The 57671-nt window shown below is 33.2% G+C and carries 67 protein-coding genes (2 of these 67 cut by a window edge); 59 read left to right on the top strand and 8 right to left on the bottom strand.

All coding sequences use genetic code 11. From position 1 onward, the window contains the following. Positions 1–370, bottom strand: the 5' portion of a protein-coding gene (locus BUA98_RS18230; protein ID WP_072974831.1) for a DUF1287 domain-containing protein. 257 nt of this gene lie to the left of the window's left edge; the window shows 370 of its 627 coding nt (coding positions 1–370); it begins with the start codon at positions 368–370; its stop codon lies off the left edge, out of view. A gap of 118 nt (positions 371–488) precedes the next feature. Here BUA98_RS18230 and BUA98_RS18225 point away from each other — a divergent pair, with 118 nt between their 5' ends. The 4 genes from BUA98_RS18225 to BUA98_RS18210 are packed head-to-tail and all read left to right on the top strand — an operon-like array spanning position 489 to position 3112. Beyond that, on the top strand, positions 489–950 hold the full coding sequence (locus BUA98_RS18225) for a GNAT family N-acetyltransferase (protein WP_072974829.1): 462 nt from the start codon (positions 489–491) through the stop codon (positions 948–950). A gap of 10 nt (positions 951–960) precedes the next feature. Further along, the gene (gene radC / locus BUA98_RS18220) at positions 961–1650 is read left to right on the top strand and encodes a RadC family protein (RefSeq protein WP_072974827.1); all 690 of its coding nucleotides are present in this window, start codon (positions 961–963) and stop codon (positions 1648–1650) included. Between the two features lie 3 nt (positions 1651–1653). After that, complete coding sequence (locus BUA98_RS18215) at positions 1654–2340, top strand: YjjG family noncanonical pyrimidine nucleotidase (protein ID WP_072974825.1); 687 nt, start codon at positions 1654–1656, stop codon at positions 2338–2340. A 1-nt stretch (position 2341) separates the two neighbouring features. Then, positions 2342–3112: a hypothetical protein gene (locus tag BUA98_RS18210; RefSeq protein ID WP_072974823.1), complete on the top strand. Its 771-nt coding sequence runs from the start codon at positions 2342–2344 to the stop codon at positions 3110–3112. Positions 3113–3126: 14 nt separating this feature from the next. On the opposite strand, the gene BUA98_RS18205 is transcribed toward BUA98_RS18210, so the two are convergent. Then, positions 3127–4404 carry a replication-associated recombination protein A gene (locus BUA98_RS18205; protein WP_072974821.1) on the bottom strand — a complete coding sequence of 426 codons (1278 nt, stop codon included), beginning with the start codon at positions 4402–4404 and terminating at the stop codon, positions 3127–3129. Between the two features lie 154 nt (positions 4405–4558). Here BUA98_RS18205 and BUA98_RS18200 point away from each other — a divergent pair, with 154 nt between their 5' ends. After that, the gene (locus BUA98_RS18200; RefSeq protein ID WP_072974819.1) at positions 4559–5323 is read left to right on the top strand and encodes a rhomboid family intramembrane serine protease; all 765 of its coding nucleotides are present in this window, start codon (positions 4559–4561) and stop codon (positions 5321–5323) included. A 69-nt stretch (positions 5324–5392) separates the two neighbouring features. Further along, a complete protein-coding gene (locus BUA98_RS18195; RefSeq protein WP_072974817.1) occupies positions 5393–5902 on the top strand; it encodes a hypothetical protein in 510 nt (169 codons plus the stop codon). A gap of 5 nt (positions 5903–5907) precedes the next feature. On the opposite strand, the gene BUA98_RS18190 is transcribed toward BUA98_RS18195, so the two are convergent. The 5 genes from BUA98_RS18190 to BUA98_RS18170 form a co-directional block, all read right to left on the bottom strand. Beyond that, positions 5908–6711 (bottom strand): DUF2490 domain-containing protein, encoded by an 804-nt coding sequence (locus BUA98_RS18190; protein WP_072974816.1) that lies wholly within the window; start codon positions 6709–6711, stop codon positions 5908–5910. 50 nt (positions 6712–6761) lie between these two features. Next, positions 6762–7496 carry a 23S rRNA (guanosine(2251)-2'-O)-methyltransferase RlmB gene (gene rlmB / locus BUA98_RS18185; RefSeq protein WP_072974815.1) on the bottom strand — a complete coding sequence of 245 codons (735 nt, stop codon included), beginning with the start codon at positions 7494–7496 and terminating at the stop codon, positions 6762–6764. An 84-nt stretch (positions 7497–7580) separates the two neighbouring features. Beyond that, positions 7581–9155, bottom strand: coding sequence for a SusD/RagB family nutrient-binding outer membrane lipoprotein (locus BUA98_RS18180; RefSeq protein WP_072974814.1), 1575 nt, complete (start codon positions 9153–9155; stop codon positions 7581–7583). Between the two features lie 13 nt (positions 9156–9168). Further along, complete coding sequence (locus tag BUA98_RS18175) at positions 9169–12294, bottom strand: SusC/RagA family TonB-linked outer membrane protein (protein ID WP_072974813.1); 3126 nt, start codon at positions 12292–12294, stop codon at positions 9169–9171. Between the two features lie 84 nt (positions 12295–12378). Continuing rightward, a complete protein-coding gene (locus BUA98_RS18170) occupies positions 12379–14079 on the bottom strand; it encodes a BamA/TamA family outer membrane protein (RefSeq protein WP_072974811.1) in 1701 nt (566 codons plus the stop codon). A gap of 183 nt (positions 14080–14262) precedes the next feature. On the opposite strand from BUA98_RS18170, the gene rpsL reads away from it, so the two are divergent. From rpsL to ctlX, 37 genes are all read left to right on the top strand, one after another. After that, positions 14263–14646 (top strand): 30S ribosomal protein S12, encoded by a 384-nt coding sequence (gene rpsL / locus BUA98_RS18165; protein ID WP_007136570.1) that lies wholly within the window; start codon positions 14263–14265, stop codon positions 14644–14646. Between the two features lie 23 nt (positions 14647–14669). Beyond that, positions 14670–15146 carry a 30S ribosomal protein S7 gene (gene rpsG / locus BUA98_RS18160; protein ID WP_007803600.1) on the top strand — a complete coding sequence of 159 codons (477 nt, stop codon included), beginning with the start codon at positions 14670–14672 and terminating at the stop codon, positions 15144–15146. Between the two features lie 10 nt (positions 15147–15156). Then, entirely contained in the window at positions 15157–17313 is a 2157-nt protein-coding gene (gene fusA, locus BUA98_RS18155) for an elongation factor G (protein ID WP_031456041.1), read from the top strand. An 11-nt stretch (positions 17314–17324) separates the two neighbouring features. Then, positions 17325–17630: a 30S ribosomal protein S10 gene (rpsJ, locus tag BUA98_RS18150; protein ID WP_007803605.1), complete on the top strand. Its 306-nt coding sequence runs from the start codon at positions 17325–17327 to the stop codon at positions 17628–17630. Positions 17631–18032: 402 nt separating this feature from the next. Next, positions 18033–18650 (top strand): 50S ribosomal protein L3, encoded by a 618-nt coding sequence (rplC, locus tag BUA98_RS18145; protein WP_007803612.1) that lies wholly within the window; start codon positions 18033–18035, stop codon positions 18648–18650. Beyond that, a complete protein-coding gene (gene rplD / locus BUA98_RS18140) occupies positions 18650–19279 on the top strand; it encodes a 50S ribosomal protein L4 (RefSeq protein WP_072974810.1) in 630 nt (209 codons plus the stop codon). Before rplC ends, rplD begins: the two co-directional genes overlap by 1 nt. A 7-nt stretch (positions 19280–19286) precedes the next feature. Further along, positions 19287–19577: a 50S ribosomal protein L23 gene (rplW, locus tag BUA98_RS18135; RefSeq protein ID WP_017495018.1), complete on the top strand. Its 291-nt coding sequence runs from the start codon at positions 19287–19289 to the stop codon at positions 19575–19577. A 9-nt stretch (positions 19578–19586) separates the two neighbouring features. Continuing rightward, positions 19587–20411: a 50S ribosomal protein L2 gene (rplB, locus tag BUA98_RS18130; RefSeq protein ID WP_007803623.1), complete on the top strand. Its 825-nt coding sequence runs from the start codon at positions 19587–19589 to the stop codon at positions 20409–20411. A 6-nt stretch (positions 20412–20417) separates the two neighbouring features. After that, positions 20418–20696, top strand: a complete 279-nt coding sequence (gene rpsS / locus BUA98_RS18125; RefSeq protein ID WP_012022488.1) for a 30S ribosomal protein S19 — start codon at positions 20418–20420, stop codon at positions 20694–20696. Between the two features lie 6 nt (positions 20697–20702). After that, complete coding sequence (gene rplV, locus BUA98_RS18120) at positions 20703–21116, top strand: 50S ribosomal protein L22 (protein WP_007803631.1); 414 nt, start codon at positions 20703–20705, stop codon at positions 21114–21116. Between the two features lie 5 nt (positions 21117–21121). Continuing rightward, complete coding sequence (rpsC, locus tag BUA98_RS18115) at positions 21122–21883, top strand: 30S ribosomal protein S3 (RefSeq protein WP_007803635.1); 762 nt, start codon at positions 21122–21124, stop codon at positions 21881–21883. Positions 21884–21902: 19 nt separating this feature from the next. Continuing rightward, on the top strand, positions 21903–22328 hold the full coding sequence (gene rplP, locus BUA98_RS18110) for a 50S ribosomal protein L16 (RefSeq protein ID WP_007803637.1): 426 nt from the start codon (positions 21903–21905) through the stop codon (positions 22326–22328). Between the two features lie 13 nt (positions 22329–22341). Continuing rightward, positions 22342–22533, top strand: a complete 192-nt coding sequence (gene rpmC / locus BUA98_RS18105; protein WP_007803639.1) for a 50S ribosomal protein L29 — start codon at positions 22342–22344, stop codon at positions 22531–22533. Positions 22534–22550: 17 nt separating this feature from the next. Then, the gene (gene rpsQ, locus BUA98_RS18100) at positions 22551–22811 is read left to right on the top strand and encodes a 30S ribosomal protein S17 (RefSeq protein ID WP_007803646.1); all 261 of its coding nucleotides are present in this window, start codon (positions 22551–22553) and stop codon (positions 22809–22811) included. Between the two features lie 2 nt (positions 22812–22813). Further along, entirely contained in the window at positions 22814–23182 is a 369-nt protein-coding gene (rplN, locus tag BUA98_RS18095; protein WP_007803649.1) for a 50S ribosomal protein L14, read from the top strand. Positions 23183–23193: 11 nt separating this feature from the next. Then, entirely contained in the window at positions 23194–23508 is a 315-nt protein-coding gene (rplX, locus tag BUA98_RS18090) for a 50S ribosomal protein L24 (RefSeq protein WP_007803650.1), read from the top strand. Positions 23509–23510: 2 nt separating this feature from the next. Continuing rightward, the gene (gene rplE / locus BUA98_RS18085) at positions 23511–24062 is read left to right on the top strand and encodes a 50S ribosomal protein L5 (protein ID WP_072974808.1); all 552 of its coding nucleotides are present in this window, start codon (positions 23511–23513) and stop codon (positions 24060–24062) included. Between the two features lie 3 nt (positions 24063–24065). Continuing rightward, the gene (gene rpsN / locus BUA98_RS18080; protein WP_007803655.1) at positions 24066–24335 is read left to right on the top strand and encodes a 30S ribosomal protein S14; all 270 of its coding nucleotides are present in this window, start codon (positions 24066–24068) and stop codon (positions 24333–24335) included. Between the two features lie 105 nt (positions 24336–24440). Further along, on the top strand, positions 24441–24839 hold the full coding sequence (gene rpsH, locus BUA98_RS18075; RefSeq protein ID WP_029272051.1) for a 30S ribosomal protein S8: 399 nt from the start codon (positions 24441–24443) through the stop codon (positions 24837–24839). Positions 24840–24857: 18 nt separating this feature from the next. Continuing rightward, positions 24858–25400 (top strand): 50S ribosomal protein L6, encoded by a 543-nt coding sequence (gene rplF, locus BUA98_RS18070; protein WP_072974807.1) that lies wholly within the window; start codon positions 24858–24860, stop codon positions 25398–25400. Positions 25401–25411: 11 nt separating this feature from the next. After that, positions 25412–25762, top strand: coding sequence for a 50S ribosomal protein L18 (gene rplR, locus BUA98_RS18065; protein ID WP_072974805.1), 351 nt, complete (start codon positions 25412–25414; stop codon positions 25760–25762). Positions 25763–25765: 3 nt separating this feature from the next. Continuing rightward, a complete protein-coding gene (gene rpsE / locus BUA98_RS18060) occupies positions 25766–26290 on the top strand; it encodes a 30S ribosomal protein S5 (protein WP_085950926.1) in 525 nt (174 codons plus the stop codon). A gap of 12 nt (positions 26291–26302) precedes the next feature. Beyond that, positions 26303–26485: a 50S ribosomal protein L30 gene (rpmD, locus tag BUA98_RS18055; RefSeq protein ID WP_017495010.1), complete on the top strand. Its 183-nt coding sequence runs from the start codon at positions 26303–26305 to the stop codon at positions 26483–26485. A gap of 11 nt (positions 26486–26496) precedes the next feature. After that, complete coding sequence (rplO, locus tag BUA98_RS18050; protein ID WP_026982954.1) at positions 26497–26949, top strand: 50S ribosomal protein L15; 453 nt, start codon at positions 26497–26499, stop codon at positions 26947–26949. A 13-nt stretch (positions 26950–26962) separates the two neighbouring features. After that, positions 26963–28309, top strand: coding sequence for a preprotein translocase subunit SecY (gene secY, locus BUA98_RS18045; RefSeq protein WP_056195286.1), 1347 nt, complete (start codon positions 26963–26965; stop codon positions 28307–28309). 7 nt (positions 28310–28316) lie between these two features. Continuing rightward, on the top strand, positions 28317–28532 hold the full coding sequence (infA, locus tag BUA98_RS18040) for a translation initiation factor IF-1 (RefSeq protein WP_007136545.1): 216 nt from the start codon (positions 28317–28319) through the stop codon (positions 28530–28532). 12 nt (positions 28533–28544) lie between these two features. Continuing rightward, positions 28545–28661: a type B 50S ribosomal protein L36 gene (gene ykgO / locus BUA98_RS18035; RefSeq protein WP_072945378.1), complete on the top strand. Its 117-nt coding sequence runs from the start codon at positions 28545–28547 to the stop codon at positions 28659–28661. A gap of 2 nt (positions 28662–28663) precedes the next feature. Further along, positions 28664–29038 (top strand): 30S ribosomal protein S13, encoded by a 375-nt coding sequence (rpsM, locus tag BUA98_RS18030; RefSeq protein ID WP_056245953.1) that lies wholly within the window; start codon positions 28664–28666, stop codon positions 29036–29038. A gap of 8 nt (positions 29039–29046) precedes the next feature. Continuing rightward, a complete protein-coding gene (gene rpsK, locus BUA98_RS18025; RefSeq protein WP_007803677.1) occupies positions 29047–29430 on the top strand; it encodes a 30S ribosomal protein S11 in 384 nt (127 codons plus the stop codon). A gap of 95 nt (positions 29431–29525) precedes the next feature. Beyond that, positions 29526–30131 (top strand): 30S ribosomal protein S4, encoded by a 606-nt coding sequence (rpsD, locus tag BUA98_RS18020; protein ID WP_026982953.1) that lies wholly within the window; start codon positions 29526–29528, stop codon positions 30129–30131. Positions 30132–30152: 21 nt separating this feature from the next. Then, the gene (locus BUA98_RS18015; RefSeq protein ID WP_026109818.1) at positions 30153–31145 is read left to right on the top strand and encodes a DNA-directed RNA polymerase subunit alpha; all 993 of its coding nucleotides are present in this window, start codon (positions 30153–30155) and stop codon (positions 31143–31145) included. Positions 31146–31181: 36 nt separating this feature from the next. Continuing rightward, a complete protein-coding gene (rplQ, locus tag BUA98_RS18010; RefSeq protein WP_007803683.1) occupies positions 31182–31670 on the top strand; it encodes a 50S ribosomal protein L17 in 489 nt (162 codons plus the stop codon). A 251-nt stretch (positions 31671–31921) separates the two neighbouring features. Then, positions 31922–33040, top strand: a complete 1119-nt coding sequence (carA, locus tag BUA98_RS18005; RefSeq protein WP_072974803.1) for a glutamine-hydrolyzing carbamoyl-phosphate synthase small subunit — start codon at positions 31922–31924, stop codon at positions 33038–33040. 102 nt (positions 33041–33142) lie between these two features. Next, positions 33143–34435, top strand: a complete 1293-nt coding sequence (gene eno / locus BUA98_RS18000; protein WP_072974802.1) for a phosphopyruvate hydratase — start codon at positions 33143–33145, stop codon at positions 34433–34435. Between the two features lie 155 nt (positions 34436–34590). Then, complete coding sequence (locus BUA98_RS17995) at positions 34591–35868, top strand: citrate synthase (RefSeq protein WP_072974800.1); 1278 nt, start codon at positions 34591–34593, stop codon at positions 35866–35868. A gap of 65 nt (positions 35869–35933) precedes the next feature. After that, positions 35934–36848, top strand: coding sequence for a dimethylarginine dimethylaminohydrolase family protein (locus BUA98_RS17990; protein ID WP_072974798.1), 915 nt, complete (start codon positions 35934–35936; stop codon positions 36846–36848). Between the two features lie 66 nt (positions 36849–36914). Beyond that, on the top strand, positions 36915–37850 hold the full coding sequence (gene ctlX / locus BUA98_RS17985) for a citrulline utilization hydrolase CtlX (RefSeq protein ID WP_072974797.1): 936 nt from the start codon (positions 36915–36917) through the stop codon (positions 37848–37850). Positions 37851–37926: 76 nt separating this feature from the next. Here ctlX and BUA98_RS17980 read toward each other — a convergent pair whose 3' ends face one another. After that, positions 37927–38556 (bottom strand): MarC family NAAT transporter, encoded by a 630-nt coding sequence (locus BUA98_RS17980; protein ID WP_072974795.1) that lies wholly within the window; start codon positions 38554–38556, stop codon positions 37927–37929. A 150-nt stretch (positions 38557–38706) separates the two neighbouring features. On the opposite strand from BUA98_RS17980, the gene BUA98_RS17975 reads away from it, so the two are divergent. The 16 genes from BUA98_RS17975 to BUA98_RS17900 all read left to right on the top strand — a co-directional run. Beyond that, entirely contained in the window at positions 38707–39072 is a 366-nt protein-coding gene (locus tag BUA98_RS17975) for a CoA-binding protein (protein ID WP_072974794.1), read from the top strand. 174 nt (positions 39073–39246) lie between these two features. Beyond that, positions 39247–39867, top strand: coding sequence for a recombination mediator RecR (gene recR / locus BUA98_RS17970; protein ID WP_072974792.1), 621 nt, complete (start codon positions 39247–39249; stop codon positions 39865–39867). A gap of 71 nt (positions 39868–39938) precedes the next feature. Beyond that, a complete protein-coding gene (locus BUA98_RS17965) occupies positions 39939–40727 on the top strand; it encodes a polysaccharide biosynthesis/export family protein (RefSeq protein ID WP_072974791.1) in 789 nt (262 codons plus the stop codon). Positions 40728–40741: 14 nt separating this feature from the next. Then, on the top strand, positions 40742–43183 hold the full coding sequence (locus tag BUA98_RS17960; RefSeq protein WP_072974789.1) for a polysaccharide biosynthesis tyrosine autokinase: 2442 nt from the start codon (positions 40742–40744) through the stop codon (positions 43181–43183). 9 nt (positions 43184–43192) lie between these two features. Continuing rightward, positions 43193–44176 (top strand): SDR family oxidoreductase, encoded by a 984-nt coding sequence (locus BUA98_RS17955; protein WP_072974787.1) that lies wholly within the window; start codon positions 43193–43195, stop codon positions 44174–44176. 28 nt (positions 44177–44204) lie between these two features. Continuing rightward, a complete protein-coding gene (locus BUA98_RS17950; RefSeq protein ID WP_072974786.1) occupies positions 44205–45596 on the top strand; it encodes a UDP-glucose 6-dehydrogenase in 1392 nt (463 codons plus the stop codon). 84 nt (positions 45597–45680) lie between these two features. Continuing rightward, a complete protein-coding gene (locus tag BUA98_RS17945) occupies positions 45681–46145 on the top strand; it encodes a UpxY family transcription antiterminator (RefSeq protein WP_072974784.1) in 465 nt (154 codons plus the stop codon). Positions 46146–46440: 295 nt separating this feature from the next. After that, positions 46441–47724: a nucleotide sugar dehydrogenase gene (locus tag BUA98_RS17940; RefSeq protein ID WP_072974782.1), complete on the top strand. Its 1284-nt coding sequence runs from the start codon at positions 46441–46443 to the stop codon at positions 47722–47724. A gap of 32 nt (positions 47725–47756) precedes the next feature. Continuing rightward, positions 47757–48764, top strand: a complete 1008-nt coding sequence (locus BUA98_RS17935; RefSeq protein ID WP_072974780.1) for a mannose-1-phosphate guanylyltransferase — start codon at positions 47757–47759, stop codon at positions 48762–48764. 12 nt (positions 48765–48776) lie between these two features. Continuing rightward, complete coding sequence (gene rfbB, locus BUA98_RS17930) at positions 48777–49823, top strand: dTDP-glucose 4,6-dehydratase (protein WP_072974779.1); 1047 nt, start codon at positions 48777–48779, stop codon at positions 49821–49823. Positions 49824–49862: 39 nt separating this feature from the next. Next, the gene (locus BUA98_RS17925; protein WP_072974777.1) at positions 49863–52301 is read left to right on the top strand and encodes an SLBB domain-containing protein; all 2439 of its coding nucleotides are present in this window, start codon (positions 49863–49865) and stop codon (positions 52299–52301) included. A gap of 6 nt (positions 52302–52307) precedes the next feature. Continuing rightward, a complete protein-coding gene (locus BUA98_RS17920) occupies positions 52308–53387 on the top strand; it encodes a Wzz/FepE/Etk N-terminal domain-containing protein (RefSeq protein WP_072974775.1) in 1080 nt (359 codons plus the stop codon). A gap of 172 nt (positions 53388–53559) precedes the next feature. Beyond that, on the top strand, positions 53560–54843 hold the full coding sequence (locus BUA98_RS17915; RefSeq protein ID WP_072974773.1) for a flippase: 1284 nt from the start codon (positions 53560–53562) through the stop codon (positions 54841–54843). Between the two features lie 127 nt (positions 54844–54970). Continuing rightward, positions 54971–55798 (top strand): glycosyltransferase, encoded by an 828-nt coding sequence (locus BUA98_RS17910; RefSeq protein WP_072974771.1) that lies wholly within the window; start codon positions 54971–54973, stop codon positions 55796–55798. Between the two features lie 6 nt (positions 55799–55804). Further along, positions 55805–57076, top strand: coding sequence for an O-antigen polymerase (locus BUA98_RS17905; protein WP_072974770.1), 1272 nt, complete (start codon positions 55805–55807; stop codon positions 57074–57076). Continuing rightward, positions 57076–57671, top strand: the 5' portion of a protein-coding gene (locus BUA98_RS17900; RefSeq protein WP_072974768.1) for a glycosyltransferase family 2 protein. It continues 199 nt past the right edge of the window; only the first 596 of its 795 coding nucleotides appear in the window; it begins with the start codon at positions 57076–57078; its stop codon lies off the right edge, out of view. The genes BUA98_RS17905 and BUA98_RS17900 overlap by 1 nt, the downstream gene beginning before the upstream one ends.

Genomic DNA, 57671 nt, shown 5'->3' with positions numbered 1-57671 from the left:
TTCTGTGATCAATATTAGTGTCTGTTTTTGTCATTCCCCATTTTTTGAAGTTCGGATACAGAGAAAAATTCTCGATCATGTCTTCATGTACTTCTTTCTGTAAATCAATACCTAATTTTCGATAGGAACGAATGATTACATCGGTACAGACACCTTTGTTTTTTGGAACATCACCGTTAGGATATTTAATTGAAAAATAAGCAGGGTCATAATCTATGGAAGGATCAATAATTGAAATCGCCGCATCTGATAATTGTTGGCCAAAAGTTTGTGCTATTTCCAAATTGTTCTCGGCTAGAAGGATATTTTTCTCTTTATGGTTACAAGAGAAAAGTAAAATGCATATTATTAAAAGATGTATTGATTTCATTCTTCTTAAGATTAGTTTATGAATAGCTTATTTGTTTTAAATTTAATCATTTTAGCACTGCCTTTTATGAATGATTTTTCTTATTTTTTAATATATTAGCATTTTAAGATTATAGTAAATGAATTTAATTACAAAAGTTGTTAAGACGACAAGCGAGAACCCTGATTTTATGGATTTAATAAAGATTTTTGATACGTTTTTGTGGGAGCGTTATCCGGAATTGAAAAACGATTATTGGGAAAATAATTTAATCGAATTCAATCCGAATGTTTTTGTTATTTATTTGAATGATAAGGCGGTTGCTTGTGGTTGTTTTAAAAGATATAATTCAACTACAGTTGAATTGAAGCGTATGTTCGTTTCGCCAGAAGCCAGAGGCTTGGGTTTGGCTCAGAAAATAATAAAAGAATTAGAAGAGGAAGCAAGAACTCAGGGTTTTGAAACGATAGTTTTAGAAACATTATACAAACAAATCGAAGCAATTAATCTTTATCAAAAAGTAGGTTTTGAAATTGTAGAAAACTATGAACCTTATGTAGGTTTGGTAAATAGTGTTTGCATGAGTAAATCTATCATTTAATTTTAAAAAGATGGAGACTACTCATTTTCCTATTACAAATTGGTCTGAAGACGATCGTCCTAGAGAAAAATTAATGCTTAAAGGCAAAAGCGTCTTAAGTGATGCCGAATTGATTGCGATTTTGATTGGTTCGGGAAGTCGAAACGAATCTGCGGTGGATTTAAGTAAAAGAATTTTAGCGAGTGCTGATAATCTAAATGTCTTAGGAAAAATGTCCATTTCGCAGTTAATGAATTTTAAAGGAATAGGGGAGGCTAAGGCTATTACCATTATCGCGGCATTAGAACTTGGCCGAAGACGTAGAGCCGAGGACGCAGTTGAATTGGTAAAAATTACATCAAGTAAAAGGGTTTTTGAAATTATGCAGCCTATTATTGGTGAATTACCACATGAAGAGTTTTGGGTGCTTTTTCTGAATAATTCAAATAAAGTAATTTCTAAGTCGCAATTAAGTAAAGGAGGTATTTCCGGAACTATAGTGGATGTGCGCATAGTTTTTAAACTAGCTCTTGAAAATGGAGCTACTGGTTTGATTTTGTGCCATAATCATCCTTCTGGAAATTTGCAACCAAGTGATGCTGACAGACAAATTACTAAAAAAGTTAAACAGGCAGGTGATAGTTTAGATGTTAAAGTTTTGGATCATTTGATTATTACTGAAACAAAATATTATAGTTTTGTAGATGAAGGAATTTTTTAGATTATGAATACCACAATTACAGACGTTTTTTTCGATTTAGATCATACACTTTGGGATTTTGATAAAAATTCAGAAATGGCTTTTGATCGCATTTTCAAGAGTAAATTTCCAGAAATTAAAATTGAAGATTTCATTGAGAAATATGCTCCAATTAATCAAGCCTGCTGGAAGCTATATCAAAATGATCAAATTACTCATGTTGAACTTCGTTATAACAGGTTAAAGTTTTCCTTTGATGCTTTAAATGTTGAGATTTCAGATGAAGATATTAATACGATTGCCCATGATTATATCGAATTCTTAACAGATAATAATCACCTTTTTGATGGTGCAATTGAAGTTTTAGACTATTTAAAACCAAGATACAAATTGCATATTATTACCAATGGTTTTGCGAATGTTCAGGAAAAAAAGATAAATAATGCTCTGCTTTCAGGGTATTTTAATACGATAACAAATTCAGAATTAGCAGGTGTGAAGAAACCAAATAGTATTATCTTTGATTATGCTGTTAATTCGGCCAGAGCTTCAAAGGAAAATAGTATTATGATTGGAGATTGTCTTGATGCGGATGTTAATGGTGCATTGAATGCAGGCTTGGATGCTATTTTTTTTAATGAAAAAAAGATAGAAGCTCCAAAAAATATAAAACAGGTAAACCATTTATTAGAACTTAAAAAATATTTATAAGATGAGAATTAAATTTTTGTTGGTTGCAATTTTTTGCGCGGTTAGTGGATTCGCGCAATCTGTGAATGATTATAAAGCTGTTATTGTGCCATTGAAATATGATTTCATGAAAACAGAAAATCAATATAGAATGTCAACAATGAGTAAAGTGAATTTGACTAAAGCTGGTTTCCAAGCATTTTATGTAAATGAAGAACTTCCAGCAGATTTAGGAGATCGTTGTCAGCTACTGTATATGGATGTAAGAAAAGAAAGTGGTTTTTTAATTACAAAGCTCTTTGTAGAATTTAAAGATTGTTATGGGAAAATAGTTTACACTTCAGAAGTTGGGAAAAGCAAAGAAAAAGATTATGAAACTGCGTATAGAGAAAGTCTAAATATGGCGTTCATCTCTGTAAATGGACTTCATTATAAATATAGTGGAAAAGCAATAACTTCTACTAACCGCACAGCTGCTGCAGTTACTGCTCCGGCTGTCATGGTTGCTGCAGCACCAGCTCCGGCAACGAACAACTTAGTGGTGGTCGCCCCATCTCCGGATCTTAAAGATCCTAATTTGTTGTATGCACAGCCAACTGAGTCAGGTTATCAATTAATTGATAAAACACCAAAAGTGGTTATGAAATTACTTAAAACCTCTCAAACAAATGTATTTATTGCAATTAAAGACAATGTTCAGGGTTCTTTAATTTTGAAAGAAGATGGACAATGGTATTTTGAATCGTATCAAAATGACAAATTAGTTTCAGAAAAAATTGTAGTTAAATTCTAAATTAAAAATAGATTTTAATAACCGTATTTATCTTTCCAACGGTTCTTTAAAAATTCGCGGTTACTATTCTCTCTAGAATTGTTTCCCGGATTGTAAAGAACCGTTTTTTTTATGGCATCCGGCAAAAATTCCTGTTCAGCAAAATTATTGGCATAATCGTGAGAATATTTATACTCATCTCCATAGCCTAATTCTTTCATAAGTTTCGTTGGAGCATTTCTTAAATGTATTGGAACAGGTAAATCTCCTGTTTGTTTAACTAATTGCTGTGCATTACCAATTGCCATATAAGAAGCATTGCTTTTAGGAGATGTGGCCAGATAAATGGCGCATTGGCTCAATATAATTCGGCTTTCTGGGTAGCCAATAGTGGTGACTGCCTGAAAAGTATTATTGGCCATTATAAAAGCGGTTGGGTTAGCATTCCCAATATCTTCGCTTGATAGTATAAGCATTCTGCGGGCAATAAATTTAACATCTTCTCCACCTTCTATCATTCGGGCAAGCCAATAAACAGCTCCGTTAGGATCACTTCCTCGTATCGATTTTATAAAAGCTGAAACGATATCATAATGGTGTTCGCCACTTTTGTCATACAAAACCGTATTCTGCTGAACCAATTCAAAAACGCGATCATTTGTAATAATGATTTCATCTCCAGCCGAAGCATTTATAACTAATTCAAATATATTTAAAAGCTTTCGGCCATCTCCTCCCGAGAGCCTTAATAAAGCTTCAGTTTCTTTTAGAATAATGTTTTTGGAAGCTAATTCGGTGTCAGTTTTCATCGCTCGATGTAATAAGGCTTCGAGATCAGCTTTTGTAAAAGCATTTAATATGTAAACCTGGCAGCGTGATAATAAGGCGGGAATCACTTCAAAACTGGGATTTTCGGTGGTAGCACCAACTAAGGTAATCCAGCCTTTTTCGACAGCTGCCAAAAGTGAATCTTGTTGTGATTTGCTAAAACGATGAATCTCATCAATAAACAAAATGGGGTTTTTGGCTGTAAACAATCCACCACTCTGCTTGGCTTTATCAATCACATCACGGATATCTTTTACGCCTGAGTTTATGGCGCTTAAAATATAAAATGGGCGTTTTGATTCTTGGGCAATGATTTGTGCCAAGGTTGTTTTTCCCGTTCCCGGAGGTCCCCAGAATATTAGAGACGGAATAATTCCTTTCGAAATTTGTTGTGTCAAAGATCCGTTTGGACCAACCAAATGACTTTGACTAATATAATCTTCTAATTTCTGTGGGCGAATACGCTCGGCTAATGGTGCTTCCATTTTGTAAAATTACTATTTTCAATTTTAATTAGAAATTTTTAAAAGTTAATTACTCAAGAGTTAAGATTGAAAAGATTATGTTTAGCTGACAAATTATCAGTAAATTGTATTTGGATAGTTTTTTGATGTTCTTGCATTTATTAATTCCTAAAACATGAACGACAACCAATTTAAATTTTCAAATGCTGTTATTGGTCTTCCCGTATTATTTGTCCTTTTTTTATGGATAGTATATTGGTTCCAAATTAGATTTGACTTTGACTTTTATCAAAACGGAATTTATCCTCGGGATTTTTCTGGTTTACAAGGCGTTTTGTTTAGTCCTTTTATTCATGAAAATTTAGGGCATCTGTATAATAATTCTATACCGCTTTTGGTGTTACTAGCTGCATTGCAATATTTTTATTCCAGGCAGGCAATTTCGGTTATTGTGTATGGAATTATTTTTTCAGGGGTGATTACCTGGGTAATCGGTCGCGAAAATTATCATATTGGAGCGAGTGGTTTGATTTATGTTTTAGTCAGCTTTATTTTCTTTAAAGGAATTCAGACGGGTTATTACAGGCTAGTAGCTCTTTCTTTGTCTGTAATATTACTTTATGGAGGAATGATTTGGTATGTTTTTCCTGATGTAGATGCCACAATTTCATGGGAAGGTCATTTAGCAGGTTTCCTTACAGGATTTGTATTGACATTGTTTTATAAAACTCCCGAGTACAAAAGAGCTATTGTTTATGATTGGCAAAAGCCAGATTTTAGCCCGGAAGATGATCCTTTTATGAAACATTTTGATGAAAACGGGAATTTTGTTCCGGTTGAGAAGCATGTTGAAGAAGATGAATTTATTTTAAGTTATTTTAGTTCTGATAAATTAATTAATTACTCTGTAACCAGATCAGAATCAGAGGATAAAAAATAGAAGCAAATATTTTGTTTGGTTTTAAAACACTATTTTTGTTATAGATATTCTAATTCATCTCAATCTGCTATGAAAAATATAAGCTTTTTGATTCTTGTAGTTTTATTAGTTGTTAGTTCAAAGATATTTGCTCAATGTGATATAAAGAACAGATTGCTGGCTGATGGCACAATGGTGTATTATTTTGACCCTGCTGTTTTTTATACAACCAAATCAAAATCGCTAAAAATTAATATAGTAACAGATAAAGAACATTATTTCATTGCCTTACAGCCTACGCCATTTCCTCCTAAAAAAGTGGGAAAGAAAATAAATGATGATTTAATTGTTCATCTGGCTGATCAGAAGTCATACAAATTATCACATTATGATACTCAATATATGCGTAATGATTCAATAATGCAAGTGCTATATTTGATGGATGATAGGGATCTTGAAGCTTTCTCGAGGTTTGAAGCTGTAGTTGCTGAAATTAATATGAAAGGGACAGAATTTATTCGTGATTATAATTTTAAATTACATAAAAATGCAATAATAGAGCAGTTAATTTGCTTTTTGAAGAAGGAAGAAGATAGATAAAGTCTTTAGTCTTCGATAGCTTCAGTTTGTTTTTTAGGAGTCAATTTTTTACTTATATTTTCGAAAAAATTATTAAAAGTAATAATTAGAGAAGCAGCATTGATAATTTTATTACCTCCGTTTCTAGGAAGATATTCATTGGCGTAAGTCAATTCTACCTGAAAATCATCGGTGATTAAATATCCACCTCCCACATTTAGTCTATTTCGGTCAAAAAAACTTTCTCCAGTTACTTTCGCGCCAGATTTAAAGAATAGTTCGTCAAATGCAACTGCATAAATTACCCCTTTTCTTAAAGCTTTACTATTGATAGGTTGTTGGTATTTTATTTGCTGTCGATACCTTAGAACATCTTCATAATCATTATTACCATTTTTCATATGTCTGAGTTCCATTCTCATTCGGGTACTTAAAGTGTATCCTGTTTTATGAAAATAGTATATTCCTTGTAAAGCGAATCTCCATTCTGGGGATTCATATTGTCCAATTTCGGGTACATCTTTATTGTTAAAATAAGCCGCAGACGTTGAGAGTTTCCAACGAGGTGTTAGGTAATAATGTGCCCATACTGCTACAGATTGTTGAATATTTGATTGAAAAATATTTGATGAAGATTCTGTACTGCTATAACTGCTTCCAAGATTTAATTCTCCGGACCATTTTTTATTTATAGTTCTATTGAATTTTAATTCATTCCATGACTGTCCGTAAGTTTTACTTTGCGCATTGATCATTCCGCAAACAAAAAATGCCGTAATTATACAGCATATTTTTATAAGTAATATTTTTTGAGCAGATTTGGAAGACATCAATTAATAATTTGAATATTTATTTTGCCACCTTATATTTCTCAGTATTTTTAACTTCTTTGACGCACAGTTTCATATAAGAATGCTCCACAAGCCACGGAAACATTTAGTGATCCTATTGTTCCAAACATGGGTAGCTTTGCTTTTTCATCTACAATTTTAAGAACAGATGGGTTAATTCCTCTGTCTTCAGACCCCATGATAATTGCAACAGGTTCATTTAGAGCGATGTCGTAAATGTTTTGGTCTGTTTTTTCAGTAGCAGCAACAGTTTTTATTCCTGATCCTTGTAAATAAAAGATAGCATCTTTAATATGCTCAACTTTGCAGATAGGAACATTAAATACGGCTCCCGCCGAAGTTTTTACTGTGTCACCATTTACAGGTGCAGAACCTGCTTTTTGGACAATAATACCATTTACTCCAGTACATTCTGCAGTTCTGATAATTGCTCCAAAGTTTCTGGCATCAGAAATTTGATCTAATATTAAAAATAATGGTTTAGATCCAGAGGCAATAGTTGATTCAACCAAATGTTCTAAATCGATAAAACCAATAGGGGAGATTGTTGCAACTGCTCCCTGATGATTATTTGGTGTTAGACGATTCAATTTTTCAACAGGCACGTATGAAAAGTTTATGTTGGCACGTTTCATTACCTTCATTAAGTCTTTCATTAATTCACCAGAAATCTCCTTTTGTATAAATACTTTGTCTACTTCTTTTCCTGCCTGTATTGCTTCAATAATGGCTCTAATCCCAAATATTTGATGTTCTTTTTCCATACGGCAAATATAGGTATAATGTTTATATAAAAAAACCACCCTGAATGAACAGAGTGGTTTTTGGTATTATAGGGTTTGTTGGAATTATTTAGCCCAAATAAGTTTTGTGTCTAATTCATCTCCACCAATAGCAGCAGCAGCAGCAGCTACATTCTCACCATTTAGTTGTTGTAAACTAACTGGGTAAGTAAATCTTGCTGGCATTGCAGTTAAGTTATTTAACGCTAAGAAAGTGTAAGTTGTAACTCCCGCTTGTGGTACGTTAAATGCATATGATTGACCTGGTTGTAAAAGTGTATCAGGGTATCCTGTTCTTCTGTACTCAGCAAACGCTTCATAAGGTTGCATGAAAAGAGCAATGTACTTTTGAGTAATTACATTTTCTTCATTTGGCGCAGGTAAAGCAGTAACGTAAGCGTCGATTTTAGCAGTAGCTACTCCCCAACGCTCCATAGAAGCTCTAACACCAGCTTGGTATTCAGGAGCAGACCATCCTTTGCTTTCAGATACTAAAAATGCAACTTCAGCATATTCCATTAGGATTTCTGTGTAATCTTGCTTTAATACATTTGAGCTCCAGAATGAAGTATTTGGTCTTTGTCCAGCAGCTTGTGCACTTGTGATACCGTAAGGCATACCAACATATTGAGTTAAATCATCTGTTTCAGCATATGTATTATCTCTAACGGCTGTTTTACTAGCTGTTTTAGGAGCAGCATATTTTTGTAACCTTGGGTCAACTCCAAAATTTCCTAACTGTCCTTTTAATAAGTCAACAAGTGTGTTTGAAATAGCGAAATCTGTTCTGTTTCCAATGTAGAAATCATTGTAGAATGGACTTGGAAGTACATTGTCTTTTTGGTATTTCAATCCAACATTATCAGCATTAGATGTCATAACTCCTCCTGCAATAGCTTCAGTAATGTGAGCTTCTGCTCCAGGAACAACACCTTTAACTCTTGTTGCAATACGTAATCTCAAAGAGTTAGCAAATTTGATAAGTTTAGCTGGACTTCCAAAAAGTTTATCTCCTCTTGTGAAAACAACTGATTCAGAAGTTACAACCATTGCAGCAGCTTCTTTAAGTTCTTTCATAAGATCAGCATAGATCTTAGTTTGAGAAGCAAATTTTGGTTTTATGTATTTTTCAATTTGTAATGCCTGAAAGTCTGGATCGTTATTACCATAAGACCAGTAAGGAACATCTCCGTAAGCATCAACTAATTGTAAAAAAGTGTAAGCCAACATTACTCTCGCAGCTGCAATCTGATTATTCGGATTTCCGTAAATTTCATTTGCGGTTCTGGTCGTAGGATCAGTGTTTAAATCGATAATAGTTTTGTAATCTATTGCAGTTACATAGTAATCAGTCCACAAACTTTTGTTAGTCGCCTCTCTAAATTGAAAACGATCTTCTTCTGTGTAATTTCTCTGTGCAGAATACTGTACCCATGGTAATGCCATTCTTCCTGAAGAAAAACTTCCTCTTGCATTGGTCATTAGGTTGTAATTAGCACCATTGAAAATTCCGAAAGTAGTCGTTTGTCCAATTTCAGGTGCATTTGGGTTTTTGTTGATTTCTTCTAATTGATCATCACAACTTACAGTGGTAGTAAGTAGTGCTGCAATTGATAGTATTGATATGAATAATTTTTTCATCTTGATTTTTTTTTTAGAATTTTAATTCTAGATTCATTCCGTATGTTCTAGTTGATGGTAATGAACCACCTTCAAGACCTTGAGTGTTACCACTTCCGTAAGATGCCATTTCAGGATCCATTCCTTTCCAGTCTAAGCCCCAAGCGAATAAGTTTCTTGCAAAAAGTGAGAATCTAATTTCAGCTAATGGTCCGATGATTTTTTTAGGTAATGTGTATCCAAAAGTTACTTCTCTTAATTTCACATAACTAGCGTCAAAAACGTTCATTGCATCAAGACCATAGTGCTGTTGAGCCCAAGTCTGACCAGGTAATACAGATGTGTTTGTTGTTCCGTCTTCATAAACTGCATCAACAACTACACCATTTTCTCTAAGACCAGGTGTTGCAGTGTGCTCTAACATACCAGAGTAAGAACCCCACATATGAGATGTAGAGAAATAGCTACCACCTTCTTGCATATCAATTAAGAAACCAAAATTTAAGTTTTTATATTTAAAGTTGTTTCTAAGACCCATGTTGTATTTAGGAGTAACAGTTCCTAAAGATTTTTGAGCTGAAGGAATATATGCTCCATCTGCATCAACTACTTTGTTACCGTTAGCATCATATGTAAAGTCAGTTCCGTAGATTTGACCGTAAGGCTGACCTACAACAGCTAATAATCTAGCTTGGAATGGTGCGTTTGCAAGTGTTAATTCATTAGTACCATCAGTTAACTCAAGAAGTTTATTGTTGTTTTGAGCGTAGTTCCAAGTGATATCCCATCTGAAATCTTGTGTTCTCACTGGGTTAATTGTTACAGTAGCCTCGATACCTTTGTTTTGTAATTTACCTGCATTGAAAGTTTTACCTGGGAAACCTGAAGATGGATCTCCTTCAATTGCAGTAATTAAGTCTGTAGTTGTTACGTCATAGTAAGTAAGGTCAATACCTAATCTTCTGTCAAGTAAACTTAATTCTAAACCAATTTCTGATGTAGTTTTTAATTCAGGTTTTAAATCTGGATTACCAGCTGTAGCTGGCTGGCTGTATCTTGGATCGTTTTGAAAAGATGTTCCAACAACAGCGTAGTTAGCTTGTGCGTAAGTTGCAGCAGCGTTACCAGCTTGTGCCCATCCTCCTCTAATTTTACCATAGTTTAACCAAGAAATATTAGTTAATTCTGAGAAAATGAAACTTCCAGTAACAGATGCATAGTTAACTGGTTCTTTTACTGTACTAAACCAATCTTGTCTGTCTGTAACCTCTAAAAATAAGAAGTCATCATATCCTACAGAAACAAAACCGTATAAACTGTTTGTTCTGTTTTTTTCGTCAAAATTTGTTGATTGTGCTGGACTTGCACTGTTTGACAAGTTGTAAATGTTTGGAAGAACCAATCCACCTACTGTATTACCTGAAACTCTAGTGAAATTGTAATTTCTTCTGTTTGCACCTACGAATGAATTGATGCTGAATTTATCAAATTTTTTGTCATAGTGTAAACGACCTTCGTAGTTGAAATCAGTTAAAGTTCTAGAACTTTGAGTATAGCTTGAAGTTGCTTGCGAACCAATTGCTACTCTTTCTGTAATATTCAAGTTGTAAACATCTGCATAAACGTTACCTACAGCATATAATTCTGGTGTGAAATTGTAAGTAAGTTTTCCGTTACCATAAATTCTGTTTCTTGTATCATTTGAAGTGTTTTCATTGATGATCCAGTACGGGTTATCTGAATAGTTAGGTGTTGCGTCATCCCATGCAATTCTATTCCATGATCTTTGAGCACCGTTTGCAAGTTTGTAGTCTTTCAATTCATCATAATCCAATTGTCTTTGACCCCATTGGTAGAATTTTTGTCCTAATCCGTTATCTCCGTATCCAACTTCAGGTCTGTTAAAACCTCTAGTTTGTACGTAAGTAGCCATACCTTCTGCTTTAAGCTTGTCGCTTAATTTTGCATTAGCATTGATAGAGAAAGTGTTTTTTGTCAAACTAGAGTTTGGCACAATACCTTCTGTTTTTTGGTTAGCGAAAGAGAATCTAACTCCTGCATCTTGTGTAGATTTTGCAAAAGAGATAGAGTTGTTTCTTGTGATACCAGTGTTAAAGAATGATCTAACATCATTTTGTGGGTTTACCCATGATTTTTCTTTTAAATAATCATTAGAAAATTCAGGATCAAATGCATTCCATGGTAAGTATTTCAAATTTGTGTCATACTTTGGACCCCAGCTTTCGTCTGTAGCATAGTCAGCAACGTTGTAAGTCTGACCGTTGATAACTTGTTGTTGGAAAGTAGATGAACTACCTCCTCCATACTCATGTTGTAAGTTTGGCATGATGTATACGTTTTCAAACGTAAGACCAGTATTGAAAGATATTTCAGATTTTCCGCCAGATTTTTTTGCTGATTTTGTTGTATACAAAATAGCTCCGTTACCAGCTCTACTTCCGTAAAGTGCTGCTGCAGGACCTCCTTTTAATACAGTCACAGACTCGATATCGTCAGGATTAATATCTGCTGATGCATCTCCATAATCTCTACCTCCAGCACCTCTTTGAGTGTTACTTGTGTTGTAGTTACCGTTGTCTAATGGAATACCATCAATTACGATTAAAGGTCTGTTTTCTCCTGTTACAGATCCAACACCTCTAAGTACAACTCTTGTAGAACCTCCCATTGTAGATGGAGAAATTACTTGCAAACCTGCAACGTTACCAGATAATGCTGAAACCGCATTATTAGTACCTCCTTCGTTAATGATGCTACCTTTTAAATCTTGAGCAGCATAACTGATAGATTTTTTCTCTCTTTTAATCCCTAAAGCAGCTGTAATAACAACGCTTTCAAGCTCTACTGAATCGTCAGTCAATTTTACGTTGATAGTTGATGAGCTTGCCGCTATCTCTTGGCTTTTCATACCAATGTAGCTAAATACCAAAACTTGGCTTGTTGATGCTTTGATAGAAAATTTACCATCAAAATCGGTTTGCGTTCCAGATTTTGTTCCTTTTACTAATACACTTACACCTGGAAGAGGCATACCTGCATTATCAGAAACAGTTCCTGAAACAGCTCTTTCTTGCGCAAAAGTTAGTTGCGCCACTAGTACTAATAATAGCACTAAGAATCCATTGAACTTTAGTTTCATTTTTAAATATTTTGAATTAGTCTCGCAAAACTCTTAATAATTTGTTAACTTTCCTAATGATTTTTTTTTTTTTTTAATTAAACCTTAAAATTTAACATTATAACATAAGTTTACGATAGTGTTATATAATTGTAATTCGCTTGTATTGGAGCCGCCGTTTGTCAGAGTTATCTTTAGTAAGCCACTTGTTGTTTGAATTGTGGTGCCAATTCCTAATCCTATTAAATTCTTTATTTTTTTTGGTTCTGTAGCGGTTGTTAAGTCTTGATATAGCCCGTAATCTGCAATTGTGTTTGCATAAATGTTTTTTGAGAATTTGTATCTGTACTCTGTAAGAATTAATGAATTAAAGTTGGATTGCAGGCTGTTTTCTAAAAAGCCTCTTATGGAGTTCATTCCTCCGAATCGAAATAGTTCGTTTGAAATGTAGTTTTTGCTTTTTAAATAAAAATTTTGTGAATTTATGTTAATGAAATTTTTTTCATTAAGCTTGAAATTATATGATGCATTCAGATTGATATAAAATTGTTGGCTTGGTTCGGCAGTATTTGGGTCGTTATTTGTATCTCTTTTTCCAAATCCAATCGCGAAATTTAAATTGGCTTTTTGCGGCATTAAGTTATTTGTGTAATTTATTTTTTTGAATTCATAGCTTGAAGTGATATAGGAGTTTTTGAAATCACTTATTGTTTTGCTGTTTGTGTTTTGGATGTCGCTAGATTCAGTTGATTGATATCCTAAATAAAGTTTTGAGTGGTAGGAAATATAGTAGCCTAAATCGATTGCTGTTTTTGTGTTTTGAAAAGTGCTGTCTTGTTTGAAAATATTTAATTGAGCTTTTAGTCCCAGTGAAGATTTAAATATGTACGGAATTTCTAGTTTGGTATTAAATGTTGTTTGTTGGTTTCCGTCGTTTTTCCAATATAGTGAAAATTGTTCTCCTGCATGAAGCGTGTTAAGTAATGAGATGTCTAAATATCCATTTATATTTACTTTGTCATCGTTGTCGTTAGAAAATCCAATATATCCGTCAAAAGTGTTCGCTTTTCTTTTTTCAAGATAAATGAAGATCTTAGTTGAGTCATTTGTAAATAGTATCTCTGGATATTTTGTTTGGTTTGTGAATTCATAACTGTTTATTTCGTTATAAACTTCTTTGATAATTTCTTGATTAAAAGTTTTGTGTAAGTACTTTTTATTAAGTTGTTTTAGGTGTCCTTTCGGGAAATTTGTCTTGTCTTTATTGTTTGTGTAATTTAGGATAATGGAATTTACCTGCCTTTTTTTTTCGGATTTAAAATTAAGACTTGCTAAAATTATCAAATTCTTTCTATGTATATTTTCAAGTTTTATTTTACTTAATGCAAATCCTTGTTTTTCTGCTTCGATTATTTTTTGATTTAGGTAGGTCTCGACTTCTTCGTATGGTAAAATCAGAGTGTCCTTTTTGTTTTTGTTGGAGTGAAAAAAAGGATTATTTATACCTATATATATATGTATGTGTTTTGTTCTTGATTTTAACGTAAGTATTGATGTATAGATGCTGTCGTTTATCTTCTTTGTTTCCAGTATTTTATTGTCTAAATAGCCTCTTTTGGAAAGTTTTTCTGAGGTAATGTTTATTTCATCATATAAGGACTTTATATTAGTGTGTTTAGTGGAGTAATTTAAGGAGTCAATCGTTTTGTTTTCAGCGTCGTTTATTCCTTTAATTGTTAGATGAAAATTTTGAGCATAACAACTTAGAGGTATGCTTAAAAATAATATGTATAATAACTGTTTCAAGGGGGATAATTTGATTTGTTAAAAGTATTGAAAATATATGTCGTTTGTTTCTAAAAAGATAAGCTTAAATAATGTTATTGAAAATTAATGGATTAACGTTTGTATAGTGAAAAATATTTTATACATTTGCAACCCCGTAAAAAGCGGGAATTTAATATACATAATAAATTTTTAGTATTAATTATGCCAACAATTCAACAATTAGTAAGAACAGGAAGAACTCAGATAACTAAGAAGAGTAAATCGGTTGCTTTAGATTCTTGTCCTCAAAGAAGAGGGGTTTGTACGCGTGTTTACACTACTACACCAAAAAAACCAAACTCTGCAATGCGTAAAGTTGCGCGTGTACGTTTGACAAATGGTAATGAAGTGAATGCTTACATCCCTGGAGAAGGACACAATTTACAAGAGCACTCGATAGTATTAGTTAGAGGCGGAAGGGTAAAAGATTTACCAGGTGTTAGATATCATATCGTTCGTGGAGCGCTTGACACGTCAGGGGTTGCAGGAAGAACGCAAAGAAGATCTAAGTACGGTGCTAAACGCCCAAAAGAAGCAAAAAAGTAATTTAAAACTTTTAAGAAAAAGACATGAGAAAAAGAGCGGCAAAGAAAAGACCACTTTTACCAGATCCGAGGTTTAACGACCAATTGGTAACGCGTTTTGTGAACAACTTAATGTGGGACGGTAAGAAATCTACAGCTTTCAAAGTATTTTATGATGCAATTGACATTATCGAATCTAAGAAGCAAGATTCAGAAAAATCTTCATTAGAAATTTGGAAAGATGCTTTAACTAACGTTATGCCTCACGTAGAAGTGCGTAGTCGTAGAGTAGGTGGAGCTACATTTCAAATTCCAATGCAAATTAGACCAGACAGAAAAATTTCTATGGCAATGAAGTGGTTGATACTTTATTCTAGAAGAAGAAATGAAAAATCTATGGCACAACGTTTAGCGTCAGAATGTTTAGCTGCTGCTAAAGAAGAAGGTGCTGCGGTTAAGAAAAGAATGGATACTCACAAGATGGCAGAAGCTAATAAAGCTTTTTCTCACTTTAGATTTTAATTCGTAAGAAATGGCTAGAGATTTAAAATATACAAGAAATATCGGAATTGCTGCTCACATTGATGCTGGTAAAACAACAACAACTGAGCGTATCCTTTTTTATACTGGAAAGTCGCATAAAATTGGTGAAGTGCACGATGGTGCTGCAACAATGGACTGGATGGCTCAAGAGCAAGAAAGAGGTATTACAATTACTTCGGCTGCAACAACTTGTGAGTGGAATTTTCCAACTGAGCAAGGTAAGCTTTTGCCTGAATCATTGCCATATCACTTTAATATTATTGATACTCCTGGACACGTTGACTTTACTGTAGAGGTAAACCGTTCTTTACGTGTACTTGATGGTTTAGTTTTCTTGTTTAGTGCTGTTGATGGTGTTGAGCCTCAATCAGAAACTAACTGGAGACTTGCTGATCAATATAGAGTTCCACGTATGGGATTTGTTAATAAAATGGACCGTCAAGGATCTAACTTTTTGGCAGTTTGTCAACAAGTTCGTGATATGTTGAAATCAAATGCTGTTGCGATCACTTTGCCAATTGGTGAAGAGAATGATTTCAAAGGTGTTGTAGATTTAGTAAAAAACCAAGCTATCATTTGGCATGATGCAACTCAAGGGGCGACTTTTGATATTGTTGAAATTCCTGCTGATATGGTTGCAGAGGTTAAAGAGTACAGATCTATTCTTATTGAAGCAGTTGCTGATTATGATGAAAATCTTTTAGAGAAATTCATGGAAGATGAAAACTCTATTACAGAAGAAGAGATCAACAACGCTTTAAGAGCTGCTACCATGGATATGGCTATCATTCCGATGATCGCTGGTTCTTCTTTCAAAAACAAAGGAGTTCAATTCATGTTAGATGCGGTTTGTAAATATTTGCCTTCTCCAATGGATAAGGAAGGTATTGAAGGAATTCATCCTGATGATGCTGAGTTATTAGAAGAAGATCAAACTAAAATCTTACGTCGTCCGGACGTAAAAGAGCCGTTCGCTGCTTTGGCATTTAAAATTGCTACTGACCCATTCGTTGGTCGTTTAGCTTTCTTCCGTGCTTACTCTGGACGTTTGGATGCTGGTTCTTATGTTTTGAACACTCGTTCAGGAAGTAAAGAAAGAATTTCTCGTATCTACCAAATGCACGCTAACAAGCAAAATCCAATCGAATACATTGAGGCTGGAGATATTGGGGCTGCTGTTGGATTTAAAGATATTAAAACTGGAGATACATTGTGTGATGAAAAACACCCAATCATTCTTGAGTCTATGAAATTCCCGGCGCCGGTAATTGGTATTGCTATTGAGCCTAAAACTAAAGCTGACGTTGATAAAATGGGTATGGCTTTGGCTAAATTAGCTGAAGAAGATCCAACATTTACTGTTAGAACAGATGAGGCTTCAGGGCAAACTATTATTTCTGGTATGGGTGAGCTTCACTTGGATATCTTAGTTGATCGTATGAAACGTGAATTTAAAGTTGAAGTAAACCAAGGTGAGCCTCAAGTTGAGTATAAAGAAGCGTTTACAAGAACTGCAACACACAGAGAGACTTACAAAAAACAATCAGGAGGTCGTGGTAAATTCGGTGATATCGTATTTACACTTGAGCCAGCTGACGAAGTTGATGGTAAAGTTCCTGTTGGATTACAGTTTATTAATGCAGTAAAAGGTGGTAACGTTCCTAAAGAATATATCCCTTCTGTAGAAAAAGGTTTCCGTGAAGCTATGAAAACTGGTCCATTGGCAGGTTATCAAGTGGATAGTTTGAAAGTAACTTTGACGGATGGATCTTTCCACCCTGTCGATTCTGATGCTCTTTCTTTTGAATTAGCTGCAAGAATGGGTTATAGAGAGGTAGCTAAGGCTGCTGGTGCGATTATTTTGGAGCCAATCATGAAAATGGAAGTTATTACTCCTGAGGAAAACATGGGAGATATCGTAGGTGATATCAACCGTCGTAGAGGTCAGGTTAATGACATGGGTGACAGAAACGGTGCTAAAACTATTAAAGCTGATGTGCCTTTATCAGAGATGTTTGGATATGTAACAACGTTAAGAACATTATCTTCTGGTAGAGCGACTTCAACAATGGAGTTTTCTCACTATGCAGAAACACCTTCTAATATTTCAGAAGCTGTAATTAAAAAAGCAAAAGGTAACGCTTAATTCTTAAGAAAATGAGTCAAAAAATCAGAATAAAACTAAAATCTTACGATCACATGTTGGTAGATAAATCTGCTGAAAAGATCGTAAAAACAGTAAAAACTACTGGAGCAGTTGTAACAGGTCCAATTCCGTTGCCAACTCACAAAAAACTTTTCACTGTGTTACGTTCTCCGCACGTTAACAAAAAAGCGAGAGAGCAATTTGAAGTAATGTCATACAAGAGATTGATTGATATTTATTCATCTTCATCTAAAACTATTGATGCATTAATGAAACTTGAATTGCCAAGTGGAGTTGAAGTAGAGATAAAAGTATAATTTTTTGTTATATTTTATAAAAAAGGCGAGACAGAAATGTCTCGCTTTTTTGTTTCTGGGTGGATTTGGATTTTTGTTTTTTGTGATGTTTACTTTTTGAGGTTTTGTTGCGTGCTTTTGGTGAAATGTCTTTTGTTTAGGGTGTTGCCGATGTTTTTTCTTTTGTTGGTTACCTAAATGTTAAGAAAAATATCGCTAGAGATTAGGCTATGAAGATTTATTTTTTGGTATAAATTTTTATCTGTAGATGCTTGTTTAGGTCGTTTGATTGTGATAATGAGCGATTTAATTTTTGCAACTGTTTGGTATATTCAATTTTAATGTCTACTTTTGCACTCCCTGTTTGGAAATTTCTGTTATTTTCAAATTGAAGGGAATTTTAGTAATTAATAATTAATATTTATGTCTGGGTTAATTGGTAAAAAAATCGGCATGACTAGTATTTTCGACGAAAACGGGAAAAACATTCCTTGTACAGTAATCGAGGCTGGGCCGTGTGTTGTTACCCAAGTCAGAACCAAAGGTGTTGACGGGTACGAAGCGTTGCAACTAGGTTTCGATGACAAAAACGAGAAACATTCTACTAAAGCGGCTTTAGGTCACTTTAAAAAAGCTGGAACTGTTGCTAAGAAAAAAGTCGTTGAATTCCAAGATTTCGCAACTGAACAAAAATTAGGGGATCTTATCGATGTTTCTATTTTTGCTGAAGGAGAATTTGTAGATGTACAAGGTGTATCTAAAGGTAAAGGTTTTCAAGGTGTTGTAAAACGTCACGGATTTGGTGGTGTTGGTCAAGCAACTCATGGTCAACATAACCGTCTAAGAGCGCCAGGTTCTGTGGGAGCTTCTTCTTATCCATCTAGAGTATTCAAAGGAATGCGTATGGCTGGAAGAATGGGAGGAGATAATGTAAAAGTACAAAACCTTAGAGTTTTAAAAGTAGTTGCTGAAAAGAACCTACTTGTTATTAAAGGATGTGTTCCTGGACATAAAAACTCTTATGTAATCATTCAGAAGTAATGGAAGTAAATGTATTAGATTTCAACGGAAAAGATACTGGAAGAAAAGTTCAACTTTCTGATTCAGTATTCGCAATTGAACCAAACAATCACGCTGTATACCTTGATGTTAAGCAATATCTTGCTAATCAAAGACAAGGTACTCATAAAGCTAAAGAAAGAGCTGAAGTGACAGGAAGTACGCGTAAGATTAAAAAACAAAAAGGAACTGGTACGGCTCGTGCGGGAAGTATTAAGAATCCATTGTTTAAAGGTGGTGGAACAGTTTTCGGACCAAGACCAAGAAGTTATTCATTTAAATTGAATAAATCTTTGAAAAGATTGGCAAGAAAATCAGCTTTCTCAATCAAAGCAAAAGAGACGAATATCATCGTTCTTGAAGACTTTAATTTTGAAGCGCCAAACACTAAAAATTTCATTAACGTTTTGAAAGCTTTAGGGTTAGAAAATAAAAAATCTCTATTTGTGTTGGGAGAGTCGAATAAAAATGTATATTTGTCCTCACGCAATTTAAAGGCTTCTAATGTCGTAACTAGCTCAGAATTAAGCACTTACGCTATTTTAAACACTAACAATTTAGTGCTTTTGGAAGGTTCTTTGGAGTTAATTGAAGAAAATTTAAGCAAATAATAGGAATATGAGTATCATAATTAGACCTATAGTAACAGAAAAAGTAACCAAAGAAAGTGAAGTTTTAAACCGCTTCGGATTCGTTGTTGACAAAAAAGCAAACAAAGTTCAAATTAAGAAAGCTGTTGAAGCTGCTTATGGAGTAACTATCGTTTCAGTTAACACGATGAACGTAAGACCGGATAGAACTACAAAATACACTAAAAGTGGTTTGATCAGTGGAAAGACAAATGCAATTAAGAAAGCGATTGTTCAAGTACAAGAAGGAGAAACAATTGATTTTTACAACAATATCTAAGATAGAAAAATGTCAGTAAGAAAATTAAAACCTATTACCCCAGGTCAGCGATTTAGAGTTGTGAATGGTTATGACGCCATTACAACTGATAAGCCGGAACGCTCTTTGATAGCGCCGATAAAAAACTCTGGAGGTAGAAATAGTCAAGGAAAGATGACCATGCGTTATACGGGTGGTGGTCACAAGCAGAGATATCGTATTATTGATTTCAAAAGAACTAAAGACGGAATTCCGGCTACAGTGAAATCAATCGAATATGATCCAAATCGTACTGCATTTATCGCTTTATTAGCTTATGCTGATGGAGAGAAAACTTATGTAATTGCTCAAAACGGATTGAAAGTTGGTCAGAAATTAGTTTCAGGTCCAGAATCTCAACCAGAAATTGGTAATACATTGCCTTTAAGCAGAATTCCTTTAGGAACTGTAATCTCTTGTATTGAGTTACGTCCAGGTCAAGGTGCGGTAATCGCTCGTTCGGCTGGTACATTTGCTCAATTAATGGCAAGAGATGGAAAATATGCTACAATCAAAATGCCATCTGGTGAAACAAGATTGATCTTGTTAACTTGTTCGGCTACAATTGGAGCTGTTTCTAATTCAGACCACCAATTAGTTGTATCTGGTAAAGCAGGTAGAACAAGATGGTTAGGAAGAAGACCTAGAACAAGACCTGTTGCAATGAACCCTGTTGATCACCCAATGGGTGGTGGAGAAGGACGTTCTTCTGGTGGACATCCACGTTCAAGAAATGGAATACCAGCAAAAGGTTATAGAACTCGTTCTAAGAAAAACCCGAGTAACAAGTATATCGTAGAACGTAGAAAGAAATAATAAGATATGGCACGTTCATTAAAAAAAGGACCTTTCGTTCATTATAAGTTAGACAAGAAAGTTCAGGAAAACGTAGAGAGTGGTAAAAATAGTGTAGTAAAGACTTGGTCTAGAGCTTCTATGATTACTCCAGATTTCGTTGGACAAACTATCGCAGTTCATAACGGTCGTCAATTTGTACCAGTTTACGTAACAGAAAACATGGTAGGTCACAAATTAGGAGAATTTTCACCAACTAGATCTTTTAGAGGTCATGCTGGAGCAAAAAATAAAGGTAAAAAATAAGAAGCAATGGGAGTTCGTAAAAGAGAAACAGCAGATGCGAGAAAAGAGGCTAATAAGTCTATTGCTTTCGCAAAATTGAATAACTGCCCTACTTCACCTAGAAAAATGCGCTTAGTAGCGGACTTGGTAAGAGGTCAGAAGGTAGAAAGAGCACTTAACATCTTAAGATTCAGTTCTAAAGAAGCTTCAAGAAAATTAGAGAAACTATTATTATCTGCAATCAACAACTGGGAGCAAAAAAATAGTGAAGGTAATTTAGAAGAGGCTGGATTATTTGTTAAAGAGATCAGAGTAGATGGTGGAATGATGTTGAAAAGACTTCGTCCAGCTCCACAAGGTCGTGCACACAGAATAAGAAAACGTTCTAATCACGTAACAATCGTGCTTGGAGCTATCAATAACACACAAAGCAATTCTTAAGCAGCATGGGACAAAAGACAAATCCAATTGGAAATAGACTTGGTATCATCAGAGGGTGGGACTCAAACTGGTATGGTGGAAATGATTACGGTGACAAACTTGCCGAAGATCACAAAATCAGAAAGTATATCCACGCTCGTTTATCAAAAGCTAGTGTATCAAAAGTAATCATCGAGAGAACTTTGAAACTTGTAACCGTTACTATCACTACTGCTAGACCTGGTATCATTATCGGAAAAGGTGGACAAGAGGTAGACAAGTTAAAAGAGGAACTTAAGAAAGTTACTGACAAAGAGGTTCAAATCAACATCTTTGAAATCAAAAGACCTGAATTAGATGCTTATCTTGTGGCGACAAGCATCGCTCGTCAAATCGAAAGCCGTATCTCTTACAGACGTGCAATCAAAATGGCTATTGCTGCTTCTATGCGTATGAACGCTGAAGGTATTAAAGTTTTGATTTCTGGTCGTTTGAATGGTGCTGAGATGGCGCGTTCAGAAGGTTTCAAAGAAGGTAGAATTCCTCTATCAACTTTCAGGGCTGACATTGATTATGCTTTGGCTGAAGCTCATACTACTTACGGTAGAATGGGTATCAAAGTATGGATCATGAAAGGTGAAGTTTATGGAAAGAGAGATCTTTCTCCACTTGCAGGAATGGATAAAAAACAATCTGGAACTGGTGGTGGTAAAGGTGGCGATTCTCCGAGAGGAGACAGAAAGCCTTTTAATAAAGGTGGAAAACCAGACGCTCGTAAAAGAAAGTAAATTTTTAAACTAAAGAAAAATGTTACAGCCTAAAAGAACAAAATACCGTAAGGTACAGAAAGGTAAAATGAAAGGTAACTCTCAAAGAGGGCATGAACTTTCTAATGGAATGTTTGGTATTAAATCTGTACATGAAGATGGAATGTTCTTAACGTCTCGTCAAATCGAAGCTGCGCGTATTGCTGCAACTCGTTTCATGAAGAGAGAAGGACAATTATGGATCAAAATATTTCCAGACAAACCAATTACTAAGAAGCCTCTTGAGGTACGTATGGGTAAAGGTAAAGGTGCCGTTGAATATTGGGCTGCCGTTGTTAAACCCGGAAGAATTATGTTTGAAGTTGGAGGAGTTCCTTTATCAGTTGCAAAAGAGGCTTTACGTCTTGCAGCTCAAAAGCTTCCAGTAAAAACTAAATTCGTCGTTGCTAGAGATTTCGAAGCATAATTAAATTTATATTATGAAACAATCAGAAATAAAAGATCTTTCTGCAGCGGAGTTGCAAGAAAAACTTAGTCAAACTAAGAAAATATATGCTGACCTAAAAATGGCTCACGCTATTTCTCCAATTGAGAACCCACTTCAAATTAGAAGTGTAAGAAGAACAGTTGCAAGATTAGCTACAGAGTTAACTAAAAGAGAGTTACAATAATTGTATTCTGCTGAAAGATGGAAGAAAAAAGAAATTTAAGAAAAGAAAGAATAGGTGTTGTTACTTCAAATAAAATGGATAAGTCTATTGTTATTGCTGAAGTAAGAAAAGTAAAACACCCATTATACGGTAAGTTCGTGTTGAAAACAAAGAAATACGTTGCACACGACGAAACAAACGACTGTAACATTGGAGATACTGTAAGAATTAGCGAAACGCGTCCTTTAAGTAAAACAAAATGTTGGAGATTAGTTGAAATCTTAGAAAGAGCTAAATAATTATGGTACAACAGGAATCAAGACTAAAAGTAGCAGATAACACGGGAGCAAAAGAAGTTTTAACTATCCGTGTTTTAGGAGGTACCAAAAGAAGGTATGCCTCTGTTGGTGACAAGATTGTAGTATCTATTAAAGATGCAACTCCTAACGGTAACGTTAAAAAAGGAGCTGTTTCAACTGCAGTTGTTGTACGTACCAAAAAAGAAGTGAGAAGAGCTGATGGTTCTTATATCCGTTTCGATGATAATGCATGTGTTCTTTTGAACGCTGCAGGGGAAATGAGAGGAACTCGTGTTTTTGGTCCGGTAGCAAGAGAACTTCGTGAAAAACAATTCATGAAAATTGTATCATTAGCACCAGAAGTGCTTTAATTCGTTTTAAGATGATAAAGCTAAAAATAAAATCAGGAGATATCGTAAGAGTTATTGCTGGAGACCATAAAGGTGCTGAAGGTAAAGTTTTACGTGTTTACCGTGAGAAAAATAAAGCGATAGTTGAAGGTGTAAACATGGTTTCGAAACATACAAAACCAAGTGCTAAAAACCCTCAAGGTGGTATCGTTAAGAAAGAAGCTTCTATACAAATATCTAACATTTCACTAATTGATCCTAAAACAAAGGAAACAACTAGAGTTGGTATTAGAGTAGAAGGAGATAAGAAAGTAAGATTTTCAAAAAAATCTAATCAAGTACTATAGTAATGGCATATACACCTAGACTAAAAGAAGAATATAAGAGTAGAGTAATCTCTGCTCTTAAAGAGGAATTCGGATATACAAACGTAATGCAAGTTCCAAAACTTGAAAAAATCGTTTTGAGCCGTGGAGTTGGTGCAGCTGTATCTGATAAAAAACTTATTGACTATGCAGTTGATGAGTTAACAAAGATCACTGGACAAAAAGCAGTATCTACAATTTCAAAGAAAGACGTTGCGTCTTTCAAATTGAGAAAAGGGATGTCTATTGGAGCAAAAGTTACTTTACGTGGTGAAAGAATGTATGAGTTTTTAGATAGACTTATTACTTCTGCTTTACCACGCGTTAGAGATTTTAGTGGTATCAAAGCTACTGGTTTCGACGGAAGAGGTAATTACAATCTTGGAGTTTTAGAGCAAATCATTTTCCCTGAAATTGATATTGACAAAGTAAACAAAATTTCAGGAATGGATATTACATTTGTTACTACTGCAAAAACAGACAAGGAAGCAAAGTCATTATTGGCTGAATTAGGATTACCTTTTAAAAAGAATTAAGACATGGCTAAAGAATCAATGAAAGCCCGTGAGGTGAAAAGAGAGAAAACGGTAGCTAAGTATGCTGAGAAAAGAAAAGCTTTGAAAGAAGCTGGAGATTTTGAGGGTTTACAAAAATTACCGAAAAATGCTTCACCAGTTCGTTTACACAATCGTTGTAAATTAACAGGTAGACCAAGAGGTTATATTCGTCAATTTGGTATTTCACGTGTAACTTTCCGTGAGATGGCTAATAATGGATTAATTCCTGGAGTTAAAAAAGCGTCTTGGTAATCTCGCAATAAGTTACTACTTTTGCAAACCAAAAAATAATTTTTAATTGATTAAAGGTTCGGGAGGCGGGTGCCTCCCGAAAACCGTAATCGCAATCAAATACATATGTATACAGATCCTATTGCAGATTATTTGACTAGAGTTCGTAACGCTGTGGCTGCAAACCACAAAGTTGTTGAAATTCCAGCTTCTAATCTTAAAAAAGAAATAACTAAGATCTTATTTGATCAAGGTTATATCTTGAGTTACAAATTTGAGACGAACACTGTTCAAGGTTCTATCAAAATCGCTTTGAAGTATGATAAAGATACTAAAGAGCCTGTAATTAAAGATATCCAAAGAATTAGTAAACCTGGTTTACGTAAATATGCAGGTGCTGCCAAATTACCAAGAATCCTTAATGGATTAGGAATTGCTATTGTTTCAACTTCAAAAGGTCTTATGACTGGAAAACAAGCGAAACAATTAAATGTAGGTGGTGAAGTAATTTGTTACGTATACTAATTTTAAAGACTAAATAAGATGTCAAGAATAGGTAAAAGCCCAATTGTAGTCCCTGCTGGCGTAACTGTAGAAGTTAAAGACGGTATTATTACAGTAAAAGGAAAAAAAGGTCAACTTACTCAGGAGTTTTCGGACGTAACTGTAACAGTTGAAGGCGATCAGGTTCAAGTTGAAAGATCGTCTGATCATAAAGACCAAAGAGCAAAACACGGATTATACAGATCATTAATCAATAACATGATTGTTGGTGTATCAGAAGGTTTTACTAAAGAACTAGAATTAGTTGGAGTAGGTTATAGAGCTTCAAACCAAGGTCAAAAATTAGATTTAGCACTTGGATATTCTCACAATATTGTTTTAGAAATTGCTCCAGAAGTAGCTTTAGAAACAATATCTGAAAAAGGTAAAAACCCTATCGTAAAATTAACATCATTTGACAAACAACTTTTAGGTCAGGTTGCTGCGAAAATCAGAGGTTTCCGTAAGCCTGAACCATACAAAGGAAAAGGTGTTAAATTTGTGGGTGAAGTATTAAGAAGAAAAGCAGGTAAATCAGCTTAAAAAATAAGATTATGTCATTAACAAAATCTGATAGAAGACAGAGAATTAGATTCAGAATTAGAAAATCGATTAGTGGTACTGCTACTAACCCAAGACTATCTGTATTTAGAAGTAACAAAGAAATTTACGCTCAACTTATTGATGATGTAAATGGAGTTACTATATTAGCTGCATCTTCAAGAGAAAAAGAAATAGGAAAAGGTACTAACGTTGAAGTAGCTGCTGCTGTTGGAAAACTAGTTGCTGAAAAAGCGTTAAAAGCTGGGATTGATACCATCACTTTTGATAGAGGAGGTTATTTATATCACGGTCGTATTAAATCATTAGCAGAAGGCGCAAGAGCGGCTGGACTTAAATTCTAATATATTATGTCTAAATACAAAAATGTAGAATTGGTAAAACCAAGTGGTCTTGAACTTAAAGATCGTCTGGTAAGTGTTAATCGTGTTACTAAAGTTACAAAAGGTGGTAGAGCTTTCGGTTTTTCTGCTATTGTAGTTGTAGGTGATGAAAATGGAGTAGTTGGTCACGGATTAGGAAAATCTAAAGACGTTTCTGAAGCAATTGCGAAAGCAGTAGAAGATGCTAAGAAAAATTTAGTAAAAATTCCTTTGAATGGACAATCTGTTCCTCACGAACAAAAAGGTAAATTTGGTGGTGCACGTGTATTCTTAATTCCTGCTTCTCATGGTACAGGAGTTATTGCTGGTGGAGCTGTTCGTTCAGTTCTTGAATCAGTAGGTATTCACGATGTATTATCTAAATCTCAAGGATCATCAAATCCTCATAACGTAGTGAAAGCAACTTTTGATGCTTTATTACAAATGAGAAGCGCTCACACTGTTGCAAAACAAAGAGGTGTTTCTTTAGAAAAAGTTTTTAAAGGTTAATTCAAGGAAATTATGGCTAAATTATTAGTAAAACAAGTAAGAAGCAAAATCAACTGTCCTCTTTCTCAAAAGAGAGGTTTGGAAGCTTTAGGTCTACGTAAAATGGGACAAGTTGTAGAGCATGATTCAAACCCTGCTATCCTTGGTATGATAAACAAAGTTAAACACTTAGTTTCTGTTGAAGAAGCTAAATAACAAATACTGTTATGAATTTAAGTAACTTACAACCAGCTGAAGGATCAACGCACAATCAAAATAAAAGATTAGGTAGAGGAGAAGGTTCTGGAAAAGGTGGCACTGCTGCAAGAGGTCACAAAGGGGCAAAATCTCGTTCTGGTTATTCTAAAAAGATTGGTTTTGAAGGAGGGCAAATGCCACTTCAAAGACGTGTGCCTAAGTTTGGTTTCACAAACATCAATCGTAAAGAATACGAAGGTGTTAATTTAGATACGCTTCAATTATTAGTAGACAATGGTGTGATTACTGATTCTGTTTCTATGACAGATTTCGTAGCAAATCGTCTAGCTACCAAAAATGAAATCGTTAAGATTTTAGGTAGAGGAGAATTGAAAGCAAAATTAAAAGTAACTGCCCACAAATTTACTGCTACTGCAAAAGCTGCTATTGAAGCTGCTGGTGGAGAAGCTGTAACTATATAACTTATCTATTAAGATGAAGAAATTTATTGAATCAATAAGTAATGTTTGGAAAATCGAAGAACTGAAAAACAGAATCTTAATTACATTAGGATTGCTTTTAGTATATCGTTTTGGTGCACACGTTACGCTTCCTGGAATTGACGCAACTCAATTAACTGGTTTAGCGGGACAAACTAAAAATGGTTTAGGATCTATCCTAGACATGTTTACTGGGGGTGCTTTCTCTAAAGCTTCAGTTTTTGCTTTAGGTATTATGCCTTATATTTCTGCGTCTATTGTGGTTCAGTTGATGGGAATTGCTATTCCTTATTTACAAAAACTTCAAAACGATGGAGAAAGTGGTAGAAAAAAGATTAATCAAATCACTCGTTGGTTGACTATAGCTATTACACTGGTTCAAGGTCCAACTTATATCTATAATTTATACAGAACATTGCCTGGTAGTGCATTCTTACTAGGCTTTAATTCTCCTGAATTTTTGTTCTCATCTGTTATCATTTTAGTGACAGGTACAATCTTTGCTATGTGGCTTGGAGAGAAAATTACAGATAAAGGTATTGGAAATGGAATTTCATTATTAATTATGGTTGGTATCTTAGCTCGTTTACCTCAAGCTTTTATTCAGGAGTTTACAACGAGAGTTACCAATAACAATGGAGGTCCAATGTTATTAGTTATTGAAATTATTGTGTGGTTATTAGTGATTATTGCTTGTGTATTGCTTACAATGGCAGTACGTAGAATCCCGGTTCAATACGCTCGTCGTACAACAACTGGTGATTATGAGCAAGATTTAGCAGGTGGTAATAGACAATGGATTCCTCTTAAGCTTAATGCTTCTGGAGTTATGCCAATCATTTTTGCTCAGGCAATTATGTTTATACCTGCAGCTGTAGCTGGATTGTCTAAATCAGACACATCACAATCTATTGTTGGAGCATTTAGTAATATGTTCGGTTTTTGGTATAATTTTGTATTTGCAACTTTAATTATTGTATTTACATTCTTCTACACTGCAATTACTGTTCCTACTAACAAAATGGCTGATGATTTAAAAAGAAGCGGTGGTTTTATCCCAGGAGTTCGTCCAGGTGCTGAAACTTCAGACTTTTTAGATAAAGTGATGTCTTTAATAACTTTCCCAGGATCTTTATTCCTTGCTTTGATTGCTGTGTTCCCAGCTATTGTTGTAAGTATTATGGATGTACAACAATCTTGGGCAATGTTTTTTGGAGGTACCTCATTAATAATTATGGTTGGAGTTGCAATAGATACTATTCAGCAAATCAATTCATACTTGTTAAACAAACATTATGATGGTTTAATGAAGACTGGTAAAAATAGAAAAGCGGTAGCTTAATATATTTATGGCAAAACAATCAGCAATAGAACAAGACGGATCAATCATTGAAGCATTATCAAATGCAATGTTCCGTGTAGAGTTAGAAAATGGACATATTGTAATTGCTCATATTTCTGGTAAGATGCGTATGCATTACATCAAATTATTACCTGGTGATAAAGTGAAACTAGAAATGAGTCCTTATGATTTGTCAAAAGCAAGAATTACTTATCGATATTAAAGGATATTCACTATGAAAGTTAGAGCATCAGTAAAAAAGAGAAGTCCCGAGTGCATCATTGTGCGTAGAAAAGGGAGATTGTACGTAATAAACAAAAAGAATCCTAGATTTAAACAAAGACAAGGATAATTATGGCAAGAATAGCAGGGGTAGATATCCCAAAAAATAAAAGAGGTGTTATAGCACTTACCTATATCTTTGGATTAGGAAGAAGTAGAGCTATTGAGATTTTAGAAAAAGCTCAAGTTAGCCAAGACAAAAAAGTTCAAGATTGGAATGATGACGAGATCGGAGCAATTCGTGAAGCTGTTGGAGCATTCAAAATTGAAGGAGAATTACGTTCTGAAGTTTCTTTGAACATCAAACGTTTAATGGATATTGGTTGTTACAGAGGTATCCGTCATAGATCTGGTCTTCCGTTAAGAGGACAAAGAACTAAAAACAACTCTAGAACAAGAAAAGGTAAAAGAAAAACTGTTGCTAACAAGAAAAAAGCAACTAAATAATAAGTAATATGGCTAAAGCAACTGCAAAAAAACGTAAAGTTATCGTTGAATCAACGGGAGAAGCTCATATTTCTGCTACCTTCAATAACATCATCATTTCTTTGACAAACAAAAAAGGTGAAGTTATTTCTTGGTCTTCAGCTGGTAAAATGGGTTTCAGAGGTTCTAAAAAGAATACTCCATACGCAGCTCAAATGGCAGCAGAAGATTGTAGTAAAGTAGCTCTTGAGGCTGGACTTAAAAAAGTAAAAGTTTATGTAAAAGGACCAGGAAACGGACGTGAGTCTGCTATCCGTTCTATTCATAACGGTGGAATTGAAGTTACTGAGATTATCGATGTTACTCCAATGCCTCACAACGGATGTCGTCCTCCAAAGAGACGTAGAGTTTAATTTTATTTATTCATAGTATAAACAAGGTAGAATATAGATTATCGAAGGATTTGACCTGAATTCATAATCTCTACCTTAAATTTAATTTTTTAGAAATGGCAAGATATACTGGTCCTAAAACTAGAATTGCTCGTAAATTTGGCGAAGCAATCTTCGGAGATGATAAATCTTTCGAAAAAAGAAATTACCCACCTGGACAACACGGGATGGCTAAAAAAAGAGGTAAAAAATCTGAGTATGCTGTTCAGTTAATGGAAAAGCAAAAAGCTAAATATTCTTACGGAATTTTAGAAAAACAATTCAGAAATTTATTCAAAAAAGCATCAGCTACTAAAGGTGTTACTGGTGAAGTTCTTTTACAATTATGTGAGGCAAGATTAGATAACGTAGTTTTTAGAATGGGTATCGCTCCTTCTAGAAGAGGTGCTAGACAATTAGTTTCTCACAGACACGTTACTGTTAATGGTGAAGTTGTAAATATCGCTTCTTACCACCTTAAACCTGGTGATAAAGTTGCAGTTCGTGAAAAATCTAAATCTTTAGAAGCTATCGAACGTTCTTTGTCAAATTCAAGTCATGTTTATGAATGGATTACTTGGAATAATGATCTTAAAGAAGGAACTTTTGTTTCTGTACCTGCAAGACTTCAGATTCCAGAAAACATTAAAGAACAATTAATCGTAGAGTTGTACAACAAATAATAATTGACTTAGTCGAAATTTATGGCAATATTTAATTTTCAAAAGCCCGATAAAGTTATCATGATCGATTCAACCGATTTTGAAGGTAAATTCGAATTTAGACCTTTAGAACCTGGTTATGGATTGACAGTTGGTAATGCACTTAGAAGAGTTTTGCTTTCAGCATTAGAAGGTTATGCAATTACATCTGTTCGTATCGAAGGTGTAGATCATGAGTTTTCTACTATTTCAGGTGTTGTTGAAGATGTTACCGAAATTATCCTTAATCTAAAACAAGTACGTTTCAAACGTCAAATCGAAGATATCGATAATGAAGCAGTTACAATTTCTGTTTCTGGTAAAGATCAATTAACAGCAGGTGATTTTCAAAAATTTATTTCAGGTTTCCAAGTTTTGAATCCAGACCTTGTTATCTGTAATTTAGATTCTAAAATCAAATTGAACTTCGATTTAACAATCGAAAAAGGTAGAGGATATGTTCCTGCTGAGGAGAACAAAAAACAGAATGCTGCAATTGGAACCATTTTTACAGACTCTATTTTTACTCCGGTAAAAAATGTAAAATATGCAATTGAAAACTTCCGTGTAGAGCAAAAAACGGATTACGAAAAATTAGTTTTTGAAATTAAAACTGATGGTTCTATTAATCCAAAAGATGCTCTTACTGAAGCTGCTAAGGTTTTAATTCACCACTTCATGTTGTTTTCTGACGAAAGAATTACACTCGAGGCTGACGAAATTGCACAAACAGAATCGTATGATGAAGAGTCATTGCATATGAGACAATTGCTTAAAACTAAGCTTGTTGATATGGATTTATCTGTGAGAGCATTAAATTGCTTGAAAGCGGCTGAAGTTGATACACTTGGTGATTTAGTATCGTTCAATAAAAATGACCTAATGAAATTCCGTAATTTTGGTAAAAAATCTTTAACAGAGCTAGATGAACTTGTAGCAGTTAAAAATTTAACCTTCGGAATGGATTTAGCTAAATACAAATTAGATAAAGAATAATTCAATCCGCCACGGCGGATTAAATTTAAAATAGCAATGAGACACGGAAAAAAATTCAATCACTTAAGCAGACAGACTGGACATAGAAAAGCTATGTTAGCTAATATGGCTTGTTCTCTTATTGAGCACAAACGTATTAACACTACTGTTGCTAAGGCTAAAGCGCTTAAACAATTCGTTGAGCCTTTAATCACAAAATCAAAAGAAGATACGACTCACAATCGTCGTATTGTTTTTGCTTACTTACGTAGCAAATATGCGGTAACTGACTTGTTCAGAGACGTAGCTGCTAAAGTTGGAGACCGTCCAGGTGGATACACTCGTATCATTAAAGTTGGAAATCGTTTGGGAGATAATGCTGATATGGCAATGATCGAACTTGTAGATTTCAATGAACTTTACAATGGGGGTAAAAAAGAAGTTAAAAAAGCAAAAAGCCGTCGTGGTGGTAAAGCAAAAAAAGCTGAGGAAACTACTGAAGCTCCAGCTGCTGAGTCTGAAACGACTACTGAAGCTTCTGAATAATTATGAAAGTAATGATTCTATAAAAATCAAGGATAAGCTAATTTTTAGTTTATCCTTTTTTTTTTTTTTTGATTTTTTTTAAAAGAAAGTAAAATATAACTTATTTCAATACTTAGGTTTTATTTTTATGAATGAAATTTTTAAAAAATCTTGGAAGCACTCTTTTAAAGAAGTAAATTTGCAAAATATCTAATTACAAATAAAACAAGCCTGGCTGTTTTAGGACGATTAAAAACAATACAAATTAAAGAATGAAATACACAACACGACAAAGCGCCATTTTATTACTAAGTGATGGAACAATTTTTCATGGAAAATCTATCGGAATTAGCGGTAAGACTTTTGGTGAAGTTTGTTTTAATACTGGAATGACGGGATATCAGGAGATTTTTACAGATCCTTCATATTTTGGTCAAATTATGGTGGCTACTAACGCACATATTGGAAATTACGGAGTAAATGATTTAGAGATTGAATCTGATAGTATCAAAATTGCTGGTTTAGTTTGTAAAAACTTCAGCTTTAATTATTCTCGTGAAGATGCTTCAGGAAGTTTGGAAGATTACTTTGCAAAGCAAAATTTAATCTGTATTTCTGATGTTGATACTCGAGCACTTGTAAGCTATATACGAGACAATGGAGCTATGAATGCTGTTATTTGTACAGATGGGACTTCGATTGAAGAATTAAAGAAAGAACTGGCAAATGTGCCAAATATGGAAGGTTTAGAGTTAGCATCAAAAGTTTCAACTACTGAACCTTATTTTTTTGGAGATGAAAATGCTACATATAAAATCTCTGCTTTAGATCTTGGGATAAAAAAGAACATATTGAGAAATCTTGCCAAAAGAGATTGCTACATTAAAGTTTTTCCATATAATTCTACCTATAAAGATTTAGCATCGTTTAATCCAGATGGATATTTTCTGTCAAATGGACCTGGAGATCCAGATCCCTTATTTGGTGCTATCGAAGTAGCAAAAGAAATTTTAGCTAATGACAATCCTTTGTTTGGAATTTGCTTAGGACACCAAGTTATTGCTTTAGCAAATGGGGTTCAAACTTATAAAATGTTTAATGGACATCGTGGAATAAATCATCCAGTAAAAAATATCATTACCGGTAAAGGAGAAATTACCTCTCAAAATCATGGTTTTGCGGTAAATAAAGAGCAGCTTGACAGTCATCCTGATTTGGAAATTACACATTTGCATTTAAACGATGAAACAGTTGCTGGTATGCGAATGAAAAACAAGAATTGTTTTTCAGTTCAATATCATCCGGAGGCAAGTCCTGGTCCACATGATTCGTCTTATTTATTTGATCAGTTTGTTGAGAATATAAAACAAGCTGTCGCTAAAACGATGTAGTTAATAAATAAAGCGGTTTAATAGTGAGAATATGTTTTTACTATTAAATATTTTTATAATTTCGAAAAAAAAATATAATTTATTAATAAAAAAGCAAAAATAATGAGTATTATAATTAAAGTTCACGCAAGACAAATTTTTGATTCCAGAGGTAATCCTACTATTGAAGTTGATGTAGTTACAGAAAATGGTGTTCTAGGTAGAGCAGCTGTTCCTTCTGGGGCGTCAACAGGAGAACATGAAGCTGTTGAATTACGTGACGGAGGAAAAGCATTTCTAGGAAAAGGAGTTTTGAATGCAGTGAATAATGTAAATACTGTTATTGCTGAAGAATTAGTTGGAACTTCTGTTTTTGAACAAAACACTATCGATCAATTAATGATTGATTTAGACGGAACGGCTAATAAATCTAAATTAGGAGCTAATGCTATTTTAGGAGTTTCTTTGGCTGCCGCTAAAGCTGCTGCTAACGAGCTTGGATTGCCATTGTACAGATACGTTGGTGGAGTTTCTGCTAATACATTACCAGTTCCAATGATGAATATCATCAATGGTGGTTCTCACTCTGATGCGCCTATTGCATTCCAGGAGTTTATGATTTTCCCTGTAAAGGCAACTTCATTTACACATGCTATGCAAATGGGAACTGAAATTTTTCACAGTTTGAAAAAAGTATTACACGACAGAGGTTTGAGTACTGCTGTAGGTGACGAAGGTGGTTTTGCACCAAATTTAGCTGGTGGTACTGAAGACGCTTTAGATACTATTAAATTAGCAGTTGAAAAAGCAGGATATTCTTTCGGTGACGAAATTATGATCGCTCTTGACTGTGCTGCTTCTGAGTTTTATGTAAATGGTAAATACGATTATACTAAATTTGAAGGTGAAACTGGAAAAATCAGAACTTCTGAAGAGCAAGCTGATTATTTAGCTGAACTTGCTGCTAAGTATCCAATTATTTCTATCGAAGATGGTATGTATGAAGATGACTGGAATGGATGGAAATACTTAACAGATAAAATTGGAGATAAAGTACAATTAGTTGGTGATGATTTATTTGTTACTAACGTTGAGCGTTTATCTACTGGTATTGAAAAAGGAATTGCAAATTCAATTTTAGTAAAAGTGAACCAAATTGGAACTTTGACTGAAACGATTGCTGCTGTAAATATGGCTAAGAATGCGGGTTATACTTCAGTAATGTCTCACCGTTCTGGAGAGACAGAAGATAATACTATTGCAGATTTAGCTGTTGCTTTAAACTGTGGTCAAATTAAAACAGGTTCTGCTTCTCGTTCTGATCGTATGGCAAAATACAATCAATTATTAAGAATTGAAGAAGAATTAGGAAGTACTGCTTGTTTTCCAGGGTTAAAAGCTTTCAAGATTAAATAATTGTAAGGTTATATATAGATTTAAACCATCCATTTTTTAATGGGTGGTTTTTTTTTGGAGTTTTAACAAATTCATAGCAGTATTCCTTTTTTAATTAGTCTTAAATTCCTTAGATTTGATAAATTATTATTTTAAAGATTTATTTCCGATATATTATGTCAAAAATAGCTACATTAGAAGTAGATGGTCAAAAAATTGAGCTTCCGGTTATTACAGGGAGCGAAAATGAATCAGCTATCGATATTAACAAATTACGTGATTTAACTGGTGTTATTACAATTGATCCTGGTTACAAAAATTCTGGTTCTTGCAAAAGTGAAATTACCTTCTTAGATGGAGAATTAGGAATCTTGCGTTACAGAGGGTATTCAATCGAAGATCTGGCTGAAAAAGCAAGTTTCTTAGAAGTTTCTTATCTTTTGATTTTTGGTGAACTGCCAACGACTCAACAATTAGAGCAATTTGAAAATGATATTAAAAAACATACTTTGGTAAACGAAGAAATGAAAAATATCATTGACGGATTTCCAAAAACAGCTCACCCAATGGGAGTTTTATCTGCTTTGACAAGTGCTTTAACTGCATTTAATCCAAAAGCAGTAAATGTTGATAACGAAAAAGAAATGTACGAGGCTATTTGTAAAACAATGGCAAAATTCCTTGTAATTGCTACATGGACATACAGAAAATCAATGGGCTATCCGTTGAACTATTATGACAATACAAAAGGATATGTAGAAAACTTTATGCAATTAATGTTTCAATTGCCTACTGGGCCTTACAAAGCAAGTCCGGTTGTTATAGATGCATTAGATAAATTGTTTATTCTTCATGCCGATCACGAACAAAACTGTTCTACTTCAACAGTAAGAATGGTTGGTTCATCTCACGCAGGCTTATTTGCTTCAATCTCTGCAGGAGTTTCTGCGCTTTGGGGACCACTTCACGGTGGAGCAAATCAGGCGGTGCTTGAAATGTTAGAAGAGATCAATAAAGATGGTGGAGATACGGATAAATTTTTAGCGAAAGCAAAAGATAAAAATGATCCTTTCCGTTTGATGGGATTTGGTCACAGAGTTTATAAAAACTTTGATCCAAGAGCTAAAATTATCAAAAAAGCAGCTAAAGAAGTATTAGAGACTTTGGGTGTTAATGATCCAATTTTGGAAATTGCTAAAAAATTAGAAGCGGCAGCTCTTGAGGATGATTACTTCAAATCAAGAAACTTATATCCAAACGTAGATTTCTATTCTGGAATTATTTATAGAGCATTAGGAATTCCGACTGATATGTTTACAGTGATGTTTGCTATTGGAAGATTGCCAGGTTGGATCGCACAATGGAAAGAAATGCGTGAAAACAAAGAACCAATTGGAAGACCTAGACAAATTTATACAGGGCATCCTTTGAGAGAGTTTAAGCCTAATAAATAAAATAACTTTAAAGCTTCACTTAACTGTGAAGCTTTTTTTATATTTGCTCAAAATATAATAGAGTTATGTTGCAATTAAATATAAAGAACGAAACTTCAAGACTGCGTGCAGTAGTTTTGGGTTCAGCCGTTCATAATGGGCCAACTCCATCTATAGATGAAGCCTACGATCCCAAATCATTGGAACATATTAAGGCAGGAACTTATCCTGTTGAAGAAGATATGGTTGTTGAAATGAATGCATTTAATGCTGTTTTTCAAAAATATGATGTAACCGTGTATCGTCCGGAAATGATTGAAAATTACAATCAAATATTCGCAAGAGATATTGGTTTTGTAATTGATGATGTTTTTGTAAAATCAAATATTTTGCCTGACAGAGAACGTGAATTAGATGCAATTCAATACGTAATTGATCAAATTGATCCTCTAAAAGTAGTTCGCCCTCCCGAAGAAGTTCATATTGAAGGTGGAGATGTAATGCTTTGGAATGATCATATTTTTATCGGAACTTATAAAGGAAGTGATTATAAAGATTACATCACTGCAAGAACTAATATGCACGGTGTAAATTATATTAAAGAATTATTTCCTAATAAAATTGTCAAAGAATTTGATCTGGTGAAATCTAAATTAGAAGCTCGTGACAATGCTTTGCACTTAGACTGTTGTTTTCAACCTGTTGGAAAAGATAAAGGAATAATCTATAAAAGAGGTTTCCGTGAAGAGGCTGATTATCTTTATTTGGTAAATCTTTTTGGAAAAGAAAATCTATTTCATATTGAAAGAAACGAAATGTATAATATGTTTTCAAATGTCTTTTCAATAGATGAAAATGTAGTGGTTTCTGAGAAGAATTTTACCCGTCTGAACAATTGGCTTCGTGCAAATGGTTTTACTGTTGAAGAAATTCCATATGCTGAAATTGCAAAGCAGGAAGGTTTGCTGAGATGTTCTACTTTACCATTAATTAGAGATTAAAAAAAATAGGGTTTTTTAGATATTAAAATGCTACAATTTGAAACCTGAGACAAAAATATATAGATTATGCAACAAACAACAAATGCAATCGTAATGATTCGTCCAGTTGCTTTTAGGATGAACGAGCAAACTGCAGTAAATAATTATTACCAAAAAGTATTAGACGGACTTTTACCAAGTACGGTTAATGCCAAAGCACAACAAGAATTTGATACTTTCGTTGAAAAATTAAGAGCAGTTGGGGTTGACGTTACAGTTATTGACGATAATTTAGAGACTGATACTCCGGATAGTATTTTTCCAAATAACTGGGTTTCTTTTCATGAAAATGGAGATGTAGCTCTTTATCCAATGTTTGCTGAAAATCGTCGTCAGGAACGTCGCGAGGATATTTTGGATACTCTTGAAGAGAAAGGTTTTGAGATATCTAACATCATGGATTATACATCGGCTGAAGAAGATGGGTTTTTCTTAGAAGGAACGGGAAGTTTACTTTTAGATCGCGCCAATGCAAAAGCATATTGTGCCTTGTCTCCACGTGCTGACGAAGAATTATTTATTGAGTTTTGTGAAGATTTTGATTATGCGCCTGTAATTTTTGAAGCATTTCAAACTGTGGATGGGGAACGTAAATTGATTTATCACACAAATGTAATGATGTGTTTGGGAGAGACTTTTGCTGTAATCTGTGCAGATTGCATAGATGATAAAAAAGAACGTAAAATGGTTCTTGAAAATTTAAAAGCAGATAAAAAAGAGATTATTTTGATTACGGAAGCACAGGTGAATAATTTCGCAGGAAATATGTTAGAAGTTCGAGGTGCAAATGATAAAAAATATATTGTGATGAGCGCATCCGCTCACCAAAGTTTGACACCAAAACAAATTGCTCAACTAGAAAATCATGCTGAAATTTTAAGCTCAAGTTTAGATACTATTGAAGCTTGTGGAGGAGGAAGTGCAAGATGTATGATGGCTGAAGTATTTTTACCAAGAAATTAAAAGAAATTATAGATTATAAAAAAGGGATAAAACCATACGTTTTATCCCTTTTTGTTTATATGGAAGTTAAAATGATCTACATCAGATTTCCTTTGATAATGTTGATGATTGAACTTACGATATATTGAATACCGATTGAAATTACAATAAATCCAACAATTCTGGAAATTGCAACAATTCCTGAAGCACCAAGTATTCTTGCTAAATAATGAGCACTTTTTAAAATAGCAAAAATAGCGACAGCAATTGCCAAAATAGCTAATGAAGAAACTATTATTTCTTCCGTTTCATGATGTTCCTGGTAAAAAGCGATTAACAATGATATAGATCCTGGGCCAGCAAGCATCGGAATGGCTAATGGTGTTAAAGCTATGTCATTTCGCTGTTGCACCTCGTTTTCAATCTTTTTATTGATTCCGCGTTTTTTATTAAATTTTCCAGATAGTAAGGAGAAACCTGAGTTTACAATTATTATTCCACCGGCAATTCGAAGTGCATCGATGCTGATTCCGAAAAAAGTCAGAACATATTGACCAATAAAATAAGAGACAATTAAAATAATAAAAACGTTAATTGCGGTCCATAATGAAATACGGGAGCGTTCTTTTTGAGAATCATGTTGAGTAAGTCCGACAAAAATAGGGACAGTTCCAATAGGATTCAAAACGGAAAAAAGGGCGGCAAATAGATAAATAAAAAGATCCATAGAGTTTGGGTTAGTACTGTAAAAATAGATAATTTTTAATTGTGTAAAGTAAATTCATGTTAGGATATTGTTTTTTATTACACCAATTCTACATTAATAACAAAACTAAGCTCATTCTTTTTGATTACTTTTGTAATATATTCTAAAATAATGAAAAATAAGAAAACTTTAGTTCTGGGAGCTACTACAAAACCAGATCGCTACGCATACAGAGCTATAAATATGTTGGTTCAAAAAGGACATACAGTATTAGCAATTGGTCAAAATACTGGTGAGGTTGCCGGGGTGAAAATTCAAACGAAAGCAATTCCAGTAAAAAATATAGACACTGTAACTTTATATTTAAATCCTGCCCGTCAGCGTGATTATTATAATTATATTATCGAGTCACAGCCAAAAAGAGTTGTTTTTAATCCTGGAACCGAAAATCCAGAATTATATCAATTGTTAGAGCTGAATAATATTAAATCTGAAGTTGCTTGTACTTTGGTTCTATTGGCTACTAATCAGTATTAATTTTTTTAGAATCAATCCCGTTACCCATTTCAAACGAATTTTTGCAGAAATGCAATTGAATTAAAACAAGATGAAGTTTTTTTGTTTTTGGCAGCAAAAGCAAAAAAGATTTTCCCTTGATGTTTCGGGACTATCTGGGCTTAAAAGAAACATTAAAGTATTACTTTTGTCGTCATGGAATTTTCATCAAAATTAATTGAAAAAGCGGTTAACGAAATGTCTCAATTACCTGGAATTGGTAAACGTACGGCATTGCGATTGGTTCTTCATTTGTTAAAGCAACCGAAAGAACAAACTGGTTTTTTGTCGCAGGCATTATTAAATATGCGGGAAGATATTAAATTTTGCGAAAGTTGCCATAATATTTCGGATACAAAAGTTTGTGAAATTTGTGCAAATACAACCCGAAATCATCAGACTATTTGTGTAGTTGAAGATATTCGTGATGTAATGGCTATTGAAAATACGGGTCAATATAGGGGGATTTATCATGTTTTAGGTGGTAAAATATCGCCAATTGAAGGAGTTGGGCCAAGTCAGTTAAATATCTCCAGTTTGGTTGAAAAGGTGAAAGGTGGAAAGGTAATAGAAATTATTTTTGCACTTAGTTCGACTATGGAAGGTGATACCACAAATTTTTATATTTACAAACAAATTGCTGAATCAGAGATAATAATTTCTACAATTGCAAGAGGAATTGCTGTTGGTGATGAATTAGAGTATGCTGACGAAATTACGCTCGGAAGAAGTATTTTACATCGTGTTCCGTTTGAAAAAACTTTCAAAAACAACTAAATAAGATCAAATAAAAGTTAGATTTCCTGAAAGTTAAAGGAAAAGCTATATTTGCGATAAATTTTTTAATAATGACAAAGAACGGCTTTTATATGTTACTAGTAGTTAGTATGCTTTTTACATCTTGTATCCCTGTAAAGGATCTTTGGTATTTGCAGGATAAAAATAATACAGGTGAGCAAAATACGATTTCTGCTGTTGAATCTAAACCATACAGATTGCAGGTAAATGATGTTATAAGTATTAATATAAAGGCAATTGATCCAAAACTGGTTTCGATTTTTAATACAACAGAAAGTGCGACAACGGCAAAATCTGAATCGGCTTTGTATTTTGATGGATTCACTGTCGATGATCACGGTAATATTAGAATGCCAATATTAGGAGAAATAAATGTTATTGGTTATACTCTGGAAGAAGTGAGGGGTATAATTGAGAAAAAATTGCTAGAAGAATATTTTAAAAGCGAAGCAAATGTTTTCGTAACAGTAAAACTCGCTGGGTTCAGATACACAATAAATGGTGAAGTTGGAAGCACAGGAACAAAAACATTATTTCAGTCACATGTTAATATTATGGAAGCCGTTGCTAATGCTGGAGATATAACTACTGTTGGTAATAGAAAAGCAGTGATGATAGTTCGTCAAACTCCAACTGGCGTTCAAATGAATGAAATTGATCTTACAGATGCAAATGTGATGAAATCTCCTTATTATTATTTACAGCCTAACGATTATATTTACGTAAAACCACTGAGACAGAAAACTTGGGGAACGGGACAAACTGGAATTCAGTCAATCGGTACTATAATTACCTTATTGTCATTGGCAACAACAGTGTATTTAATTATCAAAAACTAAAGTAAATTCAAATAATGTTAGATATAAAAGATTTTTCCATTTTTGAAAATCATTCAAATTTTGATTTTAAAGGATTTATATTAAAAATTCTTAGTTACTGGAAATGGTTTTTAGTTAGTTTAATCATTGCATTTACTATAGCTTATCAGGTAAATATCCGTAAAGAAAAGATCTACGGAATGCAAACAATGATTTCGATAAAGGAAGAAAGTAACCCGTTTTTTACATCTAATACAAGCTTAGTTTTTAATTGGGGAGGAATTTCGGATCAGGTAAACGGAATCTCAACAATATTACAATCAAGATCACATAACGAATTAGTTGTTAGTAAGCTACAATATTATATTGATTATCTAACGCAAGGGAAATATAATTTGGTAGATTCCTATGGTGCAGTTCCTTTTTATGTTGATATAGATAAATCGAAAGGTCAGCTTGCTAATGTTTTAATAAGCATCAGATTTTTAAGTCCTAATGAATATGAAATTCGAATTCCATTTGAAAATAATTCAGTTTCATTAATTAACTATTCCGATAATTCATATTCCAATACGGCCGTTCAGCCTGTAGAGTTTGTGAAAAAATACAAAGTTGGAGAACGGGTATTACTTCCGTTTCTAAATTGGAAATTACAGATTAATGACAATCCTGGAATTTATAATGGAAATGAATACTTTGTAAGATTTAATGATTTTGATGGAACAGTTTCACGTTATAAAGGAATAAATATTGATTCTGACGATAAAGGAGGTTCGATATTGACATTAGGAATGCAGGGAACAAACAAAGCCCGAATGGTTGAATATTTGAATGCGACAGTGAAAATGTTGATCAAAATTCAGCTTGATGGTAAAAATCAGTTTGCTACTAATACAATACGATTCATTGATAGTACACTTGTTGCTATGGAATCGCAATTAAAAGAAACGGGTAATGAGTTAAAATCATTTAGAAAGGATAAAAATATCTACGAAATAGAAGGTGGTGGTGCTAAGTTTTCTGATAAAATTATGGATTTTGATGTAGAGAAAGATCAGGTTTCCAGAAAGATAGCTTACTATAATTCCTTAAAAATGTATTTGAATAACAGTGTTGATTATTCAAGATTACCAGCTCCTTCAGTTGCGGGAATTGAAGATCCTAATATTGTAGCCAGTGTCTCAAAACTTATAGCGCTTTCAACACAAAGATCTGAAATGGCATATGCAGTAAAAAGCGAAAAGATTTTTAAAGATTTTGATAATCAGATGCAGGCTGTTAAAAGCGTATTGTTAGAGAATATAGCCTCTGCAAAAGCTTCATTGTTGTATGATTTGTCTCTGGTAAATGCTAAAATTGGTCAGGCAGAAAATACAGTAAAAAGGCTTCCTGAAGAGCAGCAGGAATTGTTGAAGATCAAAAGAAAGTACGACCTAAATGATAATATTTATACTGAATTTCTTCAAAAACGAAATGAAGCAGAAATCGTAAAAGCGTCTAATTTATCTGACATACACTTTATAGATCCGGCTAAAGATATTGGAGGTGGTTTAATAGGACCTAAAACTTCAGTAAATTATGTTTTAGCTTTGTTTCTCGGTTTGTTGATTCCATTGTTGTTTGTCTTTGGTATTTTCTTTATTAATAATTCAATTCAGAATACTGACGATATAAGTAAGTTGACCCAAATTCCGTTAATTGGTGTTATCGGTGTTAATAAGGATAATAGGAGTCTGGCTGTATTTGATAAGCCTAAGTCAGTACTTTCTGAAGGTTTTAGGACCATTCGTTCGTCCTTGCAATTTTTATATAAAAAACAACAGGTTAGTGGTTCTAAGACGTTAATGATTACTTCTTCTATAAGTGGAGAAGGAAAAACATTTTGTTCCATCAATATTGCAACTGTTTTTGCTTTGAGTGAAAAGAAAACAGTTATTATTGGTCTGGACCTAAGAAAACCAAGACTAGCAGATGAATTTAATTTAAAGAATTCGGTAGGTGTAGTAAATTATTTAATTAAGCAGAATAGTTTAGATGAAATTACCAATGCAACTCAAATTGCAAATCTTGATGTTATTCTTTCAGGACCAATCCCACCAAATCCTTCTGAGCTTATTTTAAGTGATGCGATGAAAGAATTAATAGATGAGCTGAAGTTGAAATATGACTATATAATTTTAGATACACCTCCGGTTGGATTGGTTTCTGATGCAATTGAACTGGCTCAATATGCCGATGTTACCTTGTATATAGTAAGGCAGAATTATACTAAAAAAGATATGATATCGTTGTTAAATACAAGAATCAAAAGAGGTGAGCTTAATAATGCCAGTATTGTTTTTAATGGTTATGAAAATAAAGCTAAGTACGGATCTGGCTACGGCTATGGTTATGGAACATATTCAAACGGATATCATGATGAAGATGGCAAATTAAGTCTATGGAAAACTATTTTAAATAAATTCAATAAAAAATAATTTGAAGTAATGAAAGAATCAACTCAAAATACAATTCTAATTACTGGGGGGGCTGGCTTTATTGGTTCAAATTTATGTGAGTATTTTTTAGGATTAGGGCACAAAGTGATTTGTTTGGATAATTTTTCAACAGGTCATCATCATAATCTAAAAGATTTTATAAGTGATTCAAACTTTAAATTAATTGAAGGAGATATAAGAAATTTTGAAGATTGTTCCTTAGCAGTTGTAGGAGTTGATTATGTTTTGCATCAGGCTGCTCTTGGCTCGGTTCCAAGATCGATTAATGATCCTATAACCACAAATGAAGTAAATGTGTCTGGATTTTTAAATATGCTAGTTGCTTCTCGTGATGCGAAAGTAAAACGGTTTGTTTACGCTGCCAGTTCTTCAACATATGGTGACTCTAAAGGATTGCCAAAAGTTGAAGATGTTATAGGTAAACCATTATCTCCTTATGCTATTACAAAATATGTAAATGAACTGTATGCTGAGATTTTTAGTAAAACATACGGATTAGAAACTATCGGATTACGATATTTTAATGTTTTTGGAAGAAAACAAGATCCACAAGGGGCTTATGCAGCAGTAATTCCAAAGTTTGTAATGCAGTTGATGAAGTATGAAAGTCCAATCATTAATGGTGATGGAGATTATTCAAGAGACTTTACTTACATAGACAATGTGATTCAAATGAATGAATTGGCGATGACTACTCAAAATCCAGAGGCAATAAATACGGTATACAATACTGCATTTGGTGAACGAAATACATTAAATAATTTGGTTGAATATTTAAAAAAATATTTGTCTGAATTTGATGCAAAAATTGCAGATATAGAAATAGTTTATGGTGTAAATAGAGTTGGTGATATTCCGCATTCACTGGCAAGTATAGAAAAGGCAAATACAATACTAGGGTATAGTCCGAATTATTCTTTGCAGGAAGGATTGAAAGAAGCTGTGGGTTGGTATTGGAATAATTTGAAATAAAGGAAAGATTAAGATAATAGTAAATTAGATGAAAATTACAAAAATTTGTTGTATTGGTGCAGGTTATGTTGGAGGTCCAACTATGGCCGTAATAGCGCAAAAATGCCCGGATATTCAAGTCACTGTGGTTGATTTGAATGAACAAAGGATTAAAGATTGGAATGATCCGAATACAGATAATATACCAATTTATGAACCTGGTCTTGCAGGAATTGTGGCTGAGGCAAGAGGTAGAAATCTTTTCTTTTCGACAGAAGTAGATAAAGCAATTGATGAAGCTCAGGTAATTTTTATATCTGTAAATACCCCAACCAAGACCTACGGTAAAGGGAAAGGTATGGCAGCTGATTTAAAATATATTGAATTGTGTGCCAGACAAATCGCAAAAGTAGCAAAGCAAAATAAAATTGTAGTGGAGAAATCTACTTTACCAGTTCGAACTGCTGAAGCAATTAAAAGTATTCTGGATAATACGGGTAACGGTGTTCAGTTTCAAATATTGTCAAATCCCGAATTTTTAGCTGAGGGCACAGCAGTAACAGATCTATTAAGTCCAGATAGGATTTTAATTGGAGGAGATACAACCCCTGAAGGCGAGGAAGCAATTGAAGCGTTAGTTGATGTTTATGCAAATTGGGTGGATAAAGATAAGATTTTAACGACTAATGTCTGGTCCTCAGAGTTGTCTAAACTTACTGCAAATGCATTTTTGGCACAGCGAATTTCATCTATTAATGCTATGTCGGAATTATGTGAAAAAACTGGTGCTGATGTAAGTGAGGTTGCAAGAGCAATAGGAATGGATTCAAGAATTGGACCAAAATTCTTAAAAGCATCAGTAGGTTTTGGAGGTTCTTGCTTTCAAAAAGATATTTTGAATCTGGTTTATATCGCAAAATCTTATGGATTAAGTGAAGTGGCAGATTATTGGGAGCAGGTTATAATAATGAATGATCACCAGAAAAGAAGATTTTCAAATAAAATTGTTCAAACATTATATAATACAGTGGCTGATAAAAAAATAACGTTTTTAGGTTGGGCATTCAAAAAGGATACTAATGATACACGTGAGTCAGCAGCTATTTATGTGGCGGATGATTTAATTAACGAACAGGCTAAAATTTCTGTGTATGACCCGAAAGTGTCGAGAAGTAAAATGTTGAGTGATTTAGATTATTTAGAAACAAGAACAGTTGAGGAAAATAATAAGGCATTAGCGATATTTGATAATGCGTATGAAGCTTGTAAAGGTGCGCATGCTATTGCGATTTTAACGGAATGGGATGAATTCACTACTTACGATTGGAAAAAAATATATGATTCAATGCATAAGCCGGCATTTCTTTTTGATGGAAGGAATATATTGAATTCGAATGAACTGGAGGCTATCGGATTTATTTATAAAGGTATAGGTTCATAAAAAGATAAAATATATTGAAGTAAAATTTAAGGGAATAATTAAGGAAATGTTGGTTTTGAGTGTTTTATTACAATAAGGGAAATTATGAATTGGTATGTAGTTTACACAAAACCCAAATGGGAGAAAAAAGTTGCAGAAAAGCTTATGCAAGCGGGAATAGAATGTTATTGTCCCTTAATTACACAGATTAAACAATGGTCTGATAGAAAAAAAAAGGTTGAAGTTCCACTTTTTAATTCTTATGTTTTTGTTCAATTATCAGAGAATGAAAGAAATACTGTTTTTACAATTCCTGGGGTGGTTCGATATTTATTTTGGTTAGGGAAGCCTGCAATTGTTCGGGATGAAGAAATAAATGTTATAAAGAAAAGTCTTAATGCTTCTAATATAGCTGATGTTTCAGTGTCATCGATTCAGGTTGGCGATCGAATAAAACTGGATTCGGGGGTATTTAGTAATCAGGATACCATTGTTCAGGAAATATCAAAAACGCATTATATTTTGGTTTTGGAATCATTGGGCTGCGTATTAAAAATTAAATATAAGTAAATAGCGCGTTTTGTCTTCTTAAAAGAAAAAAAACAGAAAATAAAATCTCTCTAAAAGGAGATTTTATTTTCTGTTTTTTTTATAATGTAATTTTTTATAAGCTGATTAGTAATACTTTGGTTTTTTTTACGTTTTTTTAATCATTTAGTTTTATAGTATTACGGGAAACCGTATTGAATAAATTGACTTAATATGCTATATTTGCCGAGAATATACTTTTTGGTAGCCAGGTACAAAAATGGGACTTGGAAAGGCGAAGCCATGTGTTGTTATGAATGAAGTTAATATTTTATAAATGAAAGAGAACATAAAAATAGCTGTTATAGGTTTAGGTTATGTTGGTCTTCCCTTAGCACGATTATTTGCTACAAAATATCCGGTTATCGGATTTGATATTAATGAATCCAGAGTTGTCAGTTTAAAATCGGGAACAGATTCGACATTAGAAGTTGAAGATAAGGACTTACAGAAAGTACTGGTAGATAATATTAAAGCTGAAACTGGATTGTTCTGTACTACTGATCTAAATGATATCGCTGATTGTACTTATTATGTTATAACAGTGCCAACTCCAGTCGATAAAAACAATCGCCCAGATTTGACCCCACTATATAAATCAAGTGAGTCAGTGGGTAAAGTTCTTAAAAAAGGAGATATTGTAATTTATGAATCAACTGTTTATCCAGGTGTTACAGAAGAACAATGTGTTCCAGTTTTAGAGAGGGTCTCTGGGTTAAAATTTAATGTTGATTTTTTTGCAGGATATTCTCCAGAAAGAATCAATCCTGGCGATAAGGAACATACGGTTGAAAAGATTTTAAAAGTGACTTCAGGATCGACGCCCGAAATTGGTTTAAAGGTTGATAGCTTATATAAATCAGTCATTACTGCAGGAACTTATTTAGCTCCAACTATAAAAGTGGCCGAAGCAGCAAAGGTTATTGAGAATTCACAAAGAGATATTAATATTGCTTTTGTAAACGAATTGGCTAAAATATTCAATCTAATGAATATTGATACTCAGGAAGTATTGGCAGCTGCAGCAACAAAATGGAATTTTTTGCCCTTTAAGCCTGGATTAGTTGGTGGACATTGTATTGGTGTTGATCCTTATTATTTAGCCCAAAGAGCGCAAGAATTTGGATATCATCCTGAAATAATTTTGGCTGGACGACGCTTAAATGATAGTATGGGAGAGTATGTGGCGTCACAAGTTGTAAAATTGATGATTAAGAAAGGGATTTTAGTTAATGGAGCCAATCTTTTAATGCTAGGAATTACCTTTAAAGAGAATTGTCCAGATGTTAGAAACACAAAAATTGTAGATGTTATAAAAGCACTAAAAGAGTACGGAATAACAGTTACAATTTTTGATCCTCTTGCCAATAAAGAGGAAGTCAAAAAAGAATATAAATTAGAAACTATAAATTCTGTTCCTAATGAAAAATTCGATGCTATAGTTTTGGGAGTAGCGCATGCCGAATTTTTAAAATTAGAATTTTCAGAATTACAAAAGGCAAATAGTTTATTATACGATGTAAAAGGAATTTTAGGTACTTTGGCTGATAACAGGCTTTAGTTGTTAAAAAACCTTTTTTTATTTAGAAAAAGATGAGTACAGAAAAATCAATTACACATGTAATTTTAACAGGAGGAGTAGGCAGCAGATTATGGCCTCTTTCTCGCAAGAGCCAGCCAAAGCAATATTTGGAAATTTTTGAAGGTAAATCTTTATTTGAAATGACAGTGGATCGTAACCATCATTTAGTAAATAGAGTTATGGTGGTAGGAAATGTTGATAATCATCATTTAAGTGGAAAAGTAATGGATAAATCCAAAACTTCTTATATAAATATTGTAGAAGCAACCCCTCGAAATACTGCCGCTGCAATTGCATTTGCTGCATTTGCGTCAGACCCAGAAGATATATTAATTGTGACACCATCAGATCATATTATTGATTTAATGGATAATTATAATAATGCGATAGATCAGGCTGTTTCTAAAGCAGAGGAAGGTTTTATTGTAACATTTGGAGTTGTTCCAACAAAACCTGAAACTGGTTACGGTTATATAGAAGCAAAAGGAGATAAAGTAATTTCTTTTCGTGAAAAACCAAATGAAACTACGGCGAAGGAATTTATAGCAAAAGGTAATTTTTTATGGAATAGTGGGATGTTTTGTTTTAAAGCGGGTGTTTTGCTTGATGAATTAAAACAATTTCAGCCAGATGTTTATGAAAAATCAAAAGCTGTTTGGGAAGAAAGCAAAGAAGGTTTTTTAGATTTAGACTTATCTCTTGAAATTCCATCAATCAGCATTGATTATGCTGTAATGGAACGTAGTAAAAAAATAAAAGTAGTTCCTGCCGCTTTTTCATGGTCAGATTTAGGATCATTTGAATCAGTTTATGATTATTTAGTTTCAAAAAATCATCCTGTTGATAAGAATGGAAATATGGTTATTGGTTCTGGAAAACATACAACCTTTCTAGGATTAAAAAACACTATTTTTGTTTACACAGATACGGCCAATTTAATTCTACAAAAAGAGAACTCACAAGATGTAAAAGATATTTACAGTGAGTTAGAAAAAATAAATTCAGATTTATTAAATTAATTCAAATTGAAAATGAAAAAGATTCTTGTAACAGGCGGTGCAGGTTTTATAGGTTCACATGTAGTGAGACGTTTTGTTAATAAATATCCGGAATATCAAGTGTTTAATTTAGATGCCTTGACTTATGCCGGAAATTTGGAGAATATAAAAGATATTGAAAATCTACCTAATTATACTTTTGTGAAAGGCGACATTGTGGATGAAGCTTTTATAAATGAACTATTTTCGATTCATAATTTTGATGGTGTTCTGCATTTAGCAGCTGAATCACACGTTGATCGTTCTATCGAAGATCCGTTAGCATTTGTTAAAACCAATGTTATCGGAACTATGAATTTGCTAAATGCAGCGAAAAATCAATGGAAAGATAATTTTGAAGGAAAGAGATTTTATCATATTAGTACTGATGAAGTCTATGGTTCACTTGGTGCGGAAGGGTTGTTTACTGAAACCACTCCTTATGATCCCAATTCACCTTATTCTGCATCAAAAGCAAGCTCAGATCATTTTGTAAGAGCTTATGGAGAAACATACGGCTTACCATATGTATTAACAAATTGTTCTAATAATTATGGATCGTATCATTTTCCTGAAAAATTAATTCCGCTTTTTATAAATAATATTATCAATAATAAGCCTTTGCCAGTATATGGAGACGGGAACTATACTCGTGACTGGCTTTTTGTCGAAGATCATGCAATTGCAATTGATTTAGTTTTCCATGAAGGGAAAAATCATGAAACCTATAATATTGGTGGATTTAACGAATGGAAAAACATTGATTTGGTGAAATTACTATGCCAAATCATGGATCAAAAACTAAGCAGAAATGCTGGAATTTCTCAGGAATTAATTACTTACGTAAAAGATAGACCAGGACATGATTTGCGTTATGCTATAGATGCTTCAAAAATTAATCAAGAGTTAGGATGGAAACCTTCTGTTACTTTTGAGGAAGGTTTAGAAAAAACGATTAATTGGTATTTAAGTAATGAAGATTGGTTAAAAAATGTGACTTCTGGTGCTTATAAAGATTATTACCAAAAACAATATTCATAATAAATCATAATAAATTTAAGATTTAAATTTTAGTTCAATATGAAAAAAATAACATACGTTCTTACCCTTTGCTTTATTTTATTAATTTCTTTAGGTGTGAACGCACAAGATATAATGAAATCAAAAGACTTAAGTACTATACAGGTCGATTATCTTTCAGATGATGATTTAGCAAAAATTAGCGCACAATTAAAAAGTAATAATGCAACTATTGATCAAGTTGAGCAAATGGCTTTGTCAAAAGGAATGAGTCAAAACGAATTCAATAAGCTTAAAATTAAGCTTAATGAATACGAGAAAAAAAATGCTAAGATTTCTAAAGATGATAAAAATAATAAACCAAAAATAGAGGAGAAAGAATCGGAGTTTGGAAGAAAGCAGGAAAAAGTAAAAAACGAAAAAATAAAAGATTCTGTTAATGCTTTGATTTTTGGTTCTGAATTATTTGATAATCCTACATTGAATTTTGAACCTGATTTGAAACTAGCGACTCCTATGAACTATGTTTTGGGGCCTGGTGATGAATTGCAGGTAAGCGTTTACGGTGTCCAAGAATATAATGAAAGTATTCCTGTTAGTGTTGAAGGAAAAATAACAATTCAATATGTAGGTCAAATTGCTGTTTCAGGTATGACTATTGAAGCAGCGACTCAAAAAATTAAAGCAGCAATTGCTAAAGTTTATAGTACAGTCCGATCTGGTCAATCGCAAGTTAGTGTTAGTTTAGGTCGTATACGTACTATTAAAGTGACAGTAGTCGGAGGTAAACAACCAGGTAATTATTCTATTTCATCTCTAGCAACAGTTTATAATGCGTTGCATTTAGCAGGTGGGCCGGGTAAAAATGGAAGCTATAGAAATATTGAATTAATTCGTAATAATAAAGTTTATAAGAATATTGATATTTATAGATTTTTGGTAAAAGGTGATCAGTCAGATAATGTTAGTTTAAAAGATAACGATGTTATTCGAATTCCGGCATATAGTCAAAGAGTTGTAGTAGAAGGAGAAGTAAAACGCCCAGGCATTTTTGAAATGAAAAAAGGAGAAACATTTTCTGATTTATTGAATTTTGCATCAGGATTTAATGAGTTTGCTTATACAGCTTCGGTAAATGTTATGCAAAAAACTGGAAAAGAATTTAAAGTGCATGATATAAACGAAAGCGAATACAATTCTTATTCACCTCAATCTGGAGATGTATTCCGAATTACTAAAATTTTAAATAGATTTGAAAATCGTATTAAAATAGAAGGAGCTGTTTTTAGACCGGATTATTATTCTTTTAGTGAAGGAATGAGAATTTCAGATCTTATAGCTAGAGCTGAAGGTCTTAAAGAAGATGCTTACACAAAAAGAGCAAGAATAATTCGTTTAAAAACAGATTTAACAACAGAAATTGTAAATGTTGATTTAAGCGCTGCGTTATCTGGAGATTTAAATGCTGACATTGAGTTGAAAAGAGAAGATATTATTACGGTCTATTCTATTTTAGATTTTAGAGAAGAATATAAAGTTACAATAGATGGAGAGGTAAAAAATCCTGGAGAATATGAATATTTTGAAAACTTGACATTAAATGATTTAGTTGTTCAAGTTGGAGGTTTGACTGGTTCAGCATCAAAACGTGTTGAAATTGCCAGAATGGTTAAATCTGATGTTATAGATGATACAGATCCAAAGCGTGTTGAACTAGTCGAACTTGAAATTACAGCTGATAACAATGAACAAATTAAAAACTTTGTTTTAAAACCTTTTGATGTTATTAATATTCGTCGAATGGCTGTTTATGAAAAACCACAAATGGTTATTGTTAGCGGAGCTGTAGGCTATCCGGGTAAATATGTTTTGGCAAATAAGAAAGAAACAGTTTACAATGTTGTTATGAGAGCTGGTGGTTTAACATCTATTGCCAATCTAGATGGTATGAAGATTAAAAGACCAATTAAGGAAGAACAGATAGAACAACTTGAGAGTATTGATTTGAATTTGTCTAAAAATGATACATTAAAAGAAAAACTGACTAAAAAATTGAAGGAAGAATTAAAGTACGCTACCATTCCGGTAAACTGGGAAAAAATTGTTAAAGATAAGAACCATTTTTCAAATGTTACTTTATTCCCTGGCGATGAAATTGAAGTTGCTGTATATAATGAAGGTGTCAAAGTAACAGGGAATGTTTTGTTAACATCTGAAATTCCATACAGAAGCGGGAAAAGCTTCAAGTATTATTTAAATGCAGTTGGAGGAGTTGACAATAAAGGCTGGAAGAAGAAAGCTTATATTATTTATCCAAATGGTAAAGCAGCTGTGACAGGCTCCTTTTTGTTTTTTAGATCATATCCAAAAGTGGAACCGGATTCGCAAATTGTGGTGCCGGAAAAACCAGAAACGAAAAAAATGTCTGCAGGGGAATGGGTTGGAATTGGAAGTGTGATTTCTAGTTTAGCTTTGTTAATTGTTACTGCTTTTAAATAAAATTTGATGGATAATACACCAACTAAAAACGAAGAAATTACGTTAAAAGATTTAATACAAAAAGTTAAAGAGTGGTACTTATATTTTCTTTATAAGTGGAAAATTATTGTCATTGCTGCAATAATAGGATTTGCTTTAGGTTTAACATATGCTATTATAAAAAAACCAATTTATACTGCAACTTTAACGTTCGCTTTAGAGGATGAGAAAGGTGCTGGTGGTTTAGGTGGGGCATTAGGTTTCGCGAGTACATTTGGTGTAGATTTAGGAGGAGGAAGTGGCGGAGGAATTTTTACCGGATCTAATCTAGCGGAGTTATTTAAATCCAGATCAATGGTAGAAAAGACTTTACTAACACCTGTTAAGGTAAATGGTAGATTAATTTCTTTGGCAGAAATGTATATTCAGAATAATGATTGGAGAGAAAAATGGAGAGATAACCAGAGATATTCTTCTGTCAAATTTTTGCCTAATAGTAAAAGAAAAAATTTTACTAGAGATCAAGATAGTATTTTGGGATTGATGTATACTGACTTATCCAAATCTGGTTTATCCGTTATTCAAAAGGATAAAAAGATATCAATAACGACTATGGATGTTTCATCAACAAATGAGCTTTTTGCAAAGTATTTTTGTGAAGCTTTAGCTAGACAAGTTGGTAAATTTTATGTGGAGGCAAAAAGCAAAAAGGCCAGAATGAATATGTCGATATTGGAGCGTCAAGTGGATTCTGTGAGAGGAGAATTAAATTCAGCAATAACCGGAGTAGCTGTTGCTAATGATAATACTTTTAACTTGAACCCTGCATTAAATGTACGAAGAGCACCATCTGCCAGAAGACAAGTTGATGTTCAGGCAAACACTGCAATTTTAACTGAACTTGTTAAACAATCTGAATTAGCGAAAGTTACTTTGCGTAAAGAAACGCCATTAATTCAAGTTGTTGATAGGCCAATTTTGCCATTAAAAAAAGAAAAACTTGGAAAAGTTAAAGGAACTTTAACAGGTGGTTTTATTGCGGTATTTTTGACTCTATTAGTCCTGGGTGTAAGAAGACTGTTAAATGAACTAGATTTAAAAGTATAGAGATATTTTTGCCATTCCTAATTGGTGCTAGGATGCAAATAATAAGAAAGTTTACTAAGTATTAATAAAATTGGAAATTAGACATGAGATTGTTCTAATGATGAGTATAATTAAGAAACTTCTGTCAATAAGATGCACTAGCTACCTAAAGTTTAAAGTTTTTTAATATTATATGTTTAAGAATAGATTTAATTTTATAAATAATGAAGAAGGAAAGAGTTTAATAAAAAATTTTTCTTTCCTGTTTTCTGTTAATATAGTCAATTTTGTATTACCTCTTTTGACATTTCCATATTTAGTTAGGGTTTTAGGAATAGAAAAATTTGGGTTATTGTCATTTGCAACTTCAATAATTACTTATTTTTTGATTTTAACAGACTATGGTTTTAATTTAACAGCTACTAGGGAAATTTCAATTAATAGGAATGATAAAAATAAATTAAATGAAATTTTCAGTGCAGTTATGAGTGTGAAGGTAATAATTATGACAATAGGTTTTGTTGTATTGTTGCCGTTAATATTCTTCATACCTAAATTCAATTTTTACTGGTATATCTTTATTTTTAGTTATGGAAGTGTCCTAGGTCAGGTATTATTTCCGATTTGGTTCTTCCAGGGCCTCGAGGAAATGAAAGTAGTTTCTATTCTTAATATTTTGTCTAAGAGTCTTTTTACTGTTGCTATCTTTGTGTTTATAAAGAACGAAAAAGATTTTTATTTGGTACCGATATTTTCTTCATTGGGGTTTGTATTTATCGGAGTGATTTCGATTATAATCGTAAAATTAAAACATGAGGTACGTTTTATTGTTCAAAGTAGAACAGTACTACTTAAGTACCTAATCGAAGGGTGGCATCTTTTTTTATCAAACATTTCTGTTACACTTTATACCACAGCTACAATTACCTTTTTAGGTTTTTATACAAATAATACAATAGTAGGTTACTACAGTGTAGCTGATAAAATAATTTCTGCGATAAGGGGTGTTATTGCCCCGATTTCTCAAGTTTTATTTCCGTACTTATGCAATATTGCAAAAAATAATCCAAAAAAAGTTTATTACATAAATAGGAAACTTGCAATATTTGGAGGAGGCGGTATGTTGCTTGTTTCTTTTATTTTATTTGTGTTTGCTAGTGATATTATACTATTGATATTTGGAAAAAAGGATTTTGATTCAATTTTGATATTAAAAATATTTGCTATTATCCCTTTCTTAACTTTCTTACATACTGTATTTGCTCTATTTACAATGATTGTTTTTGGTAAAAATAAAGAATACAGTAAAATTATAATTTCAGCAGCTATTCTGAATATTTTACTTTGCATTATTCTAATACCCTGTTTCGGTTATATTGGTGCTGCTGTTGCAGTAATCGTGATTGAATTATTTTTATTAATTCGATATATTTCTTTTACACATAAAAATGATTTAAGACTCTTTTTTTTAAAGTGAGAACAATTTTTTTCATCTGCTTTTAAACCTTTAAATCGTCATTTCATTAATAAATTTCTATGTTATGATTTCTGGTCCTATTTTAGATATGATGAGAAATATAACTTAAAAGCTATAACAAATTTTCATGAGTTTAAATCCAATTGTAAGCGTTATAACAACATGCTATAATGATGGTAAATATCTACAGGAATGTATTGATTCTGTGAGGGTGCAAACTTATCCTAATATTGAGCACATTATTATTGATGATGGTTCAACAGATGCTAATACTTTAGAATTATTACAGAAGCTAAGGTCTGATCCTGATTTTAAGATAATAACAACGTCTAACCAAGGAGTATGTAAGGCTAGAAATCAAGCAATTAATAGTTCAAAAGGATTGTATATTTTGCCCTTGGACAGCGACGATATCATATCGCCAATCTTTGTAGAATTGGCCGTAGAAAAGTTAAATAAAGATGAGAATGTTAAGCTAGTAGCCAGCAATTATAAGTTGTTTGGCAGGGTAAATAGAACGGTCGTTTTAGAAGAATATTCTATTGAGAAATTAATGGGACATAATTTATTTGTTGTAACCACAATGTTCCGACGTAAAGATTTTGACAGTGTAGGAGGATTTAATATAAATATGAAAGAAGGTTTGGAGGATTGGGATTTCTGGCTCTCAATTATGAAGACTGGAGGTAAGGTTAATTATCTGGAAGGTGTAAATTTTTTCTATCGGATGAAACCTGTCACTGAATCACGTAATGCTAATGGTGCGGCTAAAAATCATTCTAATTTAAGAAGGCAGATGTGGCAAAATAATAGCGATTTATATTCTCAGTACTATCCTAATCCGCTAGAGATGTTAGAGTATTTAAATATTTTAAATTCTAAAGAATATAGATTAGGAAAAATGATATTATTTCCGGTGAGAAAATTCTTGAATTTATTTAGTGGACGTTATTAAAAATCTATGTCAGTATTTTTAGGTTTATTTTTTATTTTATTAGCGGTTATATTTTATATACTGACTAAAAAATATTCAGATCCAATGGTAGTTGTTACAGCATCTTGGGGCGCGACATTACTTTTATATGGAACTGTAGATCATGGAATGCCTTCTTTATCATTTCATGTCTGCCTAATAATTTTTTTATGGGTTATTAGTTTGCTTTTAGGAGTTAGTCTATTTAATTATCATAAAATTAAAAAAAATAAGGTTTTAGAAAAAAATCTTTTTTTTTCGGACTTTAATAATATTGAAGATAATCAAGTTTTAAGAAGAAATTTAAATGTGTATTTTTGGATTTCTGTTATATGTTTTTTTCCGCAAGTTTACATAAGTTACAAACAAGCAATTTCTGGAGGAGAAAATATTTTTTTAAATATGAGATTAGCTAGTGCCGGTTTAATTGAAAGTGAATACAATGTTGGTGTTTTTGGATATGGAAAGACATTTACAATAGTAGCTTTGTTAGTGAATTTGTTAATTCATAAAGTAGGACAGTCAAAAATAAAAATTTACCTCCTGTTCTTTATGTATTTTGTGTTAAGCATTCTTGCAGTTGGTAAAAGTCAATTTTTATTTCTTATCATAGCAATGATTTTGGTTTGGTCTTTCACGAAAACAATTTCTAAAAGAACAATTATAATTGGTTTTGCATTTTTATTGATCACATTCAGTATGCTTCAATTAGCAAGATCAAATGAAGAAGACGATCAAAACGATGTTATTTCAGGTATGTTTTATAGTTATTTATTTGGAGGTCTACCTGCTTTAGATCAAGTGGTTAATTCAGAAATGCAATCTTCGGAATTTGGTCAAAATTCTTTCCAATTTGTTTATAGGTTTACGAAAGCTTTTGAGGAAAATAAAGCTAAGACTGAGAATACATATAATAATGATATTACCTATGATGGTTATTTATTTGTACCAAATCCTACAAATGTGTACACTATAATAGGGCCTTTTTGGTTAGATTTCAGGTATATTGGAGTGCTAATATTTGGGTTTATATATGGTGTTTTATTTGGGTTTTTATATATGAAGGCTATCCAAATGAATATATATGGAATTATTACTTATTGTTTATTTGTTAGTTCTCTGGTTTTGCCTTTCTTTGGAGAATTTATTTTTGCTTATTTATCTTATTTTATTCAAGTCTGGTTCCTTTCTTACTTTGTTGATAAACCTTTTTTTAATAATATTTATTCGCTTTTTAATTTAAATAAAAACTATTCTTAATGGCTATAATTTCATGTATTGTGCCGATGTATAATTCCTCAAAAACTATTGTGCGTGCATTGGAGTCAATTAGAAAACAAACTTATGAAGGGCAGTTACAGATTGTAGTTGTTGATGACGGTTCGCAGGATGATTCTGTTCTTCTCGTAGAAGATTTTAAAAGTAAGAATAATAAATTATGGATTGATCTAGTAAAAAAAGAAAATGGAGGGGTATCTTCTGCTCGTAATGAAGGGCTTAAATACATTAAAGGTGATTATATCGCTTTCCTGGATAGTGATGATATCTGGCTAAGCGAAAAAATTAAATTGCAGTTAAATGCAATTATGGAAAATTCTAGTATTGATTTATTAGGATCCACATTGGATGATATTATACTAACTAAAGTTTTAGGTCGGAAAGTTGGAAGATTAATACCTTTAAAGCCATTTGGATATGCTATAAAGACACAGTTAGTTACTTCAACGGTATTTTTTAAACGAGAAGTCTATGAAAAAATTGGTGGTTTTGATGAAAATATGAAGTATTCCGAGGACATGAATTACTGGTTCAGGGCTATGGAGTTTTTTAATTGTTATTTATTAAATATCCCTTT

Origin of the sequence: Flavobacterium saccharophilum (assembly GCF_900142735.1) — a bacterium.
Lineage (GTDB): Bacteria > Bacteroidota > Bacteroidia > Flavobacteriales > Flavobacteriaceae > Flavobacterium > Flavobacterium saccharophilum.
This window is presented reverse-complemented; position numbering and strand designations above follow the sequence as displayed.

Bases quoted from the DNA above. Each gene is read 5' to 3' on its own strand.
- BUA98_RS18225 (WP_072974829.1), top strand. From the start codon at position 489: ATGAATTTAATTACAAAAGTTGTTAAGACGACAAGCGAGAACCCTGAT.
- radC (WP_072974827.1), top strand. From the start codon at position 961: ATGGAGACTACTCATTTTCCTATTACAAATTGGTCTGAAGACGATCGT.
- BUA98_RS18215 (WP_072974825.1), top strand. From the start codon at position 1,654: ATGAATACCACAATTACAGACGTTTTTTTCGATTTAGATCATACACTT.
- BUA98_RS18210 (WP_072974823.1), top strand. From the start codon at position 2,342: ATGAGAATTAAATTTTTGTTGGTTGCAATTTTTTGCGCGGTTAGTGGA.
- BUA98_RS18205 (WP_072974821.1), bottom strand. From the start codon at position 4,404: ATGGAAGCACCATTAGCCGAGCGTATTCGCCCACAGAAATTAGAAGAT.
- BUA98_RS18200 (WP_072974819.1), top strand. From the start codon at position 4,559: ATGAACGACAACCAATTTAAATTTTCAAATGCTGTTATTGGTCTTCCC.
- BUA98_RS18195 (WP_072974817.1), top strand. From the start codon at position 5,393: ATGAAAAATATAAGCTTTTTGATTCTTGTAGTTTTATTAGTTGTTAGT.
- BUA98_RS18190 (WP_072974816.1), bottom strand. From the start codon at position 6,711: ATGTCTTCCAAATCTGCTCAAAAAATATTACTTATAAAAATATGCTGT.
- rlmB (WP_072974815.1), bottom strand. From the start codon at position 7,496: ATGGAAAAAGAACATCAAATATTTGGGATTAGAGCCATTATTGAAGCA.
- BUA98_RS18180 (WP_072974814.1), bottom strand. From the start codon at position 9,155: ATGAAAAAATTATTCATATCAATACTATCAATTGCAGCACTACTTACT.
- BUA98_RS18175 (WP_072974813.1), bottom strand. From the start codon at position 12,294: ATGAAACTAAAGTTCAATGGATTCTTAGTGCTATTATTAGTACTAGTG.
- rpsL (WP_007136570.1), top strand. From the start codon at position 14,263: ATGCCAACAATTCAACAATTAGTAAGAACAGGAAGAACTCAGATAACT.
- rpsG (WP_007803600.1), top strand. From the start codon at position 14,670: ATGAGAAAAAGAGCGGCAAAGAAAAGACCACTTTTACCAGATCCGAGG.
- fusA (WP_031456041.1), top strand. From the start codon at position 15,157: ATGGCTAGAGATTTAAAATATACAAGAAATATCGGAATTGCTGCTCAC.
- rpsJ (WP_007803605.1), top strand. From the start codon at position 17,325: ATGAGTCAAAAAATCAGAATAAAACTAAAATCTTACGATCACATGTTG.
- rplC (WP_007803612.1), top strand. From the start codon at position 18,033: ATGTCTGGGTTAATTGGTAAAAAAATCGGCATGACTAGTATTTTCGAC.
- rplD (WP_072974810.1), top strand. From the start codon at position 18,650: ATGGAAGTAAATGTATTAGATTTCAACGGAAAAGATACTGGAAGAAAA.
- rplW (WP_017495018.1), top strand. From the start codon at position 19,287: ATGAGTATCATAATTAGACCTATAGTAACAGAAAAAGTAACCAAAGAA.
- rplB (WP_007803623.1), top strand. From the start codon at position 19,587: ATGTCAGTAAGAAAATTAAAACCTATTACCCCAGGTCAGCGATTTAGA.
- rpsS (WP_012022488.1), top strand. From the start codon at position 20,418: ATGGCACGTTCATTAAAAAAAGGACCTTTCGTTCATTATAAGTTAGAC.
- rplV (WP_007803631.1), top strand. From the start codon at position 20,703: ATGGGAGTTCGTAAAAGAGAAACAGCAGATGCGAGAAAAGAGGCTAAT.
- rpsC (WP_007803635.1), top strand. From the start codon at position 21,122: ATGGGACAAAAGACAAATCCAATTGGAAATAGACTTGGTATCATCAGA.
- rplP (WP_007803637.1), top strand. From the start codon at position 21,903: ATGTTACAGCCTAAAAGAACAAAATACCGTAAGGTACAGAAAGGTAAA.
- rpmC (WP_007803639.1), top strand. From the start codon at position 22,342: ATGAAACAATCAGAAATAAAAGATCTTTCTGCAGCGGAGTTGCAAGAA.
- rpsQ (WP_007803646.1), top strand. From the start codon at position 22,551: ATGGAAGAAAAAAGAAATTTAAGAAAAGAAAGAATAGGTGTTGTTACT.
- rplN (WP_007803649.1), top strand. From the start codon at position 22,814: ATGGTACAACAGGAATCAAGACTAAAAGTAGCAGATAACACGGGAGCA.
- rplX (WP_007803650.1), top strand. From the start codon at position 23,194: ATGATAAAGCTAAAAATAAAATCAGGAGATATCGTAAGAGTTATTGCT.
- rplE (WP_072974808.1), top strand. From the start codon at position 23,511: ATGGCATATACACCTAGACTAAAAGAAGAATATAAGAGTAGAGTAATC.
- rpsN (WP_007803655.1), top strand. From the start codon at position 24,066: ATGGCTAAAGAATCAATGAAAGCCCGTGAGGTGAAAAGAGAGAAAACG.
- rpsH (WP_029272051.1), top strand. From the start codon at position 24,441: ATGTATACAGATCCTATTGCAGATTATTTGACTAGAGTTCGTAACGCT.
- rplF (WP_072974807.1), top strand. From the start codon at position 24,858: ATGTCAAGAATAGGTAAAAGCCCAATTGTAGTCCCTGCTGGCGTAACT.
- rplR (WP_072974805.1), top strand. From the start codon at position 25,412: ATGTCATTAACAAAATCTGATAGAAGACAGAGAATTAGATTCAGAATT.
- rpmD (WP_017495010.1), top strand. From the start codon at position 26,303: ATGGCTAAATTATTAGTAAAACAAGTAAGAAGCAAAATCAACTGTCCT.
- rplO (WP_026982954.1), top strand. From the start codon at position 26,497: ATGAATTTAAGTAACTTACAACCAGCTGAAGGATCAACGCACAATCAA.
- secY (WP_056195286.1), top strand. From the start codon at position 26,963: ATGAAGAAATTTATTGAATCAATAAGTAATGTTTGGAAAATCGAAGAA.
- infA (WP_007136545.1), top strand. From the start codon at position 28,317: ATGGCAAAACAATCAGCAATAGAACAAGACGGATCAATCATTGAAGCA.
- ykgO (WP_072945378.1), top strand. From the start codon at position 28,545: ATGAAAGTTAGAGCATCAGTAAAAAAGAGAAGTCCCGAGTGCATCATT.
- rpsM (WP_056245953.1), top strand. From the start codon at position 28,664: ATGGCAAGAATAGCAGGGGTAGATATCCCAAAAAATAAAAGAGGTGTT.
- rpsK (WP_007803677.1), top strand. From the start codon at position 29,047: ATGGCTAAAGCAACTGCAAAAAAACGTAAAGTTATCGTTGAATCAACG.
- rpsD (WP_026982953.1), top strand. From the start codon at position 29,526: ATGGCAAGATATACTGGTCCTAAAACTAGAATTGCTCGTAAATTTGGC.
- BUA98_RS18015 (WP_026109818.1), top strand. From the start codon at position 30,153: ATGGCAATATTTAATTTTCAAAAGCCCGATAAAGTTATCATGATCGAT.
- rplQ (WP_007803683.1), top strand. From the start codon at position 31,182: ATGAGACACGGAAAAAAATTCAATCACTTAAGCAGACAGACTGGACAT.
- carA (WP_072974803.1), top strand. From the start codon at position 31,922: ATGAAATACACAACACGACAAAGCGCCATTTTATTACTAAGTGATGGA.
- eno (WP_072974802.1), top strand. From the start codon at position 33,143: ATGAGTATTATAATTAAAGTTCACGCAAGACAAATTTTTGATTCCAGA.
- BUA98_RS17995 (WP_072974800.1), top strand. From the start codon at position 34,591: ATGTCAAAAATAGCTACATTAGAAGTAGATGGTCAAAAAATTGAGCTT.
- BUA98_RS17990 (WP_072974798.1), top strand. From the start codon at position 35,934: ATGTTGCAATTAAATATAAAGAACGAAACTTCAAGACTGCGTGCAGTA.
- ctlX (WP_072974797.1), top strand. From the start codon at position 36,915: ATGCAACAAACAACAAATGCAATCGTAATGATTCGTCCAGTTGCTTTT.
- BUA98_RS17980 (WP_072974795.1), bottom strand. From the start codon at position 38,556: ATGGATCTTTTTATTTATCTATTTGCCGCCCTTTTTTCCGTTTTGAAT.
- BUA98_RS17975 (WP_072974794.1), top strand. From the start codon at position 38,707: ATGAAAAATAAGAAAACTTTAGTTCTGGGAGCTACTACAAAACCAGAT.
- recR (WP_072974792.1), top strand. From the start codon at position 39,247: ATGGAATTTTCATCAAAATTAATTGAAAAAGCGGTTAACGAAATGTCT.
- BUA98_RS17965 (WP_072974791.1), top strand. From the start codon at position 39,939: ATGACAAAGAACGGCTTTTATATGTTACTAGTAGTTAGTATGCTTTTT.
- BUA98_RS17960 (WP_072974789.1), top strand. From the start codon at position 40,742: ATGTTAGATATAAAAGATTTTTCCATTTTTGAAAATCATTCAAATTTT.
- BUA98_RS17955 (WP_072974787.1), top strand. From the start codon at position 43,193: ATGAAAGAATCAACTCAAAATACAATTCTAATTACTGGGGGGGCTGGC.
- BUA98_RS17950 (WP_072974786.1), top strand. From the start codon at position 44,205: ATGAAAATTACAAAAATTTGTTGTATTGGTGCAGGTTATGTTGGAGGT.
- BUA98_RS17945 (WP_072974784.1), top strand. From the start codon at position 45,681: ATGAATTGGTATGTAGTTTACACAAAACCCAAATGGGAGAAAAAAGTT.
- BUA98_RS17940 (WP_072974782.1), top strand. From the start codon at position 46,441: ATGAAAGAGAACATAAAAATAGCTGTTATAGGTTTAGGTTATGTTGGT.
- BUA98_RS17935 (WP_072974780.1), top strand. From the start codon at position 47,757: ATGAGTACAGAAAAATCAATTACACATGTAATTTTAACAGGAGGAGTA.
- rfbB (WP_072974779.1), top strand. From the start codon at position 48,777: ATGAAAAAGATTCTTGTAACAGGCGGTGCAGGTTTTATAGGTTCACAT.
- BUA98_RS17925 (WP_072974777.1), top strand. From the start codon at position 49,863: ATGAAAAAAATAACATACGTTCTTACCCTTTGCTTTATTTTATTAATT.
- BUA98_RS17920 (WP_072974775.1), top strand. From the start codon at position 52,308: ATGGATAATACACCAACTAAAAACGAAGAAATTACGTTAAAAGATTTA.
- BUA98_RS17915 (WP_072974773.1), top strand. From the start codon at position 53,560: ATGTTTAAGAATAGATTTAATTTTATAAATAATGAAGAAGGAAAGAGT.
- BUA98_RS17910 (WP_072974771.1), top strand. From the start codon at position 54,971: ATGAGTTTAAATCCAATTGTAAGCGTTATAACAACATGCTATAATGAT.
- BUA98_RS17905 (WP_072974770.1), top strand. From the start codon at position 55,805: ATGTCAGTATTTTTAGGTTTATTTTTTATTTTATTAGCGGTTATATTT.